Here is a 57,671-nt window from a genome sequence, read left to right as displayed (position 1 = left end):
AATTGATTGATATGTTTGCTCTGTGTGAATCAGTTCATTCAGAGTATTAATAAAACCTGGCATATTGTTTACGATTTGACGGACTTCGTGTGTGATTGATCTCGGTTTAATCACTGAGAGCGGTAAAAATGTTGCTCTGCCATACTTTTTATCGCGTAAAAATTGAATTGCTGTACGTCCCGCCTGTTCATCATCTACGATAATATGTTGTAAGCTAGCACTAAGTGCACTATCTAACGCATCATTATATTGTGCATCTATTTCAATGACATCTAATACAGTAGTGTGGATACCATTTAATTGATCTTTATGCTTCAACAATATACGTACGCCTTGATAATAGCCTTGATACTCTTCCTGCATTAACGTTAAACGTTCTCTTTTACGCTCTAAATCTTCAATATAACGGCGTGCTTGTGAATATTTTTCGCGCACGGTATTATATTCTGCTTTCCTGGATTCTATATTAGAAAGAGCCTGTTTATATTCTTCTCGCAATTTATCAAGGTCATTTGTCTTGGATGTAATTGTATTGTTCAAATGTCCTATTGTTTGCTGAATTGCTTCAAAGTCTTGTTCTACATTATTATTGACAGTTTGTTGTTTCGATTGTTTCTGATTAAATTGCTCGACTTCTTTTTCAATAAGTTTTATTTCATTCGACAGTGCAGTTTGCTCGCTTAACTTTTCATAATAGCTATCACGTGTTTCATCAATCAACGTTTCGTTATCTAAATCTAGTTCTGTTAATTCCTTTTGTTGCGCTTTTAATTGACGATCTAACGCTTTCTTATTCACCGATAAAGTTTGAATCTTCGTCTCAATTTCTTCTTTTCGTGCTAATTCATTTGTTAACTGTTCATTATATTTTTTTAAACGTTCGTTTCGTTTCGCTGAAGATTCATTCTGGTTGGTTAAACGTTCTTTTAGAACGTTTACCTGACCGATATATCGTTCAATTTGTTCAGTCGTTGAGAGAAGTGATTGATTCAAAGTATGAATGCTTTCCTGAAGTGCTTTTCTTTGTGATTTATGATGTGATAACCTTTCATTAATACGCTCACTTTTTTCTTTTTTAAACTGAATCAAACCATTAAATTCATTGATTTCATCTTCATATTTCGTAAAGTCTTGTCGCGTCGTTTCAATATCAGCAATTGTCACTTGTATATCTGCATCTTTCATTTCTTCAGAAAGTGCTAAGTATTCTTCAGCGATACTGGCTTCAATCTTTAAAGGTTCCACTCTATCTTTTAGGTCGTAGATGATATCATGCACACGCAATAAATTATTATTCGTATCTTCGAGTTTGGATTCTGTTTCTTTTTTGCGTTTTTTATACTTTAATACACCAGCCGCTTCTTCAATTAATTGTCTGCGTTCTTCTGGTTTTGCGTTTAATACTTGATCGACTTTCCCTTGTGAGATCATGCTGAATGCATCTCGTCCTAATCCACTATCCAAAAATAATTCCGTCACATCTTTTAAACGGCTTTTTTGTTTATTTAATAAGTATTCACTGTCACCATTACGATATAATTTACGCGTTACTTCTACAATATCAGCATCTATGTTTAACATGCGTTTGTGATTATCCATTGTAAGTGTAACTTCAGCATAATTTTGTGGCTTTCTATCCTGTGCACCCGAGAATATTACATCTTCCATCTTCGCACCACGTAAACTCTTAGCTGATTGTTCACCTAACACCCATTTAATTGCATCAGTAATGTTACTTTTTCCTGAACCGTTTGGTCCAACTATTGCTGTTACACCCGAATCGAAATTAGCAGTTGTCTTATCTGCAAATGATTTAAAGCCATATGCAGAGACTTGTTTCAAATAAACCATATTACGCTCCTGCCATCAGAATTGCTAACGCATCCTGCGCCGCTTTCTGTTCTGATTCTTTCTTCGTTCTTCCGCTTCCGATACCTAAACGCTCACCTTCGATGCAGACAACCGAAGTAAACGTTTTAAAGTGTGCCGGACCTTCTTCACTAATCAATTGATATGTCACCTGAACATTTTTCGTCTTATGAATATATTCCTGTAAAAATGTCTTATGATCTAATATGCCTTCAATTAAGTCTTCAGTAATATTCGGAAAAATAAACTGGTTGAAAAACTTTAACGTTGCATCATACCCTAAATCTAAATATAATGCACCAACGAAAGCCTCAAATACGTCAGCAATTAAAGATGGACGGGTTCTGCCACCAGTTTTTTCTTCTCCTTTACCAAGAAGGATCAATTGATCAAATCCTAATTGTTTCGCAAATGTCACAAGTGAAGGTTCACATACGATTGCTGCACGTAACTTCGTTAATTTACCCTCTGGTAAATGACTGTGCTCTTTGTATAAATATTGTGAGACCATCAATTCTAACACCGCATCACCTAAAAATTCTAAACGCTCGTTATCATTCACTTTATCTAGTTTAAAATCATTGATGAAACTAGAATGTGAAAATGCCTGCGTATAAATCGTGATGTCTTGAGGTACAATATCCAGCGATTCAAACGTTATGTTAATTTTTTTCTTAAACTTCTCAATAATTGCTAGTCTTTTGTTCATTTTTTTCCTCCTTTTTCAAGTAATACTCTTTATATTTTACGTTAAAACGATTTATAAAAAAAGCAATATATGAGATTTCTAAAAAAATCCTATAGCACTAAAATGTTAGTGTTATAGGATTGATATGATTAAGCCTCTAAAGATTCAATGTATTTAACTGCATCACCAACTGTGTTGATTTTTTCAGCTTCTTCATCCGGAATTTCCATTCCAAATTGATCTTCTAATTCCATTACTAATTCAGCGATATCTAAAGAATCAGCACCTAAATCATCTTTAAATGAAGCATTTTCAGTAACTTTATCCGCATCAACGCCTAAGCGATCAACGATGATTTCTTTTACTTTGTCGAAGTTTTCCATGTGTTTCACCTCCTTAAAATATCCTATATTATTTTACCCCTTAGTTCATAAACATGCCACCATTTACGTGTAATGTCTGACCCGTGATATATTTTGCTTTATTACTTGCAAGGAAGCTCACTGCCTCAGCGATATCATTCACTTCACCAAGGGTACCGAGTGGAATTTGCTGTTTCATACCTTCTACTAAATCTGCACCTAATTTATCTGTCATATCACTTACAATAAAACCAGGAGCTACAGCATTGACTCGCACGCCACGACTAGCAAACTCACGAGCAAATGTTTTCGTTAAACCTTCAACACCTGCTTTACTTGCAACATAGTTCGCTTGTCCGGCATTACCCAAAGCACCAACAACACTACTCATATTAATAATGACGCCTGATCGTTGCTTAAGCATTTGTCGTGTTACCGATTGCACAACGTTAAATACACCTTTTAAATTTGTCGCAATAACATCATCAAAATCTTCGGCTTTCATACGCATCGTTAAATTGTCACGTGTTATCCCTGCATTATTGACAACGACATCAATCGAACCAAAAGTTTCAATTGCAATACGTATCATTTCTTTCACTTCTTCAGCATCACTGACATTCGCTTTAACAGCAATCGCTTTTTGTCCTAATGCTTCAATCTTTGCCACAACCGCTTCTGCACGTTCCTGATTCCCTGAATAGTTTACGAGAACATCGAATCCATCCTCAGCAAGTTTAATTGCAGTTGCTTCACCTATTCCTCTTGAACTTCCTGTTACGATTGCTAATGCCATGACTTCACCTCATTGATTTGTTCAAGTGTATCCACTTGTATCGTAATTACATTTCTATCTATCTTTCGCACTAATCCAGATAATACTTTTCCTGGACCTACTTCTATAAATGTATCTGCATTTTGAGCCAGCAAATATGCTATAGAAGCGGTAAACTCAACTGGAGAATACAATTGTTTCACTAAATTTGCTTTGATTTCGTCTTTATCCGTTACAGGTAATGCTGTCACATTCTGGATAACTGGAATTGATGCATCACTAAAATCAATTGTATCCAAAAATGCACTAAACTCACTTTCAATAACTTTCATTAAGCTTGAGTGAAACGGACCTGTAACATTTAAAGGAATAATCTTCTTAATTTGATGTTCAGCTTTCGATTCAACTAATTTATCGATCAATGTCTTATGACCTGCAACGACGATTTGACCTGGACAATTTAAGTTTGCAATATCTAGCTTTTCGCTGTCATTTGATAATAATTGACATGCTTTTTCAATAACATCTCGGTCAGTCCCCATTATTGCTGCCATAGATCCTACGCCCGGAGGAAATGCAGATTGCATCAATTGACCACGTTTACGTACGATGCGTACAGCATCTATCGGTGAAATGACTTCTGCTGCAACAAGTGCTGCATATTCACCTAAACTATGTCCTATTACATAATCAGCATTTAACTGCGCAAGTTTCATTGCTGCTATACTATGCATGACAATTGCAGGTTGTGTATTTTCTGTCTCAGCTAATCTTTCTCCACTCTCCATGATTGCAATAATATCTTCATCAAGAGCTGCATTTAAGTCATTTAATAACGACTTACCTGTAGCATCATGATAGATATCATTTGCCATACCAGTGTACTGTGAGCCTTGTCCAGGGAACATCAATACTTTACTCATCTGTTCCTACCTCTTTCGTTAATGTTGATACAACATCTTCTTGAACGGCAAGTCGAGCCTGGCGCAGTGCATTGTAAATCGCGACTTTATCACTAGAGCCATGCGCTTTTATTACAAGACCATTCACACCAAACAATACAGCTCCTCCATACTCAGAATAATCCATCTTACCTTTTAGTTTTGCCAAATCGTTCTTTATAATTGCTGTTGCGAGTTTATTTTTAGTACTGCTTGTTAACGTTTGTTTTAACATTTTAAAAATATTGTTAGCTGTACCTTCTAATGTTTTTAATATAATATTTCCGGTAAAACCATCTGTTACGACGATATCTGCCGTACTATTCAATAGCGTTTTAGGCTCAACATTGCCGATAAAATTTATTGAAGTTTCTGCTTTTAATAATGCAAATGTTTCTTTCGTTAATGTATTTCCTTTTTTATCTTCAGTACCAATATTGGCTAATCCAATTGTCGGGTTAGCAATTTTACGATTTGCTTTCGCATAGATATTCGCCATCTTTGCATATTGTACTAGATGTTCAGGTTTTGCATCAGCATTTGCTCCCATATCAAGTAGCATGAAGCCTTTATTATCAATTGTCGGCATTGTCATCGCTAAGGCTGGACGCTCTATACCTTTAATACGGCCGACAATAAATAATCCTGCTGACATTAATGCACCAGTATTACCTGCTGAAACACATGCATCCGCTGTTTTTAACTTAACGGCTTCTGCAGCACGTACCATCGATGCATCTTTCTTTCTACGTACTGATCGCACCGGTTCATCATCCATCGTAATTTGTTCTGAACAAGCAATAAATTTAAAATTATCATGTTTAATCGTATTATATTCTGGTAAGCCATATCCCTGAATCTCAACATCATTAAACGTTTTTAAGAAAAGTTCAATACCGTCCAATACTACTTGAGGAGCATCGTCTCCACCCATCAAATCAACTGCTATTTTAATCATTTATCTCATCCTCACCTGTATAATACATTTCAAATTGTCCGGTAAATACCGTCGTCTGTTTAACTGTACTTACAACTTCGATTTTAGCACGTTTATTTCCTTTCGAGATAACGGTAGCTTTTGTAATGACACGATCTCCTAGCTTTACAGGTTTCTTAAAATTAATTTCACTCTTAGCTGTAAGTGCTAATTCGTCGTTAATCACAGCTACACATAATGAATTAGCTTGTGCAAATAAGTAATGTCCACGTGCAATCTTATTTCTATAAAATACGTGTTCGTCTTTTATATCAAGTATAGAGATAGCAGATTTATCAAGTTCCAGATCAATGACTTCACCAATAATTTCATCTATTGGTAATGCACGTACCTCGTCTCGTTGTTTTACTGCTACATCTTTAATACGTTCGCGTAGTTCCGGAATATTTTGTTCTAATCGATCTAATCTAATTGTCTGGATACTCACATTGAGATCACGACTCAAGTCTTCATCGGTCAAAAAAGGGTCCTCATTAAGTCGTTTCGTGAGTTCTGACTGACGGTCTTTTTTATTTAGTTTTTTCATATATACAAATCCTTTTAGTAGTTGGTCTTAGTACTAGTAAATATAACACAACTGTTATTTTAACTGCAACTTTTTATACAAAAAAAGACCAGACTTGAATGTCTGATCTCTATTATGCAGCTTTTTTAGTATTTGATTTTTGTGGTGCTTTTACTTTTTCACCATTCTCTTCATATAACTTTGCTTTAAAAATCATGCGTTCACTAAAAAGCATACGCTGTGGATCATAATTATCACACGTGATTAAAGTAAGTTCCTGTAGTGCGTTTTTCTTTTCATCTAATACACCAACCTGTGTCGGTTTTACGTTAAAGATTTTATAGATACGGTACTTTTTAATTCCATCACGTGACTGCAGAATGACAGTATCTCCTACTTTGGCGCGATCTAAATAATTGAATCGTATCCCTGCACCTTCCACTCTATGGCCAGCGATTGCTACATTTTGTTCAGATAGCTTTTCTCCTTCTTCAACAAGAGACACACCATTCTTCAAATTCTTTTGTGTTGCTGGTCCTTTAAGTAGCGGTTCATTAATTTTAGCTGCCGGTACCTTTAAGTATCCTAACATATTGGCCTTTAATTTTAATTTATCAGGTTCAGTCTTCGTAATCCATTTTTCCAATTCATTTACTTTAGGTTTATCTTCATTTTTTTCATATGCAGTAATAATCTTTTCGTTTACAATTTCAGTGTAATACTCACGGATATTCTGCCAGAAAAACATAACCAATGCTGCTACAATACATAGTACACCAATAACTCTCAGTAATATTCTTCCCATCATGTGCTCCTTAATCAATTTCTTGTGAATGTATCTCGTCGGTTAATCGTTGTTTTAAAAACGATAATTCAGGTGAATCAATCATTCCGCTTAAAATAATTTCACTTGCTTCATCTCTTGCTACTTCTAACATTCTATAGTCTTCTACAATATTTGCAACTTTAAAATCTGGCAAACCACTTTGTTTCACCCCAAAGAAGTCACCTGGGCCACGCATTTCCAGATCTTTTTCACTTAGAATAAAGCCATCTGTCGTCTGAGTCATTATTTGAAGACGTTCGATACCCGTTTCAGTTTCTGGATTACCTACTAGTATACAATAACTTTGATGACTACTTCTACCTACACGACCTCTTAATTGATGTAATGTTGATAATCCAAATCGCTCTGCATCATAGATAATCATCATTGTAGCGTTCGGAACATTTACACCTACCTCAACGACAGTAGTTGATACGAGAACGTCGATTTCATGATTAGCAAACTGCTGCATAATGCTATCTTTATCTTCGGCTTTCATCTTACCATGCATGAGACCTACACGGTCTTTTCCAAAAATAGCTTGATAAGCCATATATATTTCAGTAGCATTCTTGACATCCAGATGCTCAGATGCTTCAATGAGTGGGCATATGACATATACTTGATGCCCAATCTCTATCTGCCTTTTTGTTTTCTCATAGACAGTGTCTATTGCTTCATGTTTTGCCCATTCAGTAATAATCGGTTTTCTACCTTTAGGCATTTGTTTAATCGTAGATACATCAAGTTGACCAAAGACAGAAATTGCTAAAGTTCGTGGAATAGGTGTAGCTGTCATGAATAATACGTTAGCATTTTCACCTTTTTCGCGTAATAACTTTCTTTGATTCACGCCGAAACGATGCTGTTCATCTGTTATAACGAGGCCAAGATGATGAAAATTTACCGGATCACTAATGAGTGCATGTGTACCCACTAAAACATCTATCTCACCTAAAGCTAATTGTTCAAGAATAATATTTCGACGTTTCCCTTTTATGGATGATGTTAATAGCGCAACATTAACCGTCTCACCGTATAATTCACTTAAACTTTCAGCATGTTGCTCTGCTAAAATTTCAGTTGGAACCATTAATGCACTTTGTAAACCACTTGTTTTAAGTGCATACATTGCTATTGCTGCAACAACCGTCTTTCCTGAACCAACATCTCCCTGCAATAACCGATTCATTCGCATCGGTGATTTTAAATCCCGGAATATTTCATTGACAACTTGTTTTTGAGCGTCAGTCAGTTCAAATGGCAACGTTTGAATAAATGTTTTGACGTCATCTATATTATAGCGAATATCACTATTGCTTGATTGATGTTCCTTAAGATGCAGCATACGCATCTTTAACTGAAACAATAATAATTCACAGAAAGCAAATGTTCGTTTTGCCTGTATAAGACGCTCATGAGAAACTGGGAAATGAAGTTCAGCAACTGCTTCTTTAAAATCCCAAAGTTTATATTTTTGTTTTAAATAATCAGGTAAAAATGGTGGCAAATCAGCTGTTAATAACGCATTATGCAATATTTTCTGAAAAGTAGCGCGTTTAATCAGTCCTTTAAGACTATATTGTGGGACAAGATCATCATTTTGGTTGGTATCTGATAATTTCTTAAAACCAGTACCTTGAATAATTTGTTTACCTCTCATCCACTTACCTGTTATCTTTACTTGTTCACCGACGACAACCTGCGGCTTAATATATAGCTGATTAAAATATTCTACACGTACTGCAACATTATCAACCATGATATGAAAAGATACTTTAGATTTTTTTCTGCCGAAATGTGCAACAGTTGCCTGAGAATAAATTTCTCCGGCAACTGTTATCTTTTCACCATCCATAGCGTCATGAATATTAATTATCGTTTCATCATTGTAACGATATGGTAAATATAATAATAAACTTTCCATATCATATATATTTAATGTATTTAAATGTTCAAGTGTTTTAGGTCCAACACCTTTTAATGTAGCAATCGACTGTTCTTTAATGAGTTGTTGTTTTGCTTCCAAAAATTCTTTCCTTCATTTCCTGGCCAGTCTTAGTGCCTGCAAGACCACCTCTACCAGTCTCACGTAATGCACTTGGCATTGTTTGTCCAATTTTGTACATCGCTTCAATTACTTCATCTGTAGGAATTCTACTCTCAACACCTGCTAATGCCATATCTGCTGAAACGATAGCATTTGATGCACCCGCTGCATTTCGTTTCACACAAGGCACTTCTACAAGACCTGCAACCGGATCACAAACAAGTCCTAACATATTTTTCAGACAGATACTAAATGCATGCGCACTCATTTCAGGTGTTCCACCAGCCATTTCAACAATCGCAGCGGCTGCCATTGCAGCGGCACTACCTACTTCAGCTTGACAACCGCCAGCTGCCCCAGAAATTGAAGCGTTATTAGCCACAATAAATCCAAATGCACCAGTAGTAAATAAAAACTCAATCATCTGTTCACGCGTCGGATTCAGTCTCGTCTTCATAGCAAACAATGTACCCGGAACAACACCTGCACTACCAGCAGTTGGTGTCGCACAGATTAATCCCATCGCAGCATTGACTTCATTAGTTGCAACAGCTTTACTTACAGCATCCAGTAATGTTTCACCGCTTAATGTATTGCCACGCGCTATATATTCACGTAATTTTACAGCATCCATTCCTGTTAGACCTGTCGGACTTTTTACACCATTTAATCCTCTTTCAACAGCTTGCTCCATTACTACGAGATTGCGTTCCATCTTAGCAAATACTTCTTCACGCGTCGCACGAGAAACTTCCATTTCTTGACGTATCATCGCTTCAGATATAGCAATATTTTCAGTTTTACATAGTTCTATTAATGCTTCTACACTATTAAACATATTATCCCCCTTAAGCTTCAGACATTAAAGTAACAGTAGATATGCCATTACATTGTCTAATTTCTTCTATAATTCTTTCGTCAATTAAATCATCAAGTTCACATGTCATTAAGGCAATTTCACCTTTGTTTTTACGAGATACCTGCATTTGACCAACATTTATCTTGTTTGCACCAAGTATTTGTGTCACATTTGCTATTGTACCAAATGAATCCTGATGGAAAACAAGTAATGCCGGATAATTACCTGAAATCGTAATCGGGAAACCGTTTAATGCAACAATTTCAATTTTACCTCCACCGATAGAAATACCTTCTATCGTTAATTCTTTATCTCCATCTTTCATATGGATGACTGCAGTATTCGGATGACTTTTCTCTTCATCCTGCTCAATAAATGTTACGTTTAAACCGGATTGTTTAGCAAGTTCAAGACTTTCGGGAATACGACTGTCATCTGTATCAAAACCAAGCAATCCAGCAACTAATGCAACATCCGTTCCATGTCCTTTATATGTTTCCATAAATGAACCATATAAATAGATGTCAGCTTGAGCAGGTGTTCCACCAAATAAATCTCTTGCAACCAGACCGATTCGAACAGCCCCGGCAGTATGTGATGAAGATGGGCCAACCATTATCGGACCAATAATATCAAAAACACTTCTATATTTCATTTCCATTTCCCCTTTAATTTATATTCATGAATGTTCAATGCTTCCTTATTGTGACAAAATCCGAACAAACTAATCATCCGCATGGATAAATAAGCTGCTCGGATTTTATTTTACAATATGATTTATTCTACAGCGAACATAAAGCTGTAAATCGGTTGTTTACCATCCTGAACTTCCACTTCAACATCTTCATAATGTTCTTCTAGGAACGACTCAATCGCCTGAACATCCGCGTCAGAAGCATCTGCTCCTTTTATAACAGTAACAATTTCTGAGTCTTCATCTAACATAGATTTTAATAATTCAATACACACTTTTTGTTGATTTTTATCAGATACCGTAATTTTACTTTCATTGATACCCATGAAAGCACCTTTTTCAATGTTCACACCATCTATTGAAGTATCTCTTACCGCATACGTTACTGAACCAGATTTAACATTAGACAGCGCATCTGTCATATTTTGTGCATTTTCTTCAATTGAAGCATCAGAATTATATGATAACATTGCTGTTAAACCTTGTGGTATTGTTTTTGACGGTACAACTTTTACAGGAATATCTGTAACTTGAGCTGCTTGTTCAGCAGCCATGATGATATTCTTATTATTCGGTAAAACGATAGCTTCTTTACATCCGCTTTTCTCAATAATCTTAACGATATCCTCAGTTGATGGGTTCATTGTTTGTCCACCACTGATCACATGTGATGCACCAATTGATTTAAACAGTTCAGTGATACCGTCACCCATAGAAATAGTAATAATTGCTTTTTCTACTTTAGCTGTTTCTTCCTGACGAATACCACGTTTACGCAATACTTCTCTGTGTTGTTCTCGCATATTTTCAATCTTAATTTTAATGATTTCACCATACTGACTACCATATGTTAACGCTTCACCAGGTGTTTCAGAATGGACATGCGTTTTAACAATTTCTTCATCAGAGATTACCAGTAATGAGTCACCGAATTCAGACATATCGTTTCTGAAATCATCTTCATTAAATGGTTTCATACCTGGTTTGAAGCGAACCATAAATTCTGTACAGAATCCAGGAACAATGTCTTCAGTTTTTACAACATCACCAAAGTCATGATCATCATTTATAAAATCATCATCCACTTTACGTGTAACAGGTGCAGCAATCGCTTCACCTTTCATTACGCTCAAGAAACCTTCATAAACATACATTAATCCCTGACCACCACTATCTACAACGCCAACTTCTTTAAGCACTGGTAATAAATCAGGTGTTCGTTGCAATGATGCATTACCTGCACGAACTACTTCTTCCATAACAGCGATGCAATCGTCAGTTTCTTCAGCAACTTTCATTGCACCTTCACTAGCTTCACGCGCAACTGTTAAGATTGTACCTTCAACAGGTTTCATTACTGCTTTATAAGCAGTTTTCACACCCGCTTTAAATGCCTTAGCAAATTTTTTCGCATCGATTTCTTCATCTTGTTCAATATATTTTGAGAAGCCACGGAATAACTGTGAAAGAATTACACCTGAGTTTCCACGTGCTCCCATAAGTAAACCTTTAGAAAATGCGATTCCAACATTACCAATATGTGATTCAATATGTGCTTCAGTTTCTTGAGCACCTGATGTAATTGATAAATTCATATTTGTTCCTGTGTCACCATCTGGTACCGGGAAGACATTTAATGAATCTACATAATCTGCATTTTGAGATAAGTTATTTGCTCCTGTGATAATCATTTCAGCAAATAGCTTGCCGTCAATCGTTTTCATTATATTATCCTCCCTATTCTTCATCGTCCAGTTTAATAACACGTACACCTTGTATATAGATGTTTACTGAATTTACTTTTAAGTTTAATGTTTTTTCTAATGTATATTTAACAGATGATTGAACGTTATTTGCAATTTCAGAAATCTTTGTACCGTATGCAACGATGATATACATATCAACATCTAATACACCATCATTATTCGTTACAATGACACCTTTTGAATAATTATCTCTTCCAACGATATCTGCTATACCGTCTCTTACCTGATGTTTACTCGCCATTCCAATAATGCCATAGCATTCTACTGCAGTACCACCTGCAATTGTAGCAATGACATCACTTGAAATATCAATAGAGCCTAATTCATTTGTTATCTCTAACGTCATAATCCATCCTCCTTATCGTTTTACATTCGTCACATTATTATAATCAATAATTTATGATAATTACAAGAATTCTATTGTATTCTGTGTAATTTATTATAAATGAATAGTAAATCATACACAAAATGACAAAATTATACTCAGAAATTTAACTTTTTGCTATAATTAATTTACTAAATATTCAAAAAAATGAGGTAGATAAGATGAACACCATAATACAGGAATGGGAAAAAGGATTTATCGGCCATACAGAAAGTTTAAATATTATCTACTGTGCAATGCTCAGTAGAGGACATATTTTACTGGAAGGTCCACCAGGTGTCGGAAAAACACAACTCGCACATACAATCGCACATTCTTTAGGTCTACAATTTAATCGTATTCAGTTTACACCTGATGTGTTACCGAGCGATATTACAGGAATAAAGTTTTTCCACCCTGGATCGAAACAGTTTGAAATTAAATATGGCCCAGCATTTACAAATATATTACTTGCAGATGAAATTAACCGTGCGACGCCGAAAACACAAAGTAGTTTGCTTGAAGCAATGCAAGAACATACTATAACGATTGATGACACTACACACGTGTTACCTGAACCTTTTTTTGTCATCGGCACTCAAAATAATATTGAGACAAATCAAGGTACATACCCTTTACCGGAAGCACAATTAGATAGATTTATCGTCAAGATTAACGTAACTTATCCAGATATTGATGCAGAAAAAAATATATTGTTGAAACAATTTACCAATATACAAAATGTTCTGGATAAAGAAACATTAATCGCTCATCAAAAAGAAATTGAAAAGATACATATCGATGAAGATTTAACAACTTATATCGTTCAAATATTGAATGAAACGAGAAATCATCATAATATCACAACAGGATTAAGTACCCGTGCAGGCATTCAAATAAGACAGATGGCACAAAGCTATGCTTATCTGCATGACAGAAAATATGTCATACCTGACGATATACAGGCAGTCCTACCATATGTAGCACTTCATAAAATTCAGTTTAACAATCATGTTAGAAATCATAATGAAAAGATTGATTGTCTAAATGAATGTTTAGGAAATATTCATGTTCCATTATAAAAATGATATCAACTTAAAACCTGTATATAACCTTGCACCAGCCAATGCATTACTAATGCTTGTATTAATTTTTAGTTTATTTTTAAGATTTTTCTTGTTTTCTTATTTTATCGTATTAATCTATATCTTATTTTTTTTAGATAGACGTTTCGCTTTAAAACACGCTATTTTAATTGAAGATGATCAGCAACACACTTATCCATTCGTTGATTCAGACTTTAATTACAAAGTTTTTATAACATCAAAATCATCACTAAAGTTAAAAATTCGCTTTGGGCTGGAACAAAATTACTTTGCAAATCAAAATCGCTCACAAATAATAGAAACTGAATTAAATCCTAATGAAATGACAGTTATTTCACTACCGATAACAATCAATAAGCGCGGTAGATTCAAAGTAAATATATATGAAGTTGAAGTAGATGGATTCTTTAAGTTATTGCGTTATAAAGTAGACCAACCATTCTCTTTATCAACATTATATGCAAGTTACGGTACCTATAATCAAAAAAATATTGAGCACGAGCTGTCACTGGATGAAACAGGTCATAAAGTCACAGGTCCTTCTAACGATAAATATAGTAATTTGCCTTATCAATATGACTTGCCTTTCCATCTCATTGACTTTAATGCATCATTAAAAGCTAATGAGCTGCTAGTTAAACAAACAGAAGTTTATGAAGCAAATCAAATTATGCTTAGCGCAAATGTATTAAGTAATCAGCACATCCATCATAAAATCGAAGAAATTCTAAAGTCACTTTCAGATTATGCCTATACTTATTTCGAACAGCACATGTCTTTTTACATTGCGGTTAATATAAAAACGAGCCTCATTTCAGATGAACCAGTTGTCATTACTATAAAAAACACAGGTGATATGCATGCGATGCATCGAGCTATTGCTGAATTCAATCAGGATAGTTACACTTTTCAATTCAGTAACCTCGTTGACGAAGTGCTTCATACTCATAAAGTAAACCTATGGATTCATTTCGGAGAAATAAAAGATAGTGAAGTTATGAAAATAAAGCATAATATGATTCATTTTGAGCGAGGTGAAATCGATGCAATATAAAAATATTTTTAATTATTTTATTTTTTTTATTGCTTTATCACCTTTAACGTTTATTCATTCTTCATTTTTTATCGTTCATGTTTTTTTGTTATTGATGCTATATCATACGAAAGAAAATTTTTTACTAAGCTTAAGTATTACGATAATCATCAGTATATTTGCAAGTATTTATCTTGATGTATCACATTTTTATTTGATATTATTATACGGTTTAGTTGCATTATATAATGTGACAAACGACATGCATTTAGCATATTACGTTCAATCATTCTTTGTCGTGCATCTATTGTTATTTCTAAGCTATTATCAACATTTTTATGTGCTCGCTGCAATCTATGCGGTATGTATGATTTTCATTTTATTGTTCCCGATATTTAACGATTATAAAAAGATTATTGCTTTAATAAGTATTATGATCGCAACCTTCATAATCGGTATAGGTTTATTAATAACATATCAAACGGTTGTAATGCATATCCCTTCTAATATTTTGAAAAATATTGATTATGAGCCGATGAAAATCAATCCTAGGCAGATTGAAGATATAAAACAGAAAGAATCACCTTCAATAGAAACAAAACCGATGAGAAAAATAAAAAAAGAACCTGACAACTTCTTATGGGTTTATGCATTGGCAACGATAATACTTTCAATTATCGCGTTAATACTCTACAAAAGACAAGATGTATTTCAGATACCACAAATCCAACAAGAAAGTAGAAAGATTCAATATGTTCATCAATTTAAAACAGTAAATTCAGATTATAAACATCTACCACCTTTTTATATGAAGCACCTTAAGAAACTGGAATCACTTTATATTAAAAAGGGTTATCCGATTAAGCCGAATAAAACGTTTGCTCAAAACTTCAGTCAGATCAATACTGCAAATCCATTAATAGATTTTATCTATGAAATGCGTTATTATAATCTACAGGATACAAAAGGGAATAGAAAGCAATTTATCAGTCATATAGAAGCAGTAAAAAATGGATTAACAGATAAATAAATCTTGCAATCAAAAGTCGATTGTGATAAATTGTTATAGTATGTAAGATCAAGTGTATCTCTATATTCTATTAAAGGAGGCAAAACAATGGCTAAAGTATGTCATGTTACAGGTCGTAAAGCAGTTTCAGGTAACAACCGTTCTCACGCAATGAACTACAGCAAACGTCGCTTTGGTGCTAACTTACAAAAAGTTAGAATCTTAGTTGATGGTAAGCCTAAACGTGTATGGGTTTCAGCTCGTGCATTAAAATCAGGTAAAGTGACTCGCGTTTAATTGAATATATAGATACAAAAAAGACCTTTGTGTGAAAGGTCTTTTTTTATTTGTCTTATTTAGCTTCGCTACTTTGAATCATATAGACCATACCTTGTTCGACTGTTATTTCTGCTCGGTCCGTTATAAATTCATTGCTTACTGTGCGGGTAAACCCCATTTTTACTTCTAAACGGTCTGTATCATATTTTAATCCTTCTATCGTTAACAGAACACCATCATTTACCGGAATAAATGATATATATTTTTTATCTTCGCTTCTTTCAATAATATGTGTACCGGTAGATAATACCTGTATTTCATTAAATGCATCTACAATAATAAATTCCGTTTCAGATAATAACAGGTCTGGATGGACAAGTGTCTGTAAATTACCTAGAAAGTGATCAAGTCTTCCACCAGTTGCCCCATGAATATAAACTTTGTCATAACCTAATCCATTTGCATATTGTACACCAACTTCAAGATCTGTTTCGTTTTTCTCAGATGGCAGATATTCAATTTCAATTACTTCTTCAATCCTTAAACGTTCATCTTCAGACACAGAATCAAAATCACCAAATGCTGCTATAGGTCGAATACCTGCATCAACAAGCATTATTGTCCCGTAATCAATACCAATCCAATCTTCATTATGATATTTTTCTAAAAGGGAATTTGATACCCCTAAATGTGTACAAAGTATATGTAAGTCCATATTACTCACCTCTCAATACACTTGTTGGTATTGATAAATCTTTATGCTTAAAGAAGTATGATCCTGCTACTAATACTTCAGCACCCGCTTCAATACAAGTTTTAGCAGTATCTTTGTTTACCCCACCATCAACTTCGATTTCATAATTAAGATGATGTTTTTCTTTATAATCTTTTAAAAATTTAATTTTCTCAATACCATTTTCGATAAATTGCTGACCACCAAAGCCAGGATTGACTGTCATGACAAGCACAAGGTCAACATCCTTAAGCAGAGGTACAACGGAATCAATAGGTGTACCTGGATTTAGGGTAACACCAGCTTTCTTCCCTGTAGCATGAATCATTTGAACTGCCCTATGAATATGATTTGTTGCTTCAACATGTATGGTGATAATATCACTACCCGCTTCAGCAAAGGTTTGAATGTATCGCTCAGGATCCTGGACCATTAAATGTGTATCAATCGTTAAATCAGTAACTTGTCTAATTTGATTTAAGATTGGAAAAGCAAAAGAAATATTTGGAACGAAATTGCCATCCATCACATCAAAATGTATATAGTCTACTCCTGCTTCTTCCAGACGCTTAATTTCCTGCTGTAAATTTAAAAAATTACAAGATAGTAAACTTGGTGCTACTTTCATCAGTATCTCACCTTTCTCGTGTCTATTTCATTTAACATTTGCTGATAATGTAAATATCTAGATTTTAGAATTTCTCCATTTTCAACACCTGCTTTAATTGCACAACCTGGTTCATTGATATGCATACATTCTCTGAATTTACATTCATTGGCACGTTCAGCGAATTCAATAAAACAATATTTTAATGTATTTCTATCAAGATTATCTAAATCTAGTGAACTAAAGCCCGGTGTATCTGCGATATAGCCATGATCTAATGGAATCAATTCAACATGTCTTGTCGTATGTTTCCCTCGATTAAGCGCATTACTAATAACACCAGTATTCAAATTCGCATCTGGTATTAAAGCATTGATAAACGATGATTTACCTACACCTGATTGTCCAGCAAGCACAGTGATGCCTTTTATTAAATCATTAAAGTTTTGTTGTTCTAGATTTGAAACGAACATTACTTCATATCCAATACGTTCGTAATAATTTAACTGCGTCGTAATAAAACTAATTTCCTGTTCATTTAATAAATCTTTCTTTGTCACAAGAAGGACAGGTTCTACATCATAAGATTCAATAATCGTAATAAACTTATCTACTAAATTTAAACTGAATTCAGGTTCTTTTGCACTCATGACGATTAATACGCGATCTACATTTGCCACAGGCGGTCGCACCAGTGCATTTTTTCTTTCATGAATCTCAAGAATGTAACCATCGTTTTCGTTCTCTATTTGAAATGTCACGAAATCACCGACATATGGTGTTATACCTTTTTTTCTGAAATTTCCTCGTGCACGACATTGATAAATTGCGCTATCATCTTCACTTTTCACATAATAAAAACCGCTTAAAGCTTTAATAATTTGACCTTTAATAATATTCACCTCTTATATTAATGTCTTTTCGGAGCATTTAAATATGCATAGAATAAACCGATAAATAGTCCCCCACCAACATAATTACCCAGACCACTAAATAATAAATTTCTTAGCATAGGTAAGATGTTCTCCGGGTTGAATTGATAAAATAAAGAACAGATAAACATAACGCCATTAGCGATAACGTGTTCATATCCCATATATGCAAATATCGTCACACCGATAATCATGGCAACCATCTTTGGTAAAGCTTCTTTAAAATGCATCGTTACGATGATAGAAATATTGATAAAAAAGTTGGCTAATATTCCGCGAATAAAAATATCACCATTTGATAAATGAAGCTTCTTATCAACGATTATACGCATTAATCCAAGCATATCATTTGATACTACTGTACTAAATTTTAACAGACTAAACAACAATATACCACCTATCATATTACTAAGAAAACACAGGGTAAAAACAAGTAATGCACGACGAACTGTCACTGATTTATAGAAAATACCAACTGTAAAATACATAAAATTACTTGTTAGCAGTTCCGAATAGGTAAATATAATAAAAATTAGTGCAAAACTGAAAGTTATTCCACCGACAAGACTAGCCAGATCTGCACCAATGTATGGCGTAAAATCAATGCGCGTTTTCCAGGTGAATACTATCATTAATCCGATAATAAAACCTGCCATCATCGCTCTAAATATATATCTGATAAAAAAATCTTTTACGAGACTTTCTTTCGTTAAAACTGTGTCCTGTATCCCATCCATTAACTTTCTTCCGTAAAAAAACTTTTCGGTTTCCGGAAAGTTAAAGTTGTCTGCTTCAGTTGACTGAGTATTATTTTTCATATCCTATCTCCTTATGTGATTTATTTCACAAGATAATTTTAATGCATTCTCACTAAATATACAATAATTATTTTTCCAAGAAAAAAGCAACAGGACAAATAAATGCCCTGTTGCTTTGATATGCTTATAATTAATCGATACGTTTCATCGGTATCGTTTTTGTCATCGGTGTAGTAAGCGGTATCGTTTCGTACATCACTTCATTGGATGGAAGTTCAAACCACTTCACTGGTGATGCAGTAAATCGTTTTATAGCAATCTTCCATTGAAGGATAAGACGCTCATACCATAACAGATCACCATCCAGTAAAACTTCGTCCTTAAGTACTACAAATTTAAAGTCACTAATAATTCGCAAATTGTTAGTACCATACGGTCTGAACTGCTCTTTCATCTGTTTCGTTTTAACTAAAGTTCTGGCAATGTTCTTAACATAGTAATTGACGTTCTGGTGCATTCTAAATCCTAATATTAACTGAACTTTAAATATTGAGTCAGTATTAAAGTTTTCTATTCGATAATTAACCTGAAACGGTTCGTCACTAACTTTTACATTTACAAACCAATACACATCAGCACGTTTTGGACGTCCGTCTAATATAGACTTAATCACTTGTTTCTCTATCATACGATTCTCTTCATTCGTCGTTAAGTAAACCAGATTAGTCGCAAATTTCGGTACACTACGATCTTGTTTTAATGACTTCAGTTGTCCTAAATATTCATCGATCGCAACATCATGCGATTGTTTATCTTTTATCAAATAACCGTTATACCATACGATCATGATAAATATGATCAAGCAAGAAATAAGCACTGCCACATAACCACCATGCATAAATTTTGCCAGACTTGAGATAAAGAATGCGAATTCTAATATAAAGAAGAAGCCAATCGTTAAATATAATAACAATGTATTGACTTGTTTCGTTTTAAGATAATAAGAAAGTAAAATTGTTGTCATCATCATTGTTACAGTAATACTTAATCCATAAGCTGCTTCCATGTTGACACTCGTTTTAAAATAGAGGACAACAAGTATACATAAAAACCAGATAACTGCTGTCACAGTTGGAATATACATTTGACCTTTTACTGTCGAAGGATATTTAATATCCAGTTTAGGCATAAACTTTAAATGGATTGCTTCAGAAACTAAAGTGTATGCTCCAGTAATTAAAGCTTGCGATGCAATGATTGCAGCAAATGTCGCCATTAATACACCATAAAGAATGAAAGACTCAGGCATAATCTGAAAAAATGGATTAATTTCTTCTAGATGCTTTGTATCTCCAATATGCTGAATTGTCCAGGCACCCTGTCCAAGATAGCTTAAAATCAACATTATTTTTACAAATGGCCATGTGTAGTAAATTGACTTTTTACCGACATGTCCCATATCTGAATAAAGTGCTTCTGCACCAGTCGCACATAAAAATACTGTCCCTAAAATTAATAATCCCATCTTATTGTCAGGACTAAATAATATTTTAATGCCAAGTAATGGATTAAAAGCTTCTAAAACAGATAAATCCTGCATAAGCTGAATCGTTCCGAATATACCCATCATCGAAAACCATAACAGCATCACCGGCCCAAAGATTTTACCGATACTTCCTGTACCAAATCGTTGAGCAAAAAATATAGCCGTAATAATCGCGATAACAATCATAATAATATTATTTTGATCAGATGCGAAACTATGATAAAAATAAGGAATTTCCTGTAGCCCTTCGATAGCTGATGTCACAGTAACTGCAGGTGTCAAAATACCGTCGGCGAGTAAAGCAGCACCACCGATGATTGCCGGAACAAGTAACCATTTCTTCTGCTTGCGTACGAGTGTATATAGACTAAATATACCACCTTCACCATGGTTATCCGCACGCATACAAATCATCACGTACTTTATTGTTGTCAGCATCGTGAGTGTCCATATAACAAGTGAAAGACATCCTAAAATATATTCTCTTGTTAAATTTGATAATCCTCCGTTAACAGATACTATTGCTTTCATTACATATAAAGGTGATGTTCCTATATCGCCATATACAATACCAAGAGCGATTAACAACATCCCTATATTCACTTTTTTATTCTGATTTATATGCATTATCGCACCTCTAATCATTTACTAATCGATTTCAACCGATTCTTGCATTTTATTCTCATTTAAAGCAAATTACAATAAAATTTTTTAACACTTATTGATTACCCAGTTTCTCGTTTTTACGATCAATACTTTTATATGATTTGCCAAGATTTTCTTTATATTCCGGCTTTAATTCCAAATCGTATTTTTTAAGTAATTCTCTTTCTACTTCCAGCTTTATTCGATCTATATGTGACTGACTCATACGACGATAAATCCTATAGTTGAAGAATAGTATCGATAACATCAAGATAACTAGACTAGAAAATCCGAATATCACCATCAATTGAAGCTGATCTATCATCGCTTGAAACTGATCCTGTTTTTCAATAATAAAATCTTCTAGATTTTTAAATGGTTTTGTAAAAAATATCATGAATAACCCCCCTTATATTTTTCTTATTGTTTTATAAATGCACTAAATATATGTATGATATTACTATAAATGAAGAATGGAGTGAAACAAATGACAAAAACAATCACATTAGACGCGATACAGGATGCAATCAATACTGGAACAGATGCAGTAATATTAGATGTAAGAGAATTAGATGAATTTGTAGCAGGTCATATTCCTCAAGCTACACATCTTCCACTATCTGAAATTGAAACACAATCAGTTGCTCTTGCTAAAGATGTTGAATATATTATTATTTGTAAAAAAGGTGGTCGTGCAATGAAAGCTGGTCAGTACTTAGAAGATAAAGGCTATAACGTTACAGTTGCAGAACAAGGTATGGATGACTGGACTGGCGAAGTAAAGATAGAAGATTAAAAATAACCGTGCTCAATCGAGCACGGTTTTTAAATACATTTCTATTTAGTACGATCAATATTCAATCTAACATTATTTATAATCATACCTGATTTCACACGCCCTGGTAATTTCGTACGATCAACAGTAAAATCTTGTGGTGGCACATCGTAATTAATTTCCTGCGCGAAGTATTTCATTGTTTCTTCCATAATGATAATTGTCATCCATTCTCCTGCACAGCGATGATTCGTATGATAGTCTCCTCCACCTTGAGGAATCAAATCAAACGGACTACCATCCCAATTATCAAAACGATACGGATTAAATCGTTCTGGTTCACTAAATGTATCTTCTCTATGCAATGTACCAAATACATCTAATATAATCATCGTATCTTTCTTAATCTTATAGCCATCAAATTCTATATTCTTAGCAGCTTTACCTGGCAAGAAAGGTACGAAAGGATAATATCGACGAACTTCCTGAACAAACTTATACGCATAATCATTATCATTACGTGCAACACGCGTTCTTTCTCCAGGAAACTCATGCATCGCAAGTACCCCATAAGCAACAAATCGGTTAATAGCAACAAGCGGTCGAATCACATTCATTAAATCTACAGAACAAAGTCTCGAATCCATTGGTTTGCCGTTCATATCTTCCCAATGACTGAATTCATATAAGGCACTTCCTGGTTCAGGATGAATTTTCCCTTTACGTGTCTTAATAATTTGCTCTTCTAAGAAATCTTCTACACGTGCACGTGCTTTTTTAGCTTCACGATATCCTTTATATGGTGAACCGATTGCTCCAAATGAATCAATCATCTTATCCATATCCATTGCATGTTGTTCAATATTTTCAGGTGTTTCGATAATACCGGCCCATCTAAAGCCAACTTTTGTTAATAAAATAATAGACTCTTTATATATGTTCACTTCATCCATTAACTGCATACGTTGCGTATTCTGAAACCAGTAATTGCGCGTTAACTTACGTAAATATGTTAAATTTTCATCTGTCATTAATGACATAAATAAAGCTTTTCTATCAATATGCTTTTTGCCCGTCGTTGTATGTATCGCACCTTTCCCAAATAACGTCTTAACTACACGAGGTGGTAATGTACCAGATCTTTCAATTTTATCGTTATCATAAAATAATTCAGCAGCTTGTTTACCGCTAATAACAACAGCTTGTTTACCGCCTAGAACACGCGTTTCAAATACATTTGAATTAAATTTTTTCGTACGATTCTGGATATATTCATATCCTTCTTTCATAATCGTTAAAGTATTATCAAGACCTCTATCTTTTGGCATTCTTTTCGCCATGATGATTCCCCCTAATAAGTATTAATTATCTATACCCTAAATTACAAAAATTTAACTTAAAATTATTCGTTTTGCCTCTTCCATTATTGCATCACTTTCTGCTTCGTTCGTTATATGTATATCCGGTTGAACTACAAATTCTTCATCTGTGCCATATACGAATACAAAGTCATCAAATTCAATTGTATTAAAGATGTTTGCCGCACCGAAAGAATTTTCTCCAATTTTCTTTGCATTACTTTGTGATGCAAAATACTCAGGACTTCCTTTCGTTAATGGTGATATCAGGATAATATCAGCTGCATATTGATGTGACTTTATACCACGTGCATAACGAAGATCTAAAATTACAGGAACATCATGCTGATATGTAATCAATTCATCAAAATTATAGATTGTAACAACCTGATAGCCGTCATATCGTCTTACTGTATTTTCTGGAAATTGATTGAAGTGCTGTACATCAAATGTATATTCTTCTGCCCTGCGTAAAACTGTAAGCTGTGATTGTTTAGCAATAATATGTGTCCAGTCCTGATTATTATCATCTTCATGAAATAACAATTTTTTGTATCTCGATTCAAGAATATTAATTTCATCATTACTCATTTTTGTAATGACATCCCCAACAACGAGACGATTATCATCATTTACTTCTGTGACGATTAACACATCACCTTGTTTTTTTACGTAAAAGCCATTATGTCCTACCATATCTTTGTGAAAGAAAAACAGGCTTTTTATTTGTAGTTCAGTTAAATATTCCAACATAATCTGTTGAAAAGTATAGTCATTGTTCGGTGCTAGATTTTTGATAATATTTAAATATAATGTATTTGCAGCATCATCTGATAAATTATACTGTGCTGCTATTTTCTCTTTCACTTCAGAAAATATTTCGTGGTAATGGTATGACATGTCGTGACCCCCTTGTGTGTATATTTAAAATATAGGTTTAATTATTAAATATTACAAATAAAAAGCATAAAAAGACGGCAAAAAATGAATTTACTATGCCGTCTAAAAAACTATTCAATTTCGTCATAATCGATTTGTTCCTGCAAATACGTCTTGCCATCAATTTTTATAATAATCGCACCTTGTGTATCTGGTTCAACTGTAAGTACTAATCTTTTCTTACTTTCTTTTGTTGTTTCATAAGATTCATAGATTGTTGAAATATCATTGTTTTTATCTTTAATAAAAATCTCGACAAGTTGTGGCATCTTTTCGGTAGCAGGCGGTTCAGAAGGTTGTTCTACAGTATCACCTTCTTCATTTGTAGCAGGTGCTTCTGTTGTTGGCGTCACTTCTTTGCCTTTATACGGAATACTAACCGTTCCGATGTACTTCTTATCTTTTTCTTCTGGTGTTTCAGTAGTGACTTTCTCTTCTGTATTCTTTTTCTCTTTTCCTTTTGATACTTCAAAATTTATTGTTGATCCATAAGGGAACTTTATGTTACGGACATTCTGAGAAATAATATCACCTTTTGCAACGTCATCAGAATATATTACTTGTACCACATTAACGACAAAACCTAATTGCTCAAGTTCAACTTTGGCTTTTTCAAAGGATTGACCCGTATAATCCTGTACAAATATCTCTTCAACGCCTTTAGAAACTGTAAAAACAACATTCGTATCTTGAGGCACCACTTCTTTATTACCCTTTACATTTTGTTTAATAATCGTGCCTGACTTCTCATAATTATAGACTTGCTTAACTTTCACTGATTTGAAACCTTGCTTTTCTAATTTTTTCTTGACCTTCATGATATCCTGACCCACATAATCTTCAAACATAAACTTTTTAGTGCCTTTCGATACAGTGAGATTTATTAGTGATAACTCTTTCACTTTTTCTCCAATCATTGGGTCAGATTCTATCACAGTACCATCGTCATATGAATCATTATAAACATAATCAACATGACCTTTTCGTAAATTATTTTGTTCAAGTAAACTTGTTGCTTCTGATATTGATTTACCATTGATATCCGGTACTTCACTATATTTTGGTGCAAAGGTCATATAAGCAATAGCCGTTCCTAAACCTAAAATAAGTAACAACGGTAATAACCATAACCACCATTTTCTCTTTTTTTTCTTCGGTTCATGATTATCAATTTCATCATTATTTTGAACCTCTACTGATTCTGTTGGTATCGTTGAAACAGGATGCATTTCAATCGTATCATCAGCTTGTACAACTGGAATCATCCTTGTCGCATCGTCAACAATCATCATTTTCGGTTCTTCAGATCGTTCTTCGTCAAGACAGGTGTTTAAATCATCATACATTTCCTGCGTAGTACGGTAACGTTGATATTTCTCTTTCATCGTTGCTTTCAAAATAATATTTTCAAGCGCTTGAGGTACTGCTGGGTTTTCTTCGATTACAGATGGCAGTTGTTCCTGAATGTGCTTAATTGCTACACCGACTGCAGATTCACCTTCATGAGGAGGATGTCCGGTCAACATTTCAAATAAAACGATACCTATTGAATATATATCACTTGCTTCATCCGTTTGTTTTCCTTTCGCTTGTTCAGGTGACAAGTAATGCACACTTCCCATAATATGGTTCGTATGCGTCATCGCTGTCTCACTCAATGCGCGTGCTATCCCAAAATCAGATATTTTAAGCTCTTTTGATTGCGTCATTAAAATATTTTGAGGTTTAATATCACGATGTATAATACGATGTTGATGCGCATGTTCAATACCACGCAATATTTGTTTTGTGAAGAATACTGCTTCTTCAACATCTAACGGACTATTATCACGTATATATTCATGTAAAGTTGGGCCATCAATATATTCCATAATCATATAATAATGACGTTCATCTTCATCGACATCGAGCACTTTAACGATATTAGGATGAGATAATGTCGTTGCATTCTGTACTTCACGTTCAAAACGCTTAACCGCACGATCAACATCGACAGGAGGAATATTAATGATTTTTACAGCGACCTGTGTATCTAAAATAATATCATCGGCGAGGTATACACTACTCATTCCTCCACCGCCGATATATTTCACTAACTTATAGCGATCACTAATAATTGTACCAATCATTTATTCGCCCCCTTTTAAAGGGACTAGTACTACAGATATATTATCACGTGCTCCTGCCTCAACAGAAGCATTAATCAATGCTTCTCCAGCTGCTTTTACATTTTCACGCGTCTTGATAATATCATGTATGTATGATTCTTCAAGATAATCAGTTAGACCATCAGAGGATAATAAAAGATAATCATAACGGTCGAAATCATATTCAAACATATCCGGATGGATACGTTTGTCAGACCCCATAACTTTTGTGATAACATTGCGTTGAGGATGGTTACGTGCCTCTTCTTTCGTTAAACCACCAGCCATCAGTAAATGATTTACAAATGTATGATCATGCGTTACCTGGCGCATTTCACGCTCATTGATAAGATAAGCACGTGAATCACCAACGTTCGCAATTACAACCTGATGGTCGAACATTAAAGCACAAACTAGAGTAGTACCCATTCCTTGATTTTCATTATTTTCATGACTTCGCTGATAAAGTTGACGATTAATATCCGAGATATTACTTTTCAGCCAACTTTCAGCATTTTGACGTTCAATATAGTTTTCCTCTGTAAAACGTGCACCAAGTAAATCATTAACAAAATTACTTGCTACATCCCCTGCATTATGTCCACCCATACCATCACAAATAACTACGAGCATCTGTCCAGTATGATTGTAATATACTCCGCCAGCATCTTCATTGCGTTGTCTGACCGGTCCCATATCCGTAAAAAAACGTGCGTGCATATGACTACCTCGTTTCTTCTGCTCTTTCTTTCGCGCGTAATTGTCCACATGCAGCATCAATATCTGCACCATGTTCACGTCTAATTGTAGCATTTATTCCATTTCTTTTTAATTCTTTTTCGAACTTAAAGATGTCTTCTTTCGGTGTACGTACGTAATCACGTTCCGGTACATGGTTAACCGGAATTAAATTCACGTGACAGTTTAAATGTTTAATTAGTTTAGCAAGCTCTTTCGCATGATGTACCTGATCATTCACGCCACCAAATAAACCATATTCAAAAGTGATACGGCGTCCTGTCTTATTCACATAGTATTCAATTGATTCCATTAACTTCTCAAGATCATATGCACGGTTAATCGGCATTAAACGACTTCTAATATCATTATTAGGACCGTGTAGACTTAATGCAAAGTTAATTTGTAATGCTTCATCCGCGAAATCATAGATTCTTGGTATGATACCAGATGTAGAAACTGTGATATGACGTGCGCCAATGTTTAATCCATCATCATGGTTAATAATCTTTAAAAAGTCCATCATTTCTTCGTAGTTTTCGAATGGTTCACCGATACCCATAATAACAACGTGACTTACACGTTCTTCTGTTAAATCCAGCGCTTGTTGCACTGCAAGTACTTGAGCAACGATTTCACCCGCTTCTAAATTACGTTTTAATCCACCTAACGTAGATGCACAGAATGTACAGCCGATACGACAACCAACTTGTGTCGTAACACAGACAGAATTACCGTAATCGTGACGCATTAAAACTGTTTCAATTGTATATCCGTCTTGTAGTTCAAATAAGAACTTAATTGTTCCATCCTTACTTTCCTGCTTAACGACTGTTTTTAAAGTCGTCATCGTAAAGTTGCTTTCTAGCACTTCGCGTAATTCTTTTGATAAGTTCGTCATATCTTCAAAACTTGTTACACGTTTTACATATAACCAGTCAAAAATTTGTTTCGCTCTAAATGATTGTTGCTTGTGATCTGCTAACCAATCTTTTAACTCATCCAATTGTAATGAGTAGATTGACGGTTTTTCAAAATTGGGCATAAATTTTTTATTCTTCTTTTCTAATAAAGCCATAATTATTCACTCTTCCTTCTTAACTTTGCAATAAAGAATCCGTCAGACTTTAAATCTTGCGGTAATATTTGCAATAGTTTATGTTCACCTAATACTGGTAATTTTATCGGTTCAATCTCGAAATCCGGGTTCTGTTTTATAAATGAGTAGACTACGTTGTCATTTTCCATCTGTTCTATCGTACATGTTGAGTATACTAAGAGACCACCTGGTTTTACAACTTTACTGGCATTCGTGAGTATTTCTAATTGCATCGGCCAAAGTGTATCAATATCTTTAGGTGTCTTTTCATATTTAATCTCAGGTTTACGTTTAATGACACCAAATCCTGAGCAAGGTGCGTCGACAAGGACTCTATCATACATTCCTTCAAAAGGTTCGAGCGCATCATGAACTGAAGGTTCTATATTGCGTAAACTTAAACGATTAATATTATATTTAATCAAATCAATCTTATGCGGATAGACATCATGACTGATAACGCGACCAGTTCGGTTCATCTTTTCAGCAATATGACAAGACTTACCACCAGGTGCACTACATGTATCAAGGATTGTTTCTCCCTCTTGTGGATCTAACACATTTGCAACAAGCATACTTGATGCATCCTGAACGCTTAAGAAACCATGTTTAAATAATGGATTCTGTACGATAGGCAGCCCATCAATCGCTAGACATTCCGGAATAATCTCTGACTGTTCAACAGTATAGCCTTCATCCTGTAATCGCTGAATTGCTTCTTCAATCGTAATTTTTGTCGTATTGACACGCACCGTTGTATCAGGATACGTCAGAAATTCTTCCGCCATCGCACGTGTCTTATCGTAACCGAAATGTGTATTCCAATGTTTAATTAACCAAAGCGGTGTACTTGTTTCAATACTTAAACGCTTTAGGTCATCTTTAATTTCAGCAAAATCGCGTAATTCACTACGCTGGAAGTTACGCAAAATAGCATTCATTGTATTGGCACCACTAACTGAGCCACGTTGCTTTGTGATTTCAACCGCTTCATTAATAATCGCATGATCAGGTACTTTGTCTAAATATACAGCCTGATAAACACTCATTAATAGTAAACGACGCATCCAACCTTTAATATTTGCTTTTATAAAAGGTTCAATGTAAAACTCAAGCGTTAATTTATGTTGTAAAGTCCCGTAAACAAGTTCAGTGAGTAATGCTCTATCAACAGGTTCAACATAACCTTCTTTAATCGCTTCATTAATAAGCAAATTGCTATAGCCACCATCCGTTAAAACCTGATCCAAAATTTCTAAGGCAATATATCTAACACTACGTTTATGCTCCATTAAATGTCTGCCCCACAATCGTTTGTTTTAATCCTGCAACGTAACTACCGGCATTCATTCGTTTCTTGCCAGCAGGTTGAACTTCAGTGAGCAACACTGCACCGTCGTTTGTCGCCACTTTAATCCCTTTATTATCTGTACTTATTATTTCTCCCGGTTGTCCTGAACCCTCCACAATTTCAGACATCCAGAGTTTCATGTTTTGTCCATCAAGTTTAGCAAAACCTACCGGCCATGGACTTAACCCACGGATATGATCATGAACGGCTTGACTAGTTCGATCAAAAGAAACAAATTCTTCTTCTCGACTGACGTTTGAAGCAAACGTTGCGGCGTCGTGATCTTGCGGTATTCTGTCATTTGTTTCTGCAAATATATCCGGTAAAGTCTGTATTAACAATTTCGTACCTGCTGTACTTAATTTGTCATGTAATGTGCCAACTGTATCATTTTGTTCAATTGGTACAACAACTTGAGCAATCATATCACCAGCATCTAGTTTTTTAGCCATGTACATAATAGTAACACCTGATTCTCTTTCACCATTGATAATAGCTTTATGAATCGGTGCACCTCCACGATATTTCGGTAACAATGAAGCATGTACATTTATACAACCAAGTCGAGGAATTTCAAGCACACGCTCAGGTAACAATTGACCGTATGCTGCTGTAATAATAAGATCTGGATTTAAGTTTTGAACATATTCATAAGCTTCATCACTTGTCATCTTTTCCGGTTGATAAACTTCGATCCCAAGTTCTGTTGCCTGAACTTTTACAGGGGGAGCCGTAAGCACTCTCTTACGTCCGACAGGTTTATCCGGTTGTGTTATTACATGTGATACACCATATACTTCGTGTACAGCCTTTAAGATCGGTGCTGAAAAGTCAGGTGTTCCCATAAAAATAATATTAGGCTTCTTCATCATACATCGCCTCCAGCTCTTCTTCAGATACGTAACGCGTTACTTTATCAGTAAACATTGTACCGTACAGGTGATCAACTTCATGTTGAATGATACGCGCGATATCATCATATGCTGTCATTTCAATTTCATTACCTTCTAAATCATTTGCTTTTACAACAATTTCTGTTGAACGATCAACCATACCAAATACATCCGGCACCGATAAACAACCCTCAACATCACTCTCTTTAACTTCCGAGTAATAAGTAATCTCTGGATTTACGAGCTGTAAAATACCATCCTGTTCCATATCAACCAGTGCAACTTTTAAATCGACACCAATTTGAGGTGCTGCAATACCTACACCATTATAATGGTATAAACTATCTTCTAAATCCTGAATCAAAGCTTTTAGACTATCGTCAAAAGCCGTTACATCTTTCACTTCTCTATGCAGTAATGCATCATTTTTATCTAATAATGGTTTAATCAATGGACTTGCTCCTTTTTTATTCAATCATTCTATTTTACTTTATTTTGCGTAAGATTGCGATATATTCGTTTGAATGATAAAACTCTCTTTAACTTTGGCTAAAGAGAGTGTTTAGTGTCATTTTACTACATTTTGCGGTTATATACAAAATGTTGGGGTGAGTGGGTTTGATTTTGTGATGCGGAAGCGACTGTATTCTGTAAATACTACCGCTTACTCCCGTGATTTTAATTCTTTCTTAGCAGAAGCGGCTGTATTTTTGAAATACTACCGTTTACTCCCGTGATTTTAATTTTTTCTTTACGGAAGCGGCTGTATTTTTGAAATACTACCGCTTACTCCCGTGATTTTAATTCTTTCTTAGCAGAAGCGGCTGTATTTTTGAAATACTACCGCTTACTCCCGTGATTTTAATTTTTCTTTGCAGAAGCGGTTGTATTCTTCAAATACTACCGTTTCCGTCACAACTTTACAATTCACATCACATCATCATATATGGATTAATATCTATATGCAGCGTAAACTTATCTTTCACAAACTGCTCATGATAATAATCATCAAGGTAGTTCAATGCTTTCAGTAATTCCGGTTCCGACTTAAACTTAATCATAATCTGGAAACGGTGCTGGTTGTTAATGCGTGCAATCGGACTTGGTGCAGGCCCTAATACATAACTTCCCGGCGTCAAATGTTGTAATAATATTTGATGTATATGTTTACTTTCGAGTAGTACTTTCCTTAAATCGTGATGACTAAAATTCAGGTATACCATATAAAAATACGGTGGATACTTCCCTAGTCTACGATACGCCATTTCTTCTTTATAAAATCCATGGTAATTATTTGCTACTGCATATTGTATGGCATAATGTTCCGGATTGTATGTCTGAATGACGACTTCACCGCTTTTCGTGCTTCTTCCTGCACGTCCGGATACTTGTGTAAGTAATTGATACGTTTTCTCGCTAGCACGGAAATCGGGTAGATTCAGCATCGTGTCTGCATTTAATACTCCAACGAGTGTAATATCCGGAAAGTCTAAGCCTTTCGCAATCATCTGGGTACCAAGTAATATATTCGCTTCTTTTCGCTTAAACTGCTCAAGCAGTTTTTCATGAGATCCTTTCTTTCTTGTCGTGTCATTATCCATGCGGATACTTTCGCATCACGAAATGTCTCATAAATAATTTCTTCAACTTTTTGTGTCCCAACACCCATCTCACGGATATGGTCACTGCCACAGCTTGGACATACGTTTACTGGAGGTTCTTTATATCCACAATAGTGACATTTAAGTTCATCGGTAAACTTATGATATGTCAGACTGATATCACAGTTTGGACACATCGGTACATGACCACAATCACGGCATAACATAAATTGTGCATGTCCTCGTCGATTTAAAAATAGTACGACCTGTTCATCTTTATCGATTTTTTCCTGAATCTTTTCTTTCAAAATTTCAGAGAACATCGATCGATTGCCATTTGCCAGTTCATCACGCATATTGGCAATATACATTTCAGGCATCGCCTGCTGATTTGCACGCGTTAACATTTCAAGCTTCGTATAGACGCCCTTTTCAGCTCTTGCATAACTTTCTAGTGATGGTGTCGCACTTCCTAATACGAGTGGGCATTGATGATATTGCGCACGCCATTCTGCTATCTCTCGTGCATGATATCTTGGATAATCTTCTTGTTTATAAGTCGTTTCGTGTTCTTCGTCGATGATGATGATACCGATATCTTTGAATGGTGCGAATATACTACTTCGCGCACCAACTGATACACTTGCAGTCTGGTTCTTAATTTTACGCCACTCATCATATCGTTCACCGCTTGATAGTCCCGAATGTAATACTGCCACTTCATCACCAAATCGTGATTTAAAACGGTCAACCATTTGAGGTGTCAATGCAATTTCAGGGACAAGCACAATCGCCTGCTGATTATTGTCTAAAACATCGCTAATGAGCTGTAAATATACTTCTGTCTTACCTGACCCTGTAACACCATGTAGTAAAAATGTCTCAGCTTTTTTATTTTCATAAGCTTCGTGAATTACGTTATACGCAATTTGCTGTTCAGGAAGCAGTTGTTTCTTATCATCTTCAAAAAATACTTTATGTGCAAATGGATCTCGCATTTGTTCTAGTTCGACTTTTTCGAACACACCGTTCTTTATCAGTGTGTTACATACCCCTTTTGAGATACCTCGTGCTTCTAATGCAACAAATGTTAATCCTTCACGGTTCGACAACACTTCCTCACATGCTGCAAGCTGCTTATCATTTTTTGATAATGACTCATAATCAACGCCTGGAACTAGCTTTACACCAAGTAATTTTTTCACTTTATTTTTCTGTGTCACTTCAATATCTTCTACGATATTTCCGTTTTTAATAAATGGGGTAAGTATCGACATCATTTCTAATTCTTGTGCACGCTCTAAATATAATTGATCATTGTTAAAATATTTTATTAAATCTTGCGGTATATCCTCGTCATTTACGATACGTAATATCTTCTTATACTTTCCTTTTAAAGCTGCAGGCAGCATGGCATCAAGGACTGCAATGCGTTTTGAAACATGTGTATAGCTCATCCATTCACTCAACTCAATCAGTTCCTGTGTCAATTCTGGTACATAATCCTGTACACTGATGATCGGTTTTAATTTATCAAATTCAGCTGTCTCACTTAATGCAATCACATACCCTTGGACTTTCCGTGGCCCAAAGGGAACGACGACGCGCATGCCAGGTATTATTTGTGTTTCTAGATGATCGGGAATTAAATAATCAAATAATCTGTCGACCCGTTTGCTATTCACATCTACAATAACTTTTGCGATCAATTAAATCCCTTCTTTATCACTTGTGTTAATATTTCGTGAGCAACACCTAATTTCGGCTGTTTTTCAATTGAAGCTTCACTTCCATCTTTAAAATACATCGTTACTGCATTATCATCTGACTTGAAACCAATCGTTTTGTCACCAACGTTATTTGCAATAATGACATCAGCATTTTTCTTAACGAGTTTGCCGCGTGCATACTTTTCAACCTGTTCGGTTTCAGCTGCAAATCCGATAACATATTGATGCGTTTTATGTGTCCCGATATACATTAGAATGTCCTGTGTACGTTTAAATGTAATCGTTAAATCACCGTCTTTTTTCTTAAGCTTCTGATCATACACTTCAACAGGCGTATAGTCTGCAACTGCGGCTGCTTTGATAATAATATCCGCTTCTTCCATGTTATCTTTTACTGCATTGAACATTTCTTCAGCACTTTCAATTTTGATATGATTTACACCTTGTGGCACATCTAGTGGTAAATCCATTGAAATTAACGTGACATGCGCACCGCGTACACTTGCCGCTTCAGCTAAACTGTACCCCATTTTGCCAGAAGAACGATTTGTTAAATAACGCACCGGATCTATTTTCTCAATGGTAGGTCCAGCTGTAATCAGCACACTTTTACCCGTTAAATTCTGTTCAACTAGTTTAATATGCTGTTTTGTAGTGATGATATTCATAATATCAATCGGTTCACTCATGCGTCCTTTTGCAATATAACCACAGGCTAAAAAACCTGCGCCTGGTTCAATGATTTGGACACCTCTATGATGTAATGTCTTTAAATTTTCAATGACTGCAGGATGATCGTACATTTTAGCGTTCATCGCAGGTGCAATATATACAGGACCAGTATATGCTAAATACGTTGCAGTAAGCATATTATCACTGATACCATGTGCCATCTTACCAATAGTTGATGCGGTAATCGGTGCGATTACCATACAGTCTGCCCAATCGGTGAGACTAATATGTTGAATTTCAGCTGGATTATGTTCTTTAAAGATATCCGTATACACAGGATTTCGACTCAGTGCCTGAAATGCCAGTGGTGTTACGAATTCCAGTGCACCCTCCGTCATAATCACACGTACTTCATGACCAGCCTGTGTCAGTTTGCTCGTTAAGTCAATCGCTTTATATGCCGCAATACCACCTGTTACACCTAATATTATTTTCATGATTTCCTCCTAGTAAAAAAACTGACAAAAATTAATTTGTCAGTCTTAGTTTTAATTTGGTAATTCATTCGTAATTCTAATTTTATGCGCTGCGATTTCTTCTAAAGAACGGCCAACTGGTTTATATGAGATGTAATCATCTAATAATGCACCTTCTGGATTATCCTGTAATTCACGCGCACGTTTAGCTGCAAGTGTTACGATTAAGTATTTAGAATTTACATTTTTCTTCAATTGATCTAACGGTGGATTTAACATCTATTTTGCCTCCAATATCATTTTTCTAAAACGCGCTTCTATGCGTTCACGTTTTAAGTGTTCTGCTTCTACGATGGTCTGCACCTTTTGTTTTGCTTCCATTACTTCATCATTGATGACAACATAATCATATAAATTCATCATTTCTACTTCTTTACGCGCTTCATTAATACGGTTTTGTATCACTTCTTGTGATTCAGTACCACGACCGATTAAACGCTGTTCTAAATGTTCTAAAGTAGGTGGTGCCAAAAAGATAAATAAAGCTTCAGGAAATTTCTTACGTACTTGACGTGCACCCTGCACTTCTATTTCTAAAAATACATCTTTACCTGCATCCATCGTATCCCTAACATATTGTACAGGTGTTCCGTAATAATTACCAACATATTCTGCATATTCTATAAATGCATCTTCTTTTATCAATGCTTCAAATTCTTCTCTTGATTTAAAGAAGTAATCTACGCCATCAACCTCTCCAACGCGTTGGCCGCGTGTAGTCATAGAAATTGAATACTCAAAATCAGTTTCCGGATCATCGAATATTGCTTTACGCACTGTACCTTTACCAACACCTGATGGACCTGATAGAACAATTAATAACCCTTTTTCTTTCTCCATAATAACGACCTTTCATCTAAAAGTGATTATATTTAAATTTATCATAAAACTTAAGAAAAATACATGATAATATTAAACAGCTATGTTTTCTATTATAAATGTGCACTTATATATGATGATGAATGAATTCATGATACACTAAAGGGACGAAAAAAAGAGGTGAGCATATGGCTTTTGATGGCTTATTTACACATCAAATGATTAAAGAAATATCATTTTTAGAAACAGCACGTATTAATAAAATTACACAACCTGATGATTATACAGTAATACTCGTCATCCGTGCGAATAGAAAGAATCAGAAACTTCTTATATCAGCACATCCTAACTTTGCACGATTACAATTAACAACTGGTAACTTTGATAACCCGTTCGAGCCACCGATGTTCTTACGTGTATTACGTAAACATATTGAAGGCGGCATTGTCTCGAACATCAATCAAATTGGAAATGACCGAATTATAGAAATCATCATCAATAACACAAATGAAATTGGTGATCGTATCGTACGACATCTTTATATTGAAATAATGGGTAAACATAGCAACATTATTCTTACTGATGAAAATAAAAAAATACTCGATAGCTTAAAACATTTAACACCAAATACGAACAGTGCTAGAACGTTAATGCCAGGCTTTAGTTATGAATTCCCGCCAACATTAAAAAAACATAATCCACACGAAATTATTACAGTCAGTGACTTACTTAATCCAGAGCTGCCGATTAAAAAAGCATTACTCAACGCACTAGAGGGGTTCAGTCCGGTTGCCGTCAATGCACTGTTAGCTTCAGATAACGATATAGATGCTGCATTTAAAAACTTTATGACTGATCAGTTTATCAGACCAGTTGCATTTACATTAAACGATAAAGAAGATTTCTATTATAAACCTGTACCATTTATTACAGATGTAGAATCTTTCGATAGTTTAAGTGAATTGTTAGATCACTTTTATAAAGACCGTGCAACACGTGAGCGCGTAAGAAACCAGACGAACGATCTTGCCCGTCACTTAACCAGCTTACTTCAGAAAAACGAGAAGAAACTGGCAAAACTCGTGAATGAACTTGAAGAAACAAAACGAATGGATGAAATGAATTTATTCGGTGAATTAATTACAAGTAATATGTATATGCTAAAACAAGGCATGGAAGCATTTGAAACTGTGAATTATTATAACGATGAAACAGTAACAATTCCTTTAAATCCAAGAAAATCGCCTGCTGAAAATGCGCAATATTATTACAAGCAGTACAATCGTCTTAAAACGAGAAAACAACATGCTATCGTTCAGATAGAAGAAACAAAAGATGAAATTGAATATATCCAGACCATTCAAATGCAGCTCAATCATATTGAGCTCGATGACATCGATGATATTCGTAATGAGCTGGCTGAACAAAATTTAATTAAGAAAAAACATAAAAAGAATGATAAGAAGAAAAAGAAGACACAAGAAATCGATCACTATTTATCGCGAGATAATCATGTAATTGTAGTTGGAAGAAATAATCTGCAAAATGAATATATCACACATAAGATGGGCAGAAATAATTATCTCTGGTTCCATACAAAAGATATTCCAGGCAGTCATGTCGTTATATTAGATGCACAACCGACTGATGGTACGATTGAAGATGCAGCCTTTTTAGCAGGACATTTCTCGAAAGCACAAGGATCATCTAAGATACCTGTGGATTACACAGAAATTCGTTATGTATATAAACCAAATGGTTCTAAACCAGGATTTGTCACATATACCGATCAATCGACAGTAGTTGTTACACCAGATGTGAAATATATTCAGCAGATGAAAGAAGATTACAGAGAAAATGAATCGTAGGGCTATTTAGTCTTACGATTTCTTTATTATTATGTCTTTACTTTGGCAATCTACAATAATAAAAGAATTTGTTATCATTGCAGTGATAAATGAAAAGGATGTTAAGAAGTAGATATCAGACAACTAAAATATTTCATTTAACCGATGAAAATAACTATTATCCAATAGGCATATCATTAAAAAGAGGCTACGTATGTACTCAGGAAATGACTGAATTCATCTCTTTAATAAAGACAAATTAAAAGTGCGGGTACATTTTGTACCCGCACTTTTTATGCTATCTTAATATCTGTTTTATCATTATTTAACGTTAAATGAACATTTTTAACTTCCGGATGTTCTAAATAGTAATCAGTTATATTATCTCTAACATGCTGTTCAACAACACGGCGTAGCGGTCTCGCACCAAGCAGTTCATCATAACCATTATCAATTAACCAGTTTTTCGCTTCATCTGTAATTGTCATTGTGATTTCCTTTTTAGCTAATGTTCGTTTAACATCATCTAACATAAGATCAACAATTTGAAGTAAACTTGCTTTATCTAAAGGTTTAAATTCTATAATACCATTAAATCGATTTAAGAATTCAGGTCTGAAATAATCTTTAATGATTGCCATAATGTCAGTGCCTTCCGACTTCTTACTGTCCAAACTAAATCCTGCATTACTTGTGGCAATGATAATCGTGTTTTTAAAGTTGATTACATTACCTTGACCATCAGTCAATTTTCCATCATCCAATACTTGTAATAACAATGTTAATATTTGTGGATTTGCTTTTTCAATTTCATCGAACAGAATCACTGAATAAGGATTACGGCGAACACGTTCTGTTAATGTATTTGAGTTATCATCGTATCCCACGTAACCAGCAGTAGTACCGATCATTTTAGAAACAGCTGTTAAATCACTATATTCACTCATGTCCAGACGAATTAATGCTTCTTTATGACCAAATAAATCAACAGCTAACTGTTTTGCGAGTTCTGTTTTACCGACGCCAGTCGGACCAACAAACAAGAAGCTACCGATCGGTCGGTTACCTTCGTCAAATCCAGCACGATTTCTACGGATTGCTTTTGCCACCGCTTGTACCGCTTCATCTTGACCGATAATTTTTTCTGATAATCTATCTTTAATATTTTTCAGGCGTTCAAGATCGTTACTATCCATCTGCGAAACAGGAATTCCAGTTAATCTCTCAACTGTGCCTGCTACATCATCAACTGTTAACGTGTTTGTTTCGACGCTTTCCTCTATACTATCCTTTATTGATTTAATCTCCATTTGTAGTGCATTTGCCTGTTCATAATCTTCTCTATCTACTGCTTTTAATTTATCTTGTTCAAGCTGTTCGATTTGTTTTTCTGATTGAACAGTATCAACAACTGTATGATTAGAAGAAACATGTGCTGCAGTGATATCCAGTAAATCTATCGCTTTATCCGGTAATAATCTTTGCGGGATATATTGAATCGATAAATCTACACAAGCTTTGATCACATTATCGGGTATTTCTACTGCATGATGTTGTTCATATTTTTCTTTTATACCTTCCAATATTGCGATTGTATCCTCTGCAGTTGGCTCATTCACGACAACTTCATTAAATCGACGAGATAAAGCTGGATCTTTTAATATATTATTACGATACTCATCTTGAGTAGTAGCACCGATGATTGTAATATCTCCTCTGCTTAATGCTGGTTTTAAAATATCAGATAAGCCTTTACTACCAGAATCAGCACCTGTTGCTCCGCTACCGATCATTTGATGAATCTCATCTAAGAATAATACGATATTATCATGTGCTTTCACTTCATTAATTAACTTTTGAACATTTTCTTCAAAAGCACCACGATATTGTGTCCCTGCTTCAAGCGCAGAAATATCTATTGAAATAATTTCTTTATCTTTAATTGCCTGTGGTACATCTCCGTCAATAATAGCTTGAGCTAAACCTTCGACAATCGCAGTCTTACCCACCCCTGCTTCACCAACTAAGATTGGATTATTCTTAATTCTTCTACTTAATACTTCTGCTGTATTACGTATTTCTTTTGAACGTCCAATCACTGGATCTAGTTTTCCATTACGTGCTTCTTCAGTTAAATTTCTACCAATCTTTGATAAAAACTCACCCTGCACATTGTTATTTTGATGTTTTAATTGTTGTGTCTGATTATCATTAAATTGGTTATTTTGTATATTTTGAATTGCTTCAGGTGTTACTTCATGCCCATTAATATAAAATTTGCGCTTCACTTGACCTTGTCCTAATTCATTGAACATGCTGTTGAACATTTTATCAAAGTTACTGTCAAAAATTCCGTTATTCATAAAAATCACTCCTATTTAGTTGTAAGTATGGCTACAAAGGGTATTATGTTCCTTTGATAATCTTATTATACCAATTTGGTCAAAGAAGGTCAAACGTTATTTTGACTTTATTTGACCTTTGTTTTTATTTTATTTCATTAAATACTTCTTATTAAACCAGCAGCAAATAATAATCAACAATTATAATAGAAGAAACTCAAATTAATATAGTGTTATTAAACCTCAATTTTTCTTTGCAAAATGCGATAAATAAATCAGAAGTATATGATCCTTATAAAAAATTTTTATTTGTGACCATTTTTTGACAAACATATTCGTTGCAAAATATATATATATATTTCATCCCTTTCATCTCCTATATTTAATCATCATCAATTTTAATAAAAACACCATATATTTTTTACATAAAATGTAAGCATTATGAATAGAATTAACTTTTTCTTACTCAAAAATTTTGAACTCAAAGAATATATATGGTCTAATATGTACCGTTACAGAAAATAAACTTTATATTGCAGTTTATATGCAGAATAAAAAATTATTCTTATATCTGTAACTTATAAAAATATATTTTTTAATCGTTTCTTCTTGTCGAAATACACATCAATTTCGACATAGCTGGACAAGAGACATAAAATTTTTAAATTACTGGAGGATTATATATTATGAAAAAAGCATTATTAACTTCATCATTAGCATTAGCATTAGGTGTAACAGGATTATCAGGAGTAAACGGTTCAAACGAAGCACAAGCATCAGAAACGACACAAGCTGTTAAAGTGGATTTCAATGAACTTGCAAACCTAGCAAGAAACAATTCTGAAACATTAAATGAACGCCCAGTACACGCTGGAGCATACAATTATTCATTTAATAAAGATGGATATTCTTATAACTTTGAATCAGATGGCATTTACTGGACTTGGGAATATAAATACACGGGTGCAGCAGACACGGTTGTAAATCATACATTTACCCAACCAAAAACCGTACAACAATTTGACAATGTTAAAGAACATACACCAATTCAACATACAGCTTATCAAGCACCAGTTCAACAAAAAGCACCGGTTCAACAAAGCACTTATAAAGCTCCTGTTTCACAAACGTCAACATCAAATGTAAGTGTCAATGCACATTTACAGTTAATTGCACAACGCGAATCAGGTGGTAATATCCGTGCGATCAACCCTACTTCAGGTGCAGCAGGTAAATATCAATTTTTACAAAGTACATGGGATACTGTTGCTCCGGCAGAATGGAAAGGTAAATCACCAGCTTCAGCACCGGAATCGGTTCAAGATGCAGCTGCCGTAAAATTATATAATGAGTACGGTGCACAAAACTGGGTTACAGCTTAATATTTAAATTATTACATGCGAAGGATGCTCTGTAGTGCATTCTTCGCTTTTTATATTACAAAAACATTTCGGCATTGTAATGAATTGTTATTTTACTGTAACGTATGTAATGATTTTATATGTTACATTATTAATGTCGAAAGAGAGATAATTATCGACAGTCAATTTTGACAATCGATAACGAAAATAACAAAACGTAAATTAATGGAGGACTTATATATTATGAAAAAAGCAATTTTAACATCATCATTAGCATTAGCATTAGGTACAACGTCGGTAGCAACTGCTGGTCAAGCATACGCTTCTGAAACTGAAAACACTCAAAAAGAAACTGTAGACTTCGCTCAATTAGCTGAATTAGCTAAAGCAGAATCTGCATCATTAAACGAAAAACCAGTTCATGCAGGACCTTACCACTACGAATTCAGCAAAGATGGATTCTCTTATGAATTCAAATCAGATGGTATCTACTGGACTTGGGAATATAAATACACTGGCGCTGCTGATACTATTGTTAACAAATCAGTAGAAGTTGCATCTGTTGAAGCTCCTAAAGCTGAAGTACAATCAGTAGTAAGTGCACCAGTTGCGAAAACTGCTGCTCAAACTGCTGTTAAACCAGTTGTTCAACAAACAGCTTATAAAGCTCCTGTAGCACAACCTGCTGCAGTAAAAACTTACAAAGCACCTGTTCAACAAACAGCTACTGTATCTAACACTGGTGGAGTTAACTGGTCAGCTTTAGCACAATGTGAATCTGGTGGAAATCCAAGTATCGTAGATGCTTCTGGAACTTACCACGGTTTATATCAATTTGACGTTCAAACATGGCGTGCAGTTGGAGGATCTGGTGTTCCTTCACAAGCATCAGCTGCTGAGCAAACGAAACGTGCACAAATCCTTTACAGCCAACGTGGATCTCAACCATGGCCAGTATGTGGAGCTCGTTTATAATAACAATTACTATACTTTCAAGAAGAATCATATATATGATTCTTCTTTTTTATTGAAATTTTACTCTTGCATATACATGTAATTTGTATTATGATTGTTCTTGTCACTATTTTTAGGAGGAAATTTTATAATGAAAAAATATTTATCTGAATTACTAGGTACATTCGTACTCGTATTCTTTGGTACTGGCACAGCAGTTATGGCTACTTTAAATCCAGACGCTAGCGTAGGAATCTTCGGAATCGCATTCGCATTCGGTTTAACAGTTATTGCAGCAGCATATGCAATCGGTGATATTTCTGGAGGACATTTAAATCCTGCAATATCTTTTGCAATGTTTCTAGATAAGCGTTTATCTTTCAAAGACTTCGCAATCTATTCAGTATTCCAAATTATCGGAGCGTTTATTGCGACATCATTAATCTGGGCGATTCTAAGCTCATTTACTAAAAAAGTTGATTTCATCTATGGTGCTAACGTGCCAAATAACATCAACAATATGGGCGCATTCTTAGTAGAAGTAATTCTTACGTTCGTATTTGTGTTCGTTGTATTATCTGTAACAAAAACTAAATTTATCGCACCAAGTTTAGCCGTACTTGTAATCGGTTTAACATTAACAATGGTACATTTAATCGGTATTCCATTAACAGGAACATCAGTGAATCCAGCAAGAAGTATTGCACCAGCAATCTTTACTGGCGGAGATGCTTTATCAACATTATGGATCTTTATCGTAGCACCATTAGTAGGTGCAGCAATTGCTACATTTACACATAACTTCCTAGAATCATAAAAAATAAGCCTATTCAGTAAAGCTACTGAATAGGCTTTTTCTATTGATTTACCTTATCAAAATCTTCTTCGTAAAAGTCAGTCTCAAAATCTTTGAATGGCCAGATACGTACTGAAACTTTACCTACTATATTCTTGCTATTGATTAAACCAAGCTCAGGTTTACGACTATCAAGACTGATTTCGCGATTATCTCCAAGCACTAAATATTTACCAGTAGGAATAGTATCTTTACCGCCTGAATGTGATAATGTTTTCACTGAGAAATTTTCAGTTAGCATTGGGTTAACATTGATTTCACGATTCGCCTGCAAATAATTCTCTTCTACAACCTTACCATTAACATATAATAGATCATCCTTATATTCTACCTTGTCACCAGGAAGACCCACTAAACGTTTAATATAATCACTCTTATCATTCGCATGAAATACGATAACGTCTCCCCTATCAAGACCATTTGTCCATGTTGCCATTTTGTTAATGATGACACGATCTTTATCCTCAAAAGTTGGTGCCATTGAGTCACCACTTACTTGATATTGTACAAAGAAAAATGATCGGATAATAAACAATGCAATTAATGTTAATCCAATCGATATAATCCATTCTCTTAATTCTTTTTTCATTTTTTTCACACTCCTGCATTCATGATACAATACCACGCACATAAATACAAAAATGTGCCAAAATTTATAAGACATTTCAATCGTAAAATTTAACTTAACTAATCAACTTAGTACATTTGTCGCTTCGGATCTTCACCAAATTTATTAGGACCTGAGGTTCCTTCAATTAATGTAAATATGAAATAGACGATTATTGTAATGAAATAGATTATACATATAACAATTACGATTTCAAAATTACTAAAATTTAATAACATACCTATTAGGAATAAAATAATTCCAATAGCTACAACACCTAAATAGGGAAACAACGCCCACCAACCATTTATATTAATATCTTGTAATCGACGTGCTGTCACTGTAAATAAAGGAATAAAATTAATTAAGCCCCAAATATAATTGAACATTTCAGTCATACTATCTTCATCATCTATAGCAACACCATTAGCTGCATCTATATAACTTCCAATCACCATTAAAATAATAGCAATAATAGTATTGATAATTGCTGGAGACCAATATTCTAGCCTTCGAGCTCTACCTTTCATTTTGAAAGTCTTCTTCCAATATATTTTATAAGCTTCAAAAAAACCGAGATCTTTTTTCAATATTCACACCTCCCACTAAATACTTTAACATAAATTGTTAACAGTAAATCTTAAAGTTACCTTAAAGTTTGTTATCAGTTTGACTATCATATTATATATTTTGACTTATATACTTGTCAAAATGATAAATATACATTACACTACTTATAAAGAATGCAGAAAGGAGTTAAGAGATGAAAAACAGACTCAAAGAACTAAGAGCACGCGATGGCTATAACCAGACGCAACTCGCTAAACTCGCTAAAGTATCTCGACAAACCATTTCTCTCATAGAGCGAGATGATTTCATGCCTTCTATTCTTACCGCAGTACGTATTGCTAGAATATTTGATGAACCCGTAGAAAATGTATTTATAATTGAGGAGGAAGAGCTGTGAAAAAAGATAAAAAGTTAGGAAGAAGCTTATATGTAGTATTAATCGGAGCTATATTCGGTGGGATAATCGGAGGTGGACTCCCTTTAGTAAATGACTTTATAACTTACTTTACGCATAAATATCAAATTAATTTTATGATATATATCGTTCCATTGTTAATGATTGTCTCTGTTTTATTATATTTAAAATCTAAGCACCAATATAATGCTATGTCTCAACCACAAAATAAAAGTGAAGATGATCAATATATCTATCAGCTTAATCAATATAATAAATCTTCTAAAAATATTGTAAATGCCAGTAATATTCTTATTCTGGCAATTGCTTTAGCAACAGCAGATTTTATTTTGAAGCCTTCAACTCAATATTTAATTTATTATGCAATAATTGTAGTTATATTTTTGTTTCTAGTACTAATATACACAAAACATAATCGAACTGTATTATTAGCCTTTCCTTCAATCACTAATAGTGGATTCGAATTAGATTATGAAGATAGACAAATCATGACAACGCTTATTAACAATATAGATGAAGGTGAAAGACTTGTGATGTTACATGCACTATCAAAGACATATATCGTAATGATATATATGTTAAGCGGCTTATTATTATTACTGGCTTTCTATCAAGCTACTAGTGGTGAAAATCAATATTTAGCAATGATTGGAATTACATCAGTGCTCATCTATTCTACTATCGCATACTACAAAAAATCAGAAGAATTTAATAAATAGACTACAAAAACCAGAGGCTAACATAAAAAATTAGCGTCTGGTTTTCTATTGATATAATTATATATTTATTAATTGAATATCTCCAATACAAATTCCATCGTAAATTTCATTACAACTGATAAAATAAAGATTCTCATGATAGCATCAGTTGCAATGTAGCAATAACTACGTTTACTCGCAAGCTTCACGTTATCCTTCTTATCTTCATAAGTCATTAGAGTTGAAATAATAATAACAAAAGGCCAACTTGATATCATTGAAAAAATGTCCATATCATCACCATATAATTTCTTACGATACCTTACTGATATTCAACACCATTGTCTGCAGTAATCCATTCAGGTAACTTCACACCAGCTGGTAATTTACGCCCTTCTTTATAACCATATTCATGCATACCTACTTCATTCATAGGACTTAGCATACTATATTCAGCAACTTTCCAAGTTCCTTTATCTTTATAATAAACTACGCCTAAGTTACCATAATATCTTGCAATATTTTTATTAGATTTCATACTACCTTCATATCCAGTAGCTTTACCTGTATATTTTTCAAAGGCTTTCTTAGTAATATTCTTATCTTCAACAATAAAAGTCATAGTTGCAAGCTTTGCATTATTAAATTTAGTTTTATAGTTTATATCATAAAAGTTTAACCATAAACGTTCACTTTTTCCGTATACAGATAATACATGTGTTCCCATAGTATCGTCTTTATCATGGTGTCCTTGCGTAATGCTTGTTTTACCTATTTGTGCTTCAACTTGTTTTTTTGTCATTCCTAAACCCACACCATGATATTTGTAAGTTCCCTTTTTCATTTGATCAAAAGTTGCCTTATTAAATTTAGGTAGATAAATCGTTTTCTTTTCTAACTTCGTTGCCGCTTCTGCTGATTGATTCATAACTACAGGTGATACTAAAGACGTCATAATAATTGTTGCTGCAAGTAATTTTTTCATGATATTGCACCTCTTATTCTTTATTTTGTAAAAATGTTATAAATAATAAATATAGTTATACATAAAGCGTTAACACCAAGGCTTAACTTAAAATATGTATCCTTACTTATATTACGATCCATTTTTCTACGATTAAATGTCATCATATTTAAACGCGTTGTGAGACTGATGTAGAGTATAAATATCATTATTATAAACATCCATCTCATATCATCACCTCTTGAGTTAAATGTACCATTATTATTGTTAAATAGTGCTAATTATTTTGATGTTTAAGGTAAATTTAAGGTAAGTACCGACTTTATGCAATGTACTTAGCGGTATCGCAACTTTTTATGTGCCGATTCCGCCAAAACTCATGAGTATTAGCGGTATCCCTATTTTAAATCAAGTGATACCGCTATTATTACCTGTTCAATGGATCTTCACCATATTCGTTTGGTCCATGTGTTCCGTCTCTAAGAAGTAACACAAGATATATAATTACAATACCAATCAGGCAAACGGGCATTGCAATATTAATCATACTTTCTGTATCCACTCCAAATTGATTTAATAACATCGATATTAAAACGATTGTCATAACGAGTACGCCAGGTACTATTGCAATAATTCCTGATAAATTTGTGTCATGCAATCTTCTAACTGAAACGCTTAAAACACCAATCGAGAAAAAGAAACTAAGTGTTTTATATACAATATTACTTATACTAAATCTCGCTTCTGGATCAATACCTAACTGTCCATCTATATATGTACAAATTGTCCATATTGACAATAGAATAATGATATTCACTAACATCGGAAACCAGTATGCTTTACGTGATGAGCGGCCAGAGAAATCTAAAGCACGTTTCCAGAAATCCATATAGGCATCTTTAAAAAATATATTACTTACCATATTTACCTCCGTTAGTTCTTATAATAACCTTTCCCTCTCGTGTTATAGATCACTTTCATCACGAAATAAGAAATTGCATGTATAAATAAAAATACAATGGAAGATAGTAAAATGTATAAATTTACGCCAAGTGGCATTAATGCATAGCTATCATTTCTAGCATTTACTGTAATAGGTGCAATATAGCTCACGCCTAAACTTACGAGATAACTCATAAATACACCAAGTGCTATGAAACCAAAATTCAGTTTCTTTCTATAAATTATCGTATTCATAATTACAACAAAAATTAAAATTGGGATAAATACTATCATATCCCCTCTGACAATTTCTGCCCATGCATCAAAAAATGCAAATGGTATCAAATAAAGCAGCATAAATTTATAATCTTTAATACTAATTTTTTCTTTCATATACAACACCCTTTCTATGAGTACAACTTAAATTTACCACTAAAATTAAAAAATTGGATAAAAATACTAAATATTTAAGGTATATTTAAGGTATAGAAGAACATTTCTTTATGTAGATAGCGGAATCGTAACTTTTTATAAACCGACACCGCTATTATTATCGAATATTAGCGGTATCGAATTAATTTTTAATTCAATTCCGCTAAAACTCATGAGTATTAGCGGTATCCTCATTTCAAATTAGGTGATACCGCTATTATTATCTAAATTTCAGATGATATAAAAAAGCATAGCTTCTGCTATGCTCATTCAGGAATTTAAAAGTGTAATAAATCGTGTAAAATCAAATGAGAAATTTTCAGTTGGACCCTCTTCCCAAAATCCATCTGATTCATATCGCGGTATAATATGTTCGTGAAAATGTGTTCCATTGTCCATTACTCGTCCATTATTTCTTATTATTGAAACGCCAAATATATTCATATCATTTTCTAATATTTGAATTAGTTTTCTTTCTAGTTGAATTAAATCTAAAACCACTCTATCCGGTAGTTCTAGATAATTCATATAATGTTTCTTTGATATTAAAAGCATATGTCCTACTTGTTCTGGATTGATATCAAATACAACCTTAAAATGCTTTGTCTCATATAAAATTTGATCTTTATCAAGCTCATTACAGAAAATACACATAAACCATTCACTTCCACTCACGTTTTTATAGAATTCTTTATATCAATATATTACCGCTCTATTTTAGTTGTACATAAATATCTATTTACACCTGGATGTTTTTCTCCTAATGATTCAATAACAAATCCTTGTTTACGATAAAACGTTATTGCTTCATCATCTGTCTCTGCAACAATATAATTATATTTATCTTTAATGTGATTGATCAATTTCTTCCCAATACCTCTTCCTCGATAAGTTTCATCAACTGCAAAACTAGTAATTACACATTTATCGTCTTGTACATTAATAGTTATAATTCCAATGAAATTATTCTCATCTACATAAACATAACACTTAGCAACGTTACAAGTAATGGCGTCTGCTAATAATTCGTTTACACTTTTAGAACTCACTGCTAATTGTATCAAATCAGTTAGTTCCTGATTTATCATAGAAATATCATTTAGTTCTCTAATCATTAGAATCTCCTTATCATATCAAATAATTATAAATATTATATATGAACAAATAAAAAAAGACACCTCTCGGTATCTTAAATATCTTTATAATAAAAACGATTATCCTGTGGAACAATACTGAAATCGCTTGGCAGTTCTTCTTTCGGTATTAAATGAAACCCGTTCTTTCTATAGAAATGCTGAGCTGCTTCAAACTTATCAATTGTTCCTAAATAAATAGATTTAATACCATCATCGTGTGCGTGTTGAGTGACATGATCTAATAGTTTCTTACCTATCTTCATATTCCTTGTATTTGAATCAACATATACTCTCTTCAAAGCACTGTTGTTATCTTTTAATTTTAATAAAGCGATTGTACCAACGACTTTACCTTCATAGAGTGCTAACCAGAACTGACCACCTGTATTAATATAGGTTCCTAATATGTTCTTTAAATCTGGTTGGTTATCATACGTTACGTTTTCAATATCAAATTCATGGAGTTTGATATTTATGATAAACTCATTAACCTCTTGCTTATAGTCGTCTGTGTATTGGATGATTTCGATATCTTTCATATGCGCCTCCTCTAAGTTAGTAATGTAATATCTTAAAATTAATAAATACCCAGAGAAGCTCGATATAAACTTCACTTCCAATTTTCCGAATATTATGTATAATAAATGGAAAAACTGAAATGAGTTGATATTAATGAGTCTGTCACCAGAGGATCAAAGAGATCAGTTAAGAAGAAAAGAAATTGAACGAAATAGTATCGGTAATCTTAAAGACAGTTCACAAAATGCATATACCGGTAATTTTTTAAGTTCTATGAATAATAAAACTTTAGGCATATTTATTTTAGTATTAGTTATAGTAGCATTTATCGGGTGGTTAATTGTTCATTAATTTAAACACCCGATATTATTAGTGACGTCATATTATATGTATTTAATATGGCCTCGAATTCTTTAACGATAGGTTCATGTTCAGGATTATACTGTTTATTTCTTGGTCATTACTGAATTGCATTTACATTAACCTGTATCGCAGTATCGTGATTATGGATCATATCACTTGCCTATATCGGAAAAATTATTGGATCAATTGATAAGCAAGGTAATATTATTGTAATCCTTAATAAAGTTTCAGCGATTATTATTCTAATCGTTGCTTGTATTATTATTAAAAATATCATTGATATGTTTTGATTTATACTAATTTTGTAAATAGTGTATAATCATTGTAAGAGGTGATGATATGCAATTGAAATGGATAAGTATATTATTTACATCAATTAGTTTAATCGCTTTCGCCCTATCCTATATACTTCCATACGATATAATGAGCGATTATGATACTCAAGGTATTTGTATGAATATCTTTATTTTCTCAGGATTCATCGGATTTATATTATCTATTATTTCAAAAGCAAAACATCAAATACTTTTATTGTTATTTAGTCTTGTTCCAATATTATTGATGGGCGCACTTTTACTTTTAGCCTACTACATTTCAGGGTGGTAAGATGATGAAAAGAAGAATCATTTCTAACATATTTATGTTATGTGTTATCGGATATTTTATATGGCTCATTTCAAGACCTGAGTTGTACTTAAGTGACATATCAATGCATGCTAAGAATCCACTTTCAATTTCATGGCACTATTTCACAATTAATACGGACATAATTGGAGCAAATCATAACGAAGATGACTATACCATTTCTTTGTACCCATTTTACTTTATGTTATTTTTAGCTTTTATAATAAGGTTCATACCTTTTAAGAAGAAATATAAGGAGTGACATTATGATATTTATTATTCTGTTATTTGCGCTTATAGGCATTTACATGTTAACAGGTCGTGGTGGGTTCTTAATTGCTGGATATAATTTTATGCCTGAAGCAGAAAAAGCGAAGTATAATGAAAAACGTTTGTGCCAGTTTGTAGGGATATATATGATTTTTACTTCTATATTTGTTATTTTTTTAGAATACAATATATTACAAGAGCATATAACTATTATCATTTTTCTATGCATAACAATTGCTTTTATAATCTTCTTAAATACTTCAAGAATTTTTAAACATCGCAATTAAAACTGCTCTCAAAGGCAGTTTTTTTATTTTTCATTATGTTATAATGATTTAAATTTGTTTTGTGGGAGGTTATATATGAAACGTTTCTCACCAATTATCTTAGCTTTGCTTGCAGCAACGTTCATTGCACGGTTTAGTTTGTTGATGGTTATGCCGTTCTTATCTATCTATTTAATCAATACATATCATTATTCAGGTTTTCAGATTGGAATCATTTTATCAGTGGCAGGTTTCGTAGCGATTATATTAAGCATGACGTCAGGTAGTGTCATAGACCGCTTCAATAAAAGACACGTCATATATTTCGGTCTCCTTATCGGTATACTGAGTTATCTCTCATTTCCAATGATACATAGCTTTCCTGGTTTCATTCTTTTCTCTATTACTTCCACTATCGGCAATACACTAGTCGAGCCGACATATCGTGTACTCATTACACAATTTACTGCAGATGAGCACAAGAAACTGATATTCAATATCAGATATTATTTAATCAACGTTGCTGCTGCAATGGGTCCTTATATTTCAAGTCAAATTCAGTGGGTTGGTATTGAAAAGCTTTTCTATATCGTGGTTGCTGCTTTACTGATTAATTTAGTCATGTTTATTGTGATCTTCAATAAATATGATATCGATCTTAAAAATAAACAATCCATGACACATACCCCTTTCTTCAATATGATGTTTATCTTCAAACAGGATAAAGCTTTCCTGTATTTAATACTCGGTAATATATTTATCGTTTTTGGTTATACGCAGATGATGACGTCACTGAGCATCTATTTAAGTAAGATCTATCCTTATGCAACTGCCATTCATCATTATGCAATACTTACATTAGTCAATGCGATTGCTGTTATCTGTCTACAGATTGTCGTCTATAAAATTGGACAGCATATTAAGACAAGTACTTCGATCATTATCGGAGCAATATTACTACCATTAGGTTTGATGCTTGTTGGTATCTCTCCAGACTTATTTAATCTTTGTATCGCGATGTTTATATTGACAATCGGTGAAATCTTCGTCTTCACGATGTGGGATTTGAGAATTGATGAGCTTTCACCTCAATCAATGAAAGGATCGTATTATGCGTTAACAGGTCTTACTGGTATTTCACGTATCATTGCACCACTTGCCGGAGGATTGTTAATCGATAATATATCTAACGGTTTTCTTATCTGGACGATTTTAGGCGGTGTTACATATTTATCTGTATTCTTCTTTATCAAAAGCGCAAAAATAACACCTGTAAAATTATAGTTTACAGGTGTTATTAAATTTACAACTATTAATATCATTTTATATTACTTCACTTACGATGCAGAAATATTTATCACTGTATGGAATAAACATTTGCTTCGTAATTTCAAATTTTTTATCATCTTTGAATGTCTTTCCTGATAAAACTTTCTGTTTATTTTGAAGCAATGATTTAAAGTCCAGAATATTCATCAATATTAAATCCTCAACTTCATGGTTATCGATTACAATCTTATCCAATAATTCACGAGAGATTTCACAAGTAAAGATATTGATAAATTCCTTATCCATTGTACCTTCATTGTCAATACTTTCAGGAATGACACATAGCATCTTTAAATCATCAAATGATACATCTATACCTAATTCTTCTTTAATTTCTCTAACACAATCTGCCATCGTCTCATCATGACGAATATGCCCACCGATTGAAACGTCTAACATACCAGTATAATCACTTAATTCCTGACTGCGTTTTTGTAAAATAACGAAGTCTTTATAAGTGAAGATACATTGAAAAGTCTCATGCCATTCTTCATTTCGATGCGCCTCTTCATAAGTCATAACCCCTTTTGAAGTATAGTTGCTATTAAAAATATTAATTTTTTCCATTATATAATCCCCTTATCCCTTATAAATTTTTAATTAATATTTAAACTATCCAAAAATTTTGAAACAAGCTACTTTTTCAGAATTTTTAGTTATTTATATTATACATTAAATTATAAAAAAATAGACCTCTTTTAGAGATCTAATAAATATTTCTTGTTATTTTTTGAAACGCTTCAAACACTTCTTCTGGAAAGAATTCAATAGATTCAATACTCAGTGGATTTAGATTACTACAATTTTCTTCCATGTCAATGTCGTTTAAAACACTATTAATAAAAGTACCTTTATCAATCATTTCTATCGTTAAATGTGAATGCGCTTCAGCTAGAGCTTGAGGTATACTTTGATCTGTTCAAAAATAGTACGAAAATGTTGGAAAATAGTCGAATGAAACATCTCCCATAACATCTCCTGCTTCTTCATCCATTAAATAAAAGAACATCTTCTTCTTGACTGACATTTTGAACAACAGCTTTATGTACTGCTTCTAACCTATATATTATTGACATTGTGGTGCTCCTTTACTTTAATTAATACTATTTCATCAATAAGCAATTTATTAATAAATAATAAATTAAGGAAAAAATCACTTTGAACTCATAACATCTAATCGTTGATAAACATACTGACAAATAATCAACATATAGATTATTGCAAATAATGGTGAATAGAATGTCCACCAAGCAACTTGTAAATCATAGAAATGAAATCCTAGTAAACTGCTTAGTTCTGGTATCGTTGGTTGCTCATTTATTAAACAACCTGGTCCATAACATACATCAGTTCCTCCAAAGCATATTTTAAAAAAAGCGAGATGTGATATGACTACTAGTGTCTGAAACATAATTCTAAAAAATACAATGACATATTGTATCAGCATATTTGGTAATATATGCTTTATAAAGATATAAACTTTAGATGGGCTCATTGTCTTCGCACTACTGATAAATTCTTTTTCTAATATCAGTTGTGTTGCTGATTTCACTAATACTATCGTTGTTGGTAACATGAGTAAAATTAGAATAATTAAATTAAATATTATTCGAAAACTTTGTGTTGTCGTAAATTGATCGATTGGTTCATAAAGTATAGGTTTTAGTAATAAATAACCTAATATCGACTGTGGTATATAAAAAAACGGATGCAGGAATTGATCAATTAACGCCAAATTACTTTTCTTAAAGGCTAAATAAGTTCCTATGTTGATTGCTATGATGAGTGTCAATAAAGCAACAACTATAAGTAGTGTTAATGTAATTCTGTAACCAGATAATACTTCATAAGTCATATGTCTAGAGTTCCTATCAACGCCAAATATATAATCTTTTCCGGGCGGAAATGGTGAACTCGCCAACATATTCCCATCTTTATCATATAAGAAATTGGTCTTTTTCACCTTCCCGTTTAATATATCAAAGTAAATAAATCCAATAATCGCAGGAACGATGAGCAAACAAATAGAAAGATAAATGCGTTTCATTATGACATGCTCCTTCCTGTAGTGTTTCTAGTATATAAATCAGAAATTAAGAATAATAAACGTATTGGGATATACATCATTAGAAATGAGATGAACAGTACAACTGGCGTATTATATTCAAAAATAAAAACAGAAATTCCAAATACATTTAATAATCGTTCTAAAAATAATAAACTTGATAAAGTCATCCAGACAATTTGTTTAAAGTTAATAAAATAGCCTGTTAGAATATTCTTTAAAATATGACGATAAAAAATTTCTTTGTTATTTAAACCCTTACTTCTTGCAAAAGATACATAGCTTTCTTCTCTTTCTGCAATTAATAATTGATTAATGACAGTAATACTATTTGTTATTGGGATAATTAGCAGTAATAAAATCGGGAATATGACAGCGTTTTGTTCATGACTTGATGCAACATCAAATATCAATACATGTGTTTTAAGATAAATGAATATAATAATTGAAATAAATACTGGGATATAAAAAATATCAGGCACAATACTTAATACGCGATTAATATGCATTACAATATCGTGAAAAACTTGAGATTGATACATCAAGAATGCGATTATTAATGAGAATAATAAAGAGATAATAAGCGCACTAAATAGTATCGTCATTGAATTTACCCAAGGTTCAAAAATAAATGGGAAAATATCATGTTTGACACCTGACTTTAAATTCTCAAATACGATTGTATTTGGATGTAATAATGAATAAAACGTGTCTTTAATTGCAATGAATAAATAAGGAACATCTATTCTTTGATCGTGAAAAAGTGATGGTAAACATGCAATAAAAAAGAGCATGAGAATGGTGATGGAAATATTTATTATATTTTTCATATATAGTCCTTTTTCAGAATATTTAGATATTTATATTATATATAGAAAAAAAAAATAGACCTCTTTTAGAGATCTATATAAATAAATTTTCGAAACTATTTATTTTACTGCGTCTTCACATTTTTATTGCATATTATCTCTCATAATTCTATCAACTAAATTTATTCTCCCTTAATAATACCAAGTGCTATCTTAATATGTTCTAAATGATGATTTCCATGCCAGGCATAAAGTGAAAGCATTTGTTTCAACGTTACTTCTCCGTTATCTGGGTGTATCATAACTCTTTCCAATTGTTCTTCTGTTAATTCTTTTAATATGGTTGACCATCTATGATGTATACCAAATAAAAACATAATCGAATCATGACAGTCATTTTCATTATCAGCAAGTTTTATCCATTCATTCTCTTCATATGTTGACACCTTTGGTTTATCCTCAGTTAATATTAATTTTGTTCGTATATAACCATGAAGATGACTATCGGCTATATGATGAATTAAGGTATTTACATCCCATGATCCATTTCTATATTGTTTTTTTCTTAATGAATCATCAATATTTGAAATTATTTCGTTTATCTTATATGGTAATTCTTCGATATCTGTAATCCATTGATTCAAGATACTTCTATTATATTCTGCAGGTATTTGATAACGACCAATTGGGTATTGATTTTTCATTAATTTTTCCTCCACTATTTTTAATAATTTTATTATACATATTTTTCTATTTTTCTGCATTTCTGTGTATAATAAATAAAAGGAGTGATAATATGTCAGTATTTTCAAAATGGAAACACGTTATTTTTTTATTAATAGCAATCTTAATTACATACACTTCACAAGATATCGCATACTTACCTGAAGCAATAATAAATCCTATATATGTTCTCACAACCCTTAATATGTTTGCTTTCTTATTTTTATTATTAGCTATATTTAAATCTATTAATAATATTAGAAAAAATAATAGCGAACCTTATATAGTATCTTCAATGATGGTCATCGTATTCTCTGTTATCGTTGGTGCTATCACTTTCTTCATTACTGCAATGTGGTGGGGGTAAAAGGAGAAGTTATCTAGATGAAAAATAAAAATAATGTATTCTTTATAATAACAAAGTTTATTATCCTAATCGTAGCGTTTATCGACTGGCTTCCTACAGAACAAGAATGGATAGATGGACTAGCAGAAATAGAAAATTCTTTTCCTAATACCATTTGGATTGACAAGGAAAAAAACATCAAAATTTTGCGTATGGGAGGAGGATCATATGTCTTAAAACGTCAAGATAATGATATACAGTACCCTCAATACATGAACGGTATTATTTACAATAAAACATTTGTTATCACAAGAAACCGAAATAATAGATACTTCACTTACGACGTTATTAATAATAAAAAGAAAGAAATTAAAAAACACGACATTCAAAAATTTAAGAACAAGTACAATCTTAAAAGTGACTTTTTACCATTAGCATAAACATAAAACCTCCATTGACATAGATTATTTTGTCAATGGAGGTTTTCTTACTTTTCAAATTCTTCAAGTACCTCATGGGGATAAAATTCAATGGATTCATTGCTCATTGGATTTAATATAATACTATTTTCTTCCATATCAATATCATTTAATACATCATTCATAAATATCTCTTTATCGATCATTTCAACTAAAAAATGTGAATTATTTTTTGCTAATGTTTGCGGAATGTTTTGATCCGTCCAAAAATAATAAGAAAATGCGGGGAAGTAATCAAATGACATATCACCCATTACATTTCCTATTTCATTATCCATTATATAAAAGAACATTTTTTTAGTTTTTATCAAATCTAACATTTTATCAAAATCATTATTATTAAAGCGGCTAGAAGTTTTCAAAATAGCTATTAATTCATTTATGTTATTAAATATTTTAATCGGTTTAATTTCTGGCCATTCACTCCAAACATACAAACCTTCGTCCTCTTCATTTTTAGAAAAACCTAAAAATCCTTCTGCCTCAGCAGTATTTTCTGCAATCACTGTAAAATCTGATCGTTTTCTTTTATTTATAGTTAGAATATCAGTTGCAGTTTTCTTTATATTTTTATTATCTCGAATCGGATAGAACTTCCAATTTTTATAGACAATAAAATTACCATCTTCAAATAAAGTCCAATAGTCATTCGGAATATTTTTCAATAATTCCTCTTGGCTAGTTTCCTGAATTACTTCTTTGTCAACTGGTTCCAGTCTATATTGTATCGGCATATTTATATTCCTTTCCAT

At 33.4% G+C, this 57,671-nt stretch carries 62 protein-coding genes and 1 pseudogene (1 of these 63 only partly in view); 17 read left to right on the top strand and 46 right to left on the bottom strand.

The genetic code is table 11. From position 1 onward, the window contains the following. The 13 genes from smc to BHU61_RS03300 all read right to left on the bottom strand — a co-directional run. On the bottom strand, positions 1 to 1,851 hold the 5' portion of the coding sequence (smc, locus tag BHU61_RS03360; RefSeq protein WP_111714614.1) for a chromosome segregation protein SMC. The gene continues 1,737 nt to the left of window position 1, outside the view; 1,851 of the gene's 3,588 nt are visible here — the first part of the coding sequence; it begins with the start codon at positions 1,849 to 1,851; the stop codon falls past the left edge of the window. A 1-nt stretch (position 1,852) separates the two neighbouring features. Next, positions 1,853 to 2,578: a ribonuclease III gene (gene rnc, locus BHU61_RS03355; RefSeq protein WP_111714613.1), complete on the bottom strand. Its 726-nt coding sequence runs from the start codon at positions 2,576 to 2,578 to the stop codon at positions 1,853 to 1,855. A 128-nt stretch (positions 2,579 to 2,706) separates the two neighbouring features. Beyond that, positions 2,707 to 2,940 (bottom strand): acyl carrier protein, encoded by a 234-nt coding sequence (locus BHU61_RS03350; protein ID WP_096076743.1) that lies wholly within the window; start codon positions 2,938 to 2,940, stop codon positions 2,707 to 2,709. Positions 2,941 to 2,980: 40 nt separating this feature from the next. Then, complete coding sequence (gene fabG, locus BHU61_RS03345; protein ID WP_111714612.1) at positions 2,981 to 3,715, bottom strand: 3-oxoacyl-[acyl-carrier-protein] reductase; 735 nt, start codon at positions 3,713 to 3,715, stop codon at positions 2,981 to 2,983. Further along, positions 3,706 to 4,617: an ACP S-malonyltransferase gene (fabD, locus tag BHU61_RS03340; protein WP_111714611.1), complete on the bottom strand. Its 912-nt coding sequence runs from the start codon at positions 4,615 to 4,617 to the stop codon at positions 3,706 to 3,708. Before fabD ends, fabG begins: the two co-directional genes overlap by 10 nt. Next, complete coding sequence (gene plsX, locus BHU61_RS03335) at positions 4,610 to 5,593, bottom strand: phosphate acyltransferase PlsX (RefSeq protein WP_111714610.1); 984 nt, start codon at positions 5,591 to 5,593, stop codon at positions 4,610 to 4,612. The genes fabD and plsX overlap by 8 nt, the downstream gene beginning before the upstream one ends. After that, positions 5,586 to 6,158 (bottom strand): transcription factor FapR, encoded by a 573-nt coding sequence (fapR, locus tag BHU61_RS03330; RefSeq protein WP_111714609.1) that lies wholly within the window; start codon positions 6,156 to 6,158, stop codon positions 5,586 to 5,588. The genes plsX and fapR overlap by 8 nt, the downstream gene beginning before the upstream one ends. Before the next feature lie 112 nt (positions 6,159 to 6,270). Next, a complete protein-coding gene (locus tag BHU61_RS03325) occupies positions 6,271 to 6,942 on the bottom strand; it encodes a class A sortase (protein ID WP_111714608.1) in 672 nt (223 codons plus the stop codon). A 10-nt stretch (positions 6,943 to 6,952) separates the two neighbouring features. Then, a complete protein-coding gene (gene recG / locus BHU61_RS03320; protein WP_111714607.1) occupies positions 6,953 to 8,992 on the bottom strand; it encodes an ATP-dependent DNA helicase RecG in 2,040 nt (679 codons plus the stop codon). Then, positions 8,967 to 9,851: an L-serine ammonia-lyase, iron-sulfur-dependent, subunit alpha gene (gene sdaAA / locus BHU61_RS03315; protein WP_111714606.1), complete on the bottom strand. Its 885-nt coding sequence runs from the start codon at positions 9,849 to 9,851 to the stop codon at positions 8,967 to 8,969. Before sdaAA ends, recG begins: the two co-directional genes overlap by 26 nt. A gap of 10 nt (positions 9,852 to 9,861) precedes the next feature. Next, positions 9,862 to 10,527 (bottom strand): L-serine ammonia-lyase, iron-sulfur-dependent subunit beta, encoded by a 666-nt coding sequence (gene sdaAB, locus BHU61_RS03310; RefSeq protein WP_111714605.1) that lies wholly within the window; start codon positions 10,525 to 10,527, stop codon positions 9,862 to 9,864. 122 nt (positions 10,528 to 10,649) lie between these two features. Next, complete coding sequence (locus BHU61_RS03305) at positions 10,650 to 12,293, bottom strand: DAK2 domain-containing protein (RefSeq protein WP_242444224.1); 1,644 nt, start codon at positions 12,291 to 12,293, stop codon at positions 10,650 to 10,652. A 10-nt stretch (positions 12,294 to 12,303) separates the two neighbouring features. Further along, positions 12,304 to 12,678, bottom strand: a complete 375-nt coding sequence (locus BHU61_RS03300; RefSeq protein WP_096076753.1) for an Asp23/Gls24 family envelope stress response protein — start codon at positions 12,676 to 12,678, stop codon at positions 12,304 to 12,306. A gap of 200 nt (positions 12,679 to 12,878) precedes the next feature. Here BHU61_RS03300 and BHU61_RS03295 point away from each other — a divergent pair, with 200 nt between their 5' ends. The 4 genes from BHU61_RS03295 (at position 12,879) to rpmB (ending at position 16,141) form a co-directional block, all read left to right on the top strand. Beyond that, on the top strand, positions 12,879 to 13,778 hold the full coding sequence (locus BHU61_RS03295; protein WP_111714603.1) for an AAA family ATPase: 900 nt from the start codon (positions 12,879 to 12,881) through the stop codon (positions 13,776 to 13,778). Beyond that, entirely contained in the window at positions 13,765 to 14,856 is a 1,092-nt protein-coding gene (locus BHU61_RS03290; RefSeq protein WP_111714602.1) for a hypothetical protein, read from the top strand. Before BHU61_RS03295 ends, BHU61_RS03290 begins: the two co-directional genes overlap by 14 nt. Next, positions 14,846 to 15,865, top strand: coding sequence for a hypothetical protein (locus BHU61_RS03285; protein WP_111714601.1), 1,020 nt, complete (start codon positions 14,846 to 14,848; stop codon positions 15,863 to 15,865). Before BHU61_RS03290 ends, BHU61_RS03285 begins: the two co-directional genes overlap by 11 nt. Positions 15,866 to 15,952: 87 nt before the next feature. Further along, positions 15,953 to 16,141 (top strand): 50S ribosomal protein L28, encoded by a 189-nt coding sequence (gene rpmB, locus BHU61_RS03280; protein ID WP_096076757.1) that lies wholly within the window; start codon positions 15,953 to 15,955, stop codon positions 16,139 to 16,141. A 55-nt stretch (positions 16,142 to 16,196) separates the two neighbouring features. Here rpmB and BHU61_RS03275 read toward each other — a convergent pair whose 3' ends face one another. The 6 genes from BHU61_RS03275 to BHU61_RS03250 form a co-directional block, all read right to left on the bottom strand. Beyond that, entirely contained in the window at positions 16,197 to 16,838 is a 642-nt protein-coding gene (locus BHU61_RS03275) for a thiamine diphosphokinase (RefSeq protein ID WP_111714600.1), read from the bottom strand. A gap of 1 nt (position 16,839) precedes the next feature. Then, on the bottom strand, positions 16,840 to 17,487 hold the full coding sequence (gene rpe / locus BHU61_RS03270) for a ribulose-phosphate 3-epimerase (protein ID WP_111714599.1): 648 nt from the start codon (positions 17,485 to 17,487) through the stop codon (positions 16,840 to 16,842). Beyond that, positions 17,484 to 18,359, bottom strand: a complete 876-nt coding sequence (gene rsgA / locus BHU61_RS03265) for a ribosome small subunit-dependent GTPase A (protein WP_111715516.1) — start codon at positions 18,357 to 18,359, stop codon at positions 17,484 to 17,486. The genes rpe and rsgA overlap by 4 nt, the downstream gene beginning before the upstream one ends. Positions 18,360 to 18,373: 14 nt before the next feature. Next, positions 18,374 to 19,213 carry a formate/nitrite transporter family protein gene (locus BHU61_RS03260; protein WP_111714598.1) on the bottom strand — a complete coding sequence of 280 codons (840 nt, stop codon included), beginning with the start codon at positions 19,211 to 19,213 and terminating at the stop codon, positions 18,374 to 18,376. 130 nt (positions 19,214 to 19,343) lie between these two features. Next, complete coding sequence (locus BHU61_RS03255; protein WP_242444213.1) at positions 19,344 to 21,326, bottom strand: KUP/HAK/KT family potassium transporter; 1,983 nt, start codon at positions 21,324 to 21,326, stop codon at positions 19,344 to 19,346. A gap of 91 nt (positions 21,327 to 21,417) precedes the next feature. Next, on the bottom strand, positions 21,418 to 21,741 hold the full coding sequence (locus BHU61_RS03250) for a hypothetical protein (RefSeq protein WP_111714596.1): 324 nt from the start codon (positions 21,739 to 21,741) through the stop codon (positions 21,418 to 21,420). Between the two features lie 90 nt (positions 21,742 to 21,831). On the opposite strand from BHU61_RS03250, the gene BHU61_RS03245 reads away from it, so the two are divergent. Continuing rightward, a complete protein-coding gene (locus BHU61_RS03245) occupies positions 21,832 to 22,140 on the top strand; it encodes a rhodanese-like domain-containing protein (RefSeq protein WP_111714595.1) in 309 nt (102 codons plus the stop codon). A 41-nt stretch (positions 22,141 to 22,181) separates the two neighbouring features. Here BHU61_RS03245 and BHU61_RS03240 read toward each other — a convergent pair whose 3' ends face one another. The 12 genes and pseudogenes from BHU61_RS03240 to gmk form a co-directional block, all read right to left on the bottom strand. Then, complete coding sequence (locus BHU61_RS03240) at positions 22,182 to 23,459, bottom strand: cytochrome P450 (protein ID WP_111714594.1); 1,278 nt, start codon at positions 23,457 to 23,459, stop codon at positions 22,182 to 22,184. A 51-nt stretch (positions 23,460 to 23,510) separates the two neighbouring features. Beyond that, positions 23,511 to 24,377, bottom strand: coding sequence for a hypothetical protein (locus tag BHU61_RS03235; RefSeq protein WP_111714593.1), 867 nt, complete (start codon positions 24,375 to 24,377; stop codon positions 23,511 to 23,513). A gap of 110 nt (positions 24,378 to 24,487) precedes the next feature. Continuing rightward, entirely contained in the window at positions 24,488 to 26,545 is a 2,058-nt protein-coding gene (pknB, locus tag BHU61_RS03230) for a Stk1 family PASTA domain-containing Ser/Thr kinase (RefSeq protein ID WP_111714592.1), read from the bottom strand. Continuing rightward, complete coding sequence (locus tag BHU61_RS03225) at positions 26,546 to 27,283, bottom strand: Stp1/IreP family PP2C-type Ser/Thr phosphatase (protein WP_111714591.1); 738 nt, start codon at positions 27,281 to 27,283, stop codon at positions 26,546 to 26,548. A 4-nt stretch (positions 27,284 to 27,287) separates the two neighbouring features. Then, positions 27,288 to 28,379, bottom strand: a complete 1,092-nt coding sequence (gene rlmN / locus BHU61_RS03220) for a dual-specificity RNA methyltransferase RlmN (protein ID WP_099577601.1) — start codon at positions 28,377 to 28,379, stop codon at positions 27,288 to 27,290. Positions 28,380 to 28,381: 2 nt separating this feature from the next. Further along, a complete protein-coding gene (rsmB, locus tag BHU61_RS03215) occupies positions 28,382 to 29,692 on the bottom strand; it encodes a 16S rRNA (cytosine(967)-C(5))-methyltransferase RsmB (RefSeq protein ID WP_111714590.1) in 1,311 nt (436 codons plus the stop codon). After that, on the bottom strand, positions 29,682 to 30,620 hold the full coding sequence (fmt, locus tag BHU61_RS03210) for a methionyl-tRNA formyltransferase (RefSeq protein WP_111715514.1): 939 nt from the start codon (positions 30,618 to 30,620) through the stop codon (positions 29,682 to 29,684). Before fmt ends, rsmB begins: the two co-directional genes overlap by 11 nt. Next, entirely contained in the window at positions 30,607 to 31,095 is a 489-nt protein-coding gene (gene def / locus BHU61_RS03205; protein WP_111714589.1) for a peptide deformylase, read from the bottom strand. The genes fmt and def overlap by 14 nt, the downstream gene beginning before the upstream one ends. Positions 31,096 to 31,576: 481 nt before the next feature. After that, positions 31,577 to 33,954 (bottom strand): annotated as a pseudogene (gene priA, locus BHU61_RS03200) (primosomal protein N'). After that, a complete protein-coding gene (gene coaBC, locus BHU61_RS03195) occupies positions 33,951 to 35,147 on the bottom strand; it encodes a bifunctional phosphopantothenoylcysteine decarboxylase/phosphopantothenate--cysteine ligase CoaBC (RefSeq protein ID WP_170122477.1) in 1,197 nt (398 codons plus the stop codon). The pseudogene priA and the gene coaBC overlap by 4 nt, the downstream one beginning before the upstream one ends. Before the next feature lie 48 nt (positions 35,148 to 35,195). Continuing rightward, positions 35,196 to 35,402, bottom strand: a complete 207-nt coding sequence (gene rpoZ / locus BHU61_RS03190; protein ID WP_099577587.1) for a DNA-directed RNA polymerase subunit omega — start codon at positions 35,400 to 35,402, stop codon at positions 35,196 to 35,198. Beyond that, entirely contained in the window at positions 35,403 to 36,023 is a 621-nt protein-coding gene (gene gmk, locus BHU61_RS03185; RefSeq protein ID WP_111714587.1) for a guanylate kinase, read from the bottom strand. It abuts the gene before it with no gap. A gap of 167 nt (positions 36,024 to 36,190) precedes the next feature. On the opposite strand from gmk, the gene BHU61_RS03180 reads away from it, so the two are divergent. Next, on the top strand, positions 36,191 to 37,870 hold the full coding sequence (locus BHU61_RS03180; RefSeq protein WP_111714586.1) for an Rqc2 family fibronectin-binding protein: 1,680 nt from the start codon (positions 36,191 to 36,193) through the stop codon (positions 37,868 to 37,870). A gap of 272 nt (positions 37,871 to 38,142) precedes the next feature. On the opposite strand, the gene BHU61_RS03175 is transcribed toward BHU61_RS03180, so the two are convergent. Beyond that, a complete protein-coding gene (locus BHU61_RS03175) occupies positions 38,143 to 40,212 on the bottom strand; it encodes an ATP-dependent Clp protease ATP-binding subunit (RefSeq protein ID WP_111714585.1) in 2,070 nt (689 codons plus the stop codon). A 665-nt stretch (positions 40,213 to 40,877) separates the two neighbouring features. Between BHU61_RS03175 and BHU61_RS03170 the strand changes: the two genes are divergently transcribed. The 3 genes from BHU61_RS03170 (at position 40,878) to BHU61_RS03160 (ending at position 43,323) form a co-directional block, all read left to right on the top strand. Beyond that, positions 40,878 to 41,573 (top strand): transglycosylase family protein, encoded by a 696-nt coding sequence (locus tag BHU61_RS03170; RefSeq protein ID WP_111714584.1) that lies wholly within the window; start codon positions 40,878 to 40,880, stop codon positions 41,571 to 41,573. 222 nt (positions 41,574 to 41,795) lie between these two features. Further along, a complete protein-coding gene (locus tag BHU61_RS13650) occupies positions 41,796 to 42,527 on the top strand; it encodes a transglycosylase family protein (RefSeq protein WP_275542447.1) in 732 nt (243 codons plus the stop codon). Between the two features lie 127 nt (positions 42,528 to 42,654). Next, positions 42,655 to 43,323: an MIP/aquaporin family protein gene (locus tag BHU61_RS03160; RefSeq protein ID WP_199798209.1), complete on the top strand. Its 669-nt coding sequence runs from the start codon at positions 42,655 to 42,657 to the stop codon at positions 43,321 to 43,323. Between the two features lie 40 nt (positions 43,324 to 43,363). On the opposite strand, the gene lepB is transcribed toward BHU61_RS03160, so the two are convergent. Then, positions 43,364 to 43,951, bottom strand: a complete 588-nt coding sequence (lepB, locus tag BHU61_RS03155; RefSeq protein ID WP_111714581.1) for a signal peptidase I — start codon at positions 43,949 to 43,951, stop codon at positions 43,364 to 43,366. A 107-nt stretch (positions 43,952 to 44,058) separates the two neighbouring features. Next, complete coding sequence (locus BHU61_RS03150; RefSeq protein ID WP_111714580.1) at positions 44,059 to 44,559, bottom strand: DUF805 domain-containing protein; 501 nt, start codon at positions 44,557 to 44,559, stop codon at positions 44,059 to 44,061. Positions 44,560 to 44,732: 173 nt separating this feature from the next. On the opposite strand from BHU61_RS03150, the gene BHU61_RS03145 reads away from it, so the two are divergent. Then, complete coding sequence (locus BHU61_RS03145; RefSeq protein ID WP_111714579.1) at positions 44,733 to 44,936, top strand: helix-turn-helix transcriptional regulator; 204 nt, start codon at positions 44,733 to 44,735, stop codon at positions 44,934 to 44,936. Continuing rightward, positions 44,933 to 45,673 (top strand): DUF3169 family protein, encoded by a 741-nt coding sequence (locus BHU61_RS03140; RefSeq protein WP_111714578.1) that lies wholly within the window; start codon positions 44,933 to 44,935, stop codon positions 45,671 to 45,673. The genes BHU61_RS03145 and BHU61_RS03140 overlap by 4 nt, the downstream gene beginning before the upstream one ends. Positions 45,674 to 45,741: 68 nt before the next feature. On the opposite strand, the gene BHU61_RS03135 is transcribed toward BHU61_RS03140, so the two are convergent. From BHU61_RS03135 to BHU61_RS03100, 7 genes are all read right to left on the bottom strand, one after another. Further along, positions 45,742 to 45,930: a hypothetical protein gene (locus BHU61_RS03135; RefSeq protein ID WP_146608858.1), complete on the bottom strand. Its 189-nt coding sequence runs from the start codon at positions 45,928 to 45,930 to the stop codon at positions 45,742 to 45,744. Positions 45,931 to 45,974: 44 nt separating this feature from the next. Next, positions 45,975 to 46,637, bottom strand: coding sequence for a hypothetical protein (locus tag BHU61_RS03130; RefSeq protein WP_111714576.1), 663 nt, complete (start codon positions 46,635 to 46,637; stop codon positions 45,975 to 45,977). Between the two features lie 406 nt (positions 46,638 to 47,043). Continuing rightward, positions 47,044 to 47,538, bottom strand: a complete 495-nt coding sequence (locus BHU61_RS03120) for a DUF805 domain-containing protein (RefSeq protein ID WP_111714574.1) — start codon at positions 47,536 to 47,538, stop codon at positions 47,044 to 47,046. 11 nt (positions 47,539 to 47,549) lie between these two features. Continuing rightward, the gene (locus tag BHU61_RS03115; protein ID WP_111714573.1) at positions 47,550 to 47,951 is read right to left on the bottom strand and encodes a hypothetical protein; all 402 of its coding nucleotides are present in this window, start codon (positions 47,949 to 47,951) and stop codon (positions 47,550 to 47,552) included. A 309-nt stretch (positions 47,952 to 48,260) separates the two neighbouring features. Continuing rightward, positions 48,261 to 48,644: an HIT family protein gene (locus tag BHU61_RS03110; RefSeq protein WP_111714572.1), complete on the bottom strand. Its 384-nt coding sequence runs from the start codon at positions 48,642 to 48,644 to the stop codon at positions 48,261 to 48,263. 50 nt (positions 48,645 to 48,694) lie between these two features. Further along, a complete protein-coding gene (locus tag BHU61_RS03105) occupies positions 48,695 to 49,105 on the bottom strand; it encodes a GNAT family N-acetyltransferase (protein WP_111714571.1) in 411 nt (136 codons plus the stop codon). Between the two features lie 74 nt (positions 49,106 to 49,179). Beyond that, on the bottom strand, positions 49,180 to 49,665 hold the full coding sequence (locus BHU61_RS03100; protein WP_111714570.1) for a GNAT family N-acetyltransferase: 486 nt from the start codon (positions 49,663 to 49,665) through the stop codon (positions 49,180 to 49,182). 133 nt (positions 49,666 to 49,798) lie between these two features. Between BHU61_RS03100 and BHU61_RS03095 the strand changes: the two genes are divergently transcribed. The 4 genes from BHU61_RS03095 (at position 49,799) to BHU61_RS03075 (ending at position 52,452) form a co-directional block, all read left to right on the top strand. Continuing rightward, a complete protein-coding gene (locus tag BHU61_RS03095) occupies positions 49,799 to 49,996 on the top strand; it encodes a DUF6366 family protein (RefSeq protein ID WP_111714569.1) in 198 nt (65 codons plus the stop codon). 351 nt (positions 49,997 to 50,347) lie between these two features. Continuing rightward, a complete protein-coding gene (locus BHU61_RS03090; protein ID WP_111714568.1) occupies positions 50,348 to 50,614 on the top strand; it encodes a hypothetical protein in 267 nt (88 codons plus the stop codon). A gap of 284 nt (positions 50,615 to 50,898) precedes the next feature. After that, positions 50,899 to 51,189 (top strand): DUF3784 domain-containing protein, encoded by a 291-nt coding sequence (locus tag BHU61_RS03080; RefSeq protein WP_111714566.1) that lies wholly within the window; start codon positions 50,899 to 50,901, stop codon positions 51,187 to 51,189. Between the two features lie 75 nt (positions 51,190 to 51,264). Further along, entirely contained in the window at positions 51,265 to 52,452 is a 1,188-nt protein-coding gene (locus BHU61_RS03075) for an MFS transporter (RefSeq protein WP_111714565.1), read from the top strand. 39 nt (positions 52,453 to 52,491) lie between these two features. Here BHU61_RS03075 and BHU61_RS03070 read toward each other — a convergent pair whose 3' ends face one another. The 4 genes from BHU61_RS03070 to BHU61_RS03055 form a co-directional block, all read right to left on the bottom strand. Next, positions 52,492 to 53,064, bottom strand: coding sequence for an NUDIX hydrolase (locus BHU61_RS03070; protein ID WP_111714564.1), 573 nt, complete (start codon positions 53,062 to 53,064; stop codon positions 52,492 to 52,494). A gap of 586 nt (positions 53,065 to 53,650) precedes the next feature. Continuing rightward, the gene (locus tag BHU61_RS03065; RefSeq protein ID WP_111714563.1) at positions 53,651 to 54,544 is read right to left on the bottom strand and encodes a hypothetical protein; all 894 of its coding nucleotides are present in this window, start codon (positions 54,542 to 54,544) and stop codon (positions 53,651 to 53,653) included. Next, entirely contained in the window at positions 54,544 to 55,392 is an 849-nt protein-coding gene (locus BHU61_RS03060) for an ABC transporter permease subunit (protein ID WP_111714562.1), read from the bottom strand. Before BHU61_RS03060 ends, BHU61_RS03065 begins: the two co-directional genes overlap by 1 nt. Positions 55,393 to 55,553: 161 nt before the next feature. Next, positions 55,554 to 56,075: a YfiT family bacillithiol transferase gene (locus BHU61_RS03055; RefSeq protein ID WP_111714561.1), complete on the bottom strand. Its 522-nt coding sequence runs from the start codon at positions 56,073 to 56,075 to the stop codon at positions 55,554 to 55,556. 92 nt (positions 56,076 to 56,167) lie between these two features. Between BHU61_RS03055 and BHU61_RS03050 the strand changes: the two genes are divergently transcribed. Then, positions 56,168 to 56,461: a hypothetical protein gene (locus tag BHU61_RS03050; protein ID WP_111714560.1), complete on the top strand. Its 294-nt coding sequence runs from the start codon at positions 56,168 to 56,170 to the stop codon at positions 56,459 to 56,461. Between the two features lie 17 nt (positions 56,462 to 56,478). Beyond that, the gene (locus BHU61_RS03045) at positions 56,479 to 56,880 is read left to right on the top strand and encodes a hypothetical protein (RefSeq protein WP_111714559.1); all 402 of its coding nucleotides are present in this window, start codon (positions 56,479 to 56,481) and stop codon (positions 56,878 to 56,880) included. Positions 56,881 to 56,927: 47 nt separating this feature from the next. Here the strand turns inward: BHU61_RS03045 and BHU61_RS03040 are convergent, their stop codons facing one another. Further along, entirely contained in the window at positions 56,928 to 57,653 is a 726-nt protein-coding gene (locus BHU61_RS03040; RefSeq protein WP_111714558.1) for a hypothetical protein, read from the bottom strand. Positions 57,654 to 57,671 lie beyond the last annotated feature (18 nt).

Source organism: Macrococcus epidermidis (assembly GCF_003259695.1).
GTDB lineage: Bacteria > Bacillota > Bacilli > Staphylococcales > Staphylococcaceae > Macrococcoides > Macrococcoides epidermidis.
Note: the sequence above shows the minus strand (reverse complement) of the source record. Positions and strands in the feature narration are given on the sequence as shown.

Coding starts and splice junctions, on each gene's coding strand:
- rnc (WP_111714613.1), bottom strand. CDS start 2,578: ATGAACAAAAGACTAGCAATTATTGAGAAGTTTAAGAAAAAAATTAAC.
- BHU61_RS03350 (WP_096076743.1), bottom strand. CDS start 2,940: ATGGAAAACTTCGACAAAGTAAAAGAAATCATCGTTGATCGCTTAGGC.
- fabG (WP_111714612.1), bottom strand. CDS start 3,715: ATGGCATTAGCAATCGTAACAGGAAGTTCAAGAGGAATAGGTGAAGCA.
- fabD (WP_111714611.1), bottom strand. CDS start 4,617: ATGAGTAAAGTATTGATGTTCCCTGGACAAGGCTCACAGTACACTGGT.
- plsX (WP_111714610.1), bottom strand. CDS start 5,593: ATGATTAAAATAGCAGTTGATTTGATGGGTGGAGACGATGCTCCTCAA.
- fapR (WP_111714609.1), bottom strand. CDS start 6,158: ATGAAAAAACTAAATAAAAAAGACCGTCAGTCAGAACTCACGAAACGA.
- BHU61_RS03325 (WP_111714608.1), bottom strand. CDS start 6,942: ATGGGAAGAATATTACTGAGAGTTATTGGTGTACTATGTATTGTAGCA.
- sdaAA (WP_111714606.1), bottom strand. CDS start 9,851: ATGTTTAATAGTGTAGAAGCATTAATAGAACTATGTAAAACTGAAAAT.
- sdaAB (WP_111714605.1), bottom strand. CDS start 10,527: ATGAAATATAGAAGTGTTTTTGATATTATTGGTCCGATAATGGTTGGC.
- BHU61_RS03300 (WP_096076753.1), bottom strand. CDS start 12,678: ATGACGTTAGAGATAACAAATGAATTAGGCTCTATTGATATTTCAAGT.
- BHU61_RS03295 (WP_111714603.1), top strand. CDS start 12,879: ATGAACACCATAATACAGGAATGGGAAAAAGGATTTATCGGCCATACA.
- BHU61_RS03290 (WP_111714602.1), top strand. CDS start 13,765: ATGTTCCATTATAAAAATGATATCAACTTAAAACCTGTATATAACCTT.
- BHU61_RS03285 (WP_111714601.1), top strand. CDS start 14,846: ATGCAATATAAAAATATTTTTAATTATTTTATTTTTTTTATTGCTTTA.
- rpmB (WP_096076757.1), top strand. CDS start 15,953: ATGGCTAAAGTATGTCATGTTACAGGTCGTAAAGCAGTTTCAGGTAAC.
- BHU61_RS03275 (WP_111714600.1), bottom strand. CDS start 16,838: ATGGACTTACATATACTTTGTACACATTTAGGGGTATCAAATTCCCTT.
- BHU61_RS03260 (WP_111714598.1), bottom strand. CDS start 19,213: ATGAAAAATAATACTCAGTCAACTGAAGCAGACAACTTTAACTTTCCG.
- BHU61_RS03255 (WP_242444213.1), bottom strand. CDS start 21,326: ATGCATATAAATCAGAATAAAAAAGTGAATATAGGGATGTTGTTAATC.
- BHU61_RS03250 (WP_111714596.1), bottom strand. CDS start 21,741: ATGATATTTTTTACAAAACCATTTAAAAATCTAGAAGATTTTATTATT.
- BHU61_RS03245 (WP_111714595.1), top strand. CDS start 21,832: ATGACAAAAACAATCACATTAGACGCGATACAGGATGCAATCAATACT.
- BHU61_RS03240 (WP_111714594.1), bottom strand. CDS start 23,459: ATGGCGAAAAGAATGCCAAAAGATAGAGGTCTTGATAATACTTTAACG.
- BHU61_RS03235 (WP_111714593.1), bottom strand. CDS start 24,377: ATGTCATACCATTACCACGAAATATTTTCTGAAGTGAAAGAGAAAATA.
- pknB (WP_111714592.1), bottom strand. CDS start 26,545: ATGATTGGTACAATTATTAGTGATCGCTATAAGTTAGTGAAATATATC.
- BHU61_RS03225 (WP_111714591.1), bottom strand. CDS start 27,283: ATGCACGCACGTTTTTTTACGGATATGGGACCGGTCAGACAACGCAAT.
- rlmN (WP_099577601.1), bottom strand. CDS start 28,379: ATGGCTTTATTAGAAAAGAAGAATAAAAAATTTATGCCCAATTTTGAA.
- rsmB (WP_111714590.1), bottom strand. CDS start 29,692: ATGGAGCATAAACGTAGTGTTAGATATATTGCCTTAGAAATTTTGGAT.
- fmt (WP_111715514.1), bottom strand. CDS start 30,620: ATGAAGAAGCCTAATATTATTTTTATGGGAACACCTGACTTTTCAGCA.
- rpoZ (WP_099577587.1), bottom strand. CDS start 35,402: ATGTTAAATCCACCGTTAGATCAATTGAAGAAAAATGTAAATTCTAAA.
- gmk (WP_111714587.1), bottom strand. CDS start 36,023: ATGGAGAAAGAAAAAGGGTTATTAATTGTTCTATCAGGTCCATCAGGT.
- BHU61_RS03180 (WP_111714586.1), top strand. CDS start 36,191: ATGGCTTTTGATGGCTTATTTACACATCAAATGATTAAAGAAATATCA.
- BHU61_RS03175 (WP_111714585.1), bottom strand. CDS start 40,212: ATGAATAACGGAATTTTTGACAGTAACTTTGATAAAATGTTCAACAGC.
- BHU61_RS03170 (WP_111714584.1), top strand. CDS start 40,878: ATGAAAAAAGCATTATTAACTTCATCATTAGCATTAGCATTAGGTGTA.
- BHU61_RS13650 (WP_275542447.1), top strand. CDS start 41,796: ATGAAAAAAGCAATTTTAACATCATCATTAGCATTAGCATTAGGTACA.
- lepB (WP_111714581.1), bottom strand. CDS start 43,951: ATGAAAAAAGAATTAAGAGAATGGATTATATCGATTGGATTAACATTA.
- BHU61_RS03145 (WP_111714579.1), top strand. CDS start 44,733: ATGAAAAACAGACTCAAAGAACTAAGAGCACGCGATGGCTATAACCAG.
- BHU61_RS03135 (WP_146608858.1), bottom strand. CDS start 45,930: ATGATATCAAGTTGGCCTTTTGTTATTATTATTTCAACTCTAATGACT.
- BHU61_RS03130 (WP_111714576.1), bottom strand. CDS start 46,637: ATGAAAAAATTACTTGCAGCAACAATTATTATGACGTCTTTAGTATCA.
- BHU61_RS03120 (WP_111714574.1), bottom strand. CDS start 47,538: ATGGTAAGTAATATATTTTTTAAAGATGCCTATATGGATTTCTGGAAA.
- BHU61_RS03115 (WP_111714573.1), bottom strand. CDS start 47,951: ATGAAAGAAAAAATTAGTATTAAAGATTATAAATTTATGCTGCTTTAT.
- BHU61_RS03110 (WP_111714572.1), bottom strand. CDS start 48,644: ATGTGTATTTTCTGTAATGAGCTTGATAAAGATCAAATTTTATATGAG.
- BHU61_RS03105 (WP_111714571.1), bottom strand. CDS start 49,105: ATGATTAGAGAACTAAATGATATTTCTATGATAAATCAGGAACTAACT.
- BHU61_RS03100 (WP_111714570.1), bottom strand. CDS start 49,665: ATGAAAGATATCGAAATCATCCAATACACAGACGACTATAAGCAAGAG.
- BHU61_RS03095 (WP_111714569.1), top strand. CDS start 49,799: ATGAGTCTGTCACCAGAGGATCAAAGAGATCAGTTAAGAAGAAAAGAA.
- BHU61_RS03090 (WP_111714568.1), top strand. CDS start 50,348: ATGCAATTGAAATGGATAAGTATATTATTTACATCAATTAGTTTAATC.
- BHU61_RS03080 (WP_111714566.1), top strand. CDS start 50,899: ATGATATTTATTATTCTGTTATTTGCGCTTATAGGCATTTACATGTTA.
- BHU61_RS03075 (WP_111714565.1), top strand. CDS start 51,265: ATGAAACGTTTCTCACCAATTATCTTAGCTTTGCTTGCAGCAACGTTC.
- BHU61_RS03070 (WP_111714564.1), bottom strand. CDS start 53,064: ATGGAAAAAATTAATATTTTTAATAGCAACTATACTTCAAAAGGGGTT.
- BHU61_RS03065 (WP_111714563.1), bottom strand. CDS start 54,544: ATGAAACGCATTTATCTTTCTATTTGTTTGCTCATCGTTCCTGCGATT.
- BHU61_RS03060 (WP_111714562.1), bottom strand. CDS start 55,392: ATGAAAAATATAATAAATATTTCCATCACCATTCTCATGCTCTTTTTT.
- BHU61_RS03055 (WP_111714561.1), bottom strand. CDS start 56,075: ATGAAAAATCAATACCCAATTGGTCGTTATCAAATACCTGCAGAATAT.
- BHU61_RS03050 (WP_111714560.1), top strand. CDS start 56,168: ATGTCAGTATTTTCAAAATGGAAACACGTTATTTTTTTATTAATAGCA.
- BHU61_RS03045 (WP_111714559.1), top strand. CDS start 56,479: ATGAAAAATAAAAATAATGTATTCTTTATAATAACAAAGTTTATTATC.
- BHU61_RS03040 (WP_111714558.1), bottom strand. CDS start 57,653: ATGCCGATACAATATAGACTGGAACCAGTTGACAAAGAAGTAATTCAG.